The organism is Halalkalibacter sp. APA_J-10(15), from assembly GCF_023017105.1.
GTDB lineage: Bacteria > Bacillota > Bacilli > Bacillales > Bacillaceae_D > Halalkalibacter.
Genome location: NZ_JALKEV010000005.1, coordinates 173,014 through 230,684, shown reverse-complemented (window position 1 = coordinate 230,684; position 57,671 = coordinate 173,014). Strand labels below are relative to the sequence as shown.

50 protein-coding genes and 1 other annotated feature (2 of these 51 only partly in view) are annotated in these 57,671 nt (G+C 39.0%); of the genes, 11 read left to right on the top strand and 39 right to left on the bottom strand.

All coding sequences use genetic code 11. From position 1 onward, the window contains the following. The 13 genes from pnpS to dnaE all read right to left on the bottom strand — a co-directional run. Window positions 1-385, bottom strand: the beginning of a protein-coding gene (gene pnpS, locus MW695_RS08185) for a two-component system histidine kinase PnpS (RefSeq protein WP_247104743.1). The gene continues 1,388 nt to the left of window position 1, outside the view; the window shows 385 of its 1,773 coding nt (coding positions 1-385); the start codon lies at window positions 383-385; the stop codon falls past the left edge of the window. Further along, window positions 378-1,091 (bottom strand): response regulator transcription factor, encoded by a 714-nt coding sequence (locus MW695_RS08180; protein WP_035342483.1) that lies wholly within the window; start codon window positions 1,089-1,091, stop codon window positions 378-380. The genes pnpS and MW695_RS08180 overlap by 8 nt, the downstream gene beginning before the upstream one ends. A 323-nt stretch (window positions 1,092-1,414) precedes the next feature. Beyond that, window positions 1,415-2,359 (bottom strand): malate dehydrogenase, encoded by a 945-nt coding sequence (gene mdh / locus MW695_RS08175; RefSeq protein ID WP_247104742.1) that lies wholly within the window; start codon window positions 2,357-2,359, stop codon window positions 1,415-1,417. Window positions 2,360-2,547: 188 nt separating this feature from the next. Then, window positions 2,548-3,816, bottom strand: coding sequence for an NADP-dependent isocitrate dehydrogenase (gene icd, locus MW695_RS08170; RefSeq protein ID WP_247104741.1), 1,269 nt, complete (start codon window positions 3,814-3,816; stop codon window positions 2,548-2,550). A gap of 87 nt (window positions 3,817-3,903) precedes the next feature. Continuing rightward, entirely contained in the window at window positions 3,904-5,022 is a 1,119-nt protein-coding gene (gene citZ, locus MW695_RS08165) for a citrate synthase (protein WP_247104740.1), read from the bottom strand. A 193-nt stretch (window positions 5,023-5,215) separates the two neighbouring features. Next, window positions 5,216-5,611 carry an FxsA family protein gene (locus MW695_RS08160; RefSeq protein ID WP_247104739.1) on the bottom strand — a complete coding sequence of 132 codons (396 nt, stop codon included), beginning with the start codon at window positions 5,609-5,611 and terminating at the stop codon, window positions 5,216-5,218. A 134-nt stretch (window positions 5,612-5,745) separates the two neighbouring features. Beyond that, on the bottom strand, window positions 5,746-7,500 hold the full coding sequence (gene pyk, locus MW695_RS08155; protein ID WP_247104738.1) for a pyruvate kinase: 1,755 nt from the start codon (window positions 7,498-7,500) through the stop codon (window positions 5,746-5,748). A gap of 179 nt (window positions 7,501-7,679) precedes the next feature. Continuing rightward, window positions 7,680-8,639: a 6-phosphofructokinase gene (pfkA, locus tag MW695_RS08150; protein ID WP_247104796.1), complete on the bottom strand. Its 960-nt coding sequence runs from the start codon at window positions 8,637-8,639 to the stop codon at window positions 7,680-7,682. 279 nt (window positions 8,640-8,918) lie between these two features. Continuing rightward, window positions 8,919-9,896: an acetyl-CoA carboxylase carboxyl transferase subunit alpha gene (accA, locus tag MW695_RS08145; protein ID WP_247104737.1), complete on the bottom strand. Its 978-nt coding sequence runs from the start codon at window positions 9,894-9,896 to the stop codon at window positions 8,919-8,921. Next, the gene (accD, locus tag MW695_RS08140; RefSeq protein WP_247104735.1) at window positions 9,886-10,749 is read right to left on the bottom strand and encodes an acetyl-CoA carboxylase, carboxyltransferase subunit beta; all 864 of its coding nucleotides are present in this window, start codon (window positions 10,747-10,749) and stop codon (window positions 9,886-9,888) included. Before accD ends, accA begins: the two co-directional genes overlap by 11 nt. Before the next feature lie 34 nt (window positions 10,750-10,783). Further along, window positions 10,784-11,425 (bottom strand): FadR/GntR family transcriptional regulator, encoded by a 642-nt coding sequence (locus tag MW695_RS08135; RefSeq protein WP_247104734.1) that lies wholly within the window; start codon window positions 11,423-11,425, stop codon window positions 10,784-10,786. Window positions 11,426-11,442: 17 nt separating this feature from the next. Next, a complete protein-coding gene (locus MW695_RS08130) occupies window positions 11,443-12,684 on the bottom strand; it encodes an NAD(P)-dependent malic enzyme (RefSeq protein WP_247104732.1) in 1,242 nt (413 codons plus the stop codon). 99 nt (window positions 12,685-12,783) lie between these two features. Further along, window positions 12,784-16,119, bottom strand: a complete 3,336-nt coding sequence (gene dnaE, locus MW695_RS08125; protein ID WP_247104730.1) for a DNA polymerase III subunit alpha — start codon at window positions 16,117-16,119, stop codon at window positions 12,784-12,786. A 178-nt stretch (window positions 16,120-16,297) separates the two neighbouring features. Here dnaE and ytrH point away from each other — a divergent pair, with 178 nt between their 5' ends. Beyond that, window positions 16,298-16,645, top strand: a complete 348-nt coding sequence (gene ytrH, locus MW695_RS08120; protein ID WP_247104728.1) for a sporulation membrane protein YtrH — start codon at window positions 16,298-16,300, stop codon at window positions 16,643-16,645. Further along, the gene (ytrI, locus tag MW695_RS08115; RefSeq protein ID WP_247104727.1) at window positions 16,642-17,151 is read left to right on the top strand and encodes a sporulation membrane protein YtrI; all 510 of its coding nucleotides are present in this window, start codon (window positions 16,642-16,644) and stop codon (window positions 17,149-17,151) included. The genes ytrH and ytrI overlap by 4 nt, the downstream gene beginning before the upstream one ends. Window positions 17,152-17,169: 18 nt before the next feature. Here ytrI and MW695_RS08110 read toward each other — a convergent pair whose 3' ends face one another. Continuing rightward, the gene (locus MW695_RS08110; protein ID WP_247104726.1) at window positions 17,170-18,108 is read right to left on the bottom strand and encodes a DHH family phosphoesterase; all 939 of its coding nucleotides are present in this window, start codon (window positions 18,106-18,108) and stop codon (window positions 17,170-17,172) included. 109 nt (window positions 18,109-18,217) lie between these two features. Between MW695_RS08110 and MW695_RS08105 the strand changes: the two genes are divergently transcribed. Next, complete coding sequence (locus MW695_RS08105) at window positions 18,218-18,499, top strand: YtpI family protein (RefSeq protein ID WP_247104725.1); 282 nt, start codon at window positions 18,218-18,220, stop codon at window positions 18,497-18,499. A 190-nt stretch (window positions 18,500-18,689) separates the two neighbouring features. Here the strand turns inward: MW695_RS08105 and MW695_RS08100 are convergent, their stop codons facing one another. The 6 genes from MW695_RS08100 to MW695_RS08075 form a co-directional block, all read right to left on the bottom strand. Further along, window positions 18,690-19,997 carry a DRTGG domain-containing protein gene (locus MW695_RS08100; protein WP_247104724.1) on the bottom strand — a complete coding sequence of 436 codons (1,308 nt, stop codon included), beginning with the start codon at window positions 19,995-19,997 and terminating at the stop codon, window positions 18,690-18,692. Window positions 19,998-20,195: 198 nt separating this feature from the next. Beyond that, window positions 20,196-20,879 carry a metal-dependent hydrolase gene (locus MW695_RS08095; protein ID WP_247104723.1) on the bottom strand — a complete coding sequence of 228 codons (684 nt, stop codon included), beginning with the start codon at window positions 20,877-20,879 and terminating at the stop codon, window positions 20,196-20,198. A 181-nt stretch (window positions 20,880-21,060) separates the two neighbouring features. Next, window positions 21,061-21,432: a YusW family protein gene (locus tag MW695_RS08090; RefSeq protein ID WP_247104722.1), complete on the bottom strand. Its 372-nt coding sequence runs from the start codon at window positions 21,430-21,432 to the stop codon at window positions 21,061-21,063. A gap of 110 nt (window positions 21,433-21,542) precedes the next feature. Continuing rightward, a complete protein-coding gene (locus MW695_RS08085) occupies window positions 21,543-21,698 on the bottom strand; it encodes a hypothetical protein (protein WP_247104720.1) in 156 nt (51 codons plus the stop codon). A gap of 55 nt (window positions 21,699-21,753) precedes the next feature. Further along, entirely contained in the window at window positions 21,754-23,142 is a 1,389-nt protein-coding gene (gene argH, locus MW695_RS08080; protein ID WP_247104718.1) for an argininosuccinate lyase, read from the bottom strand. Then, window positions 23,142-24,353 (bottom strand): argininosuccinate synthase, encoded by a 1,212-nt coding sequence (locus MW695_RS08075; protein ID WP_247104716.1) that lies wholly within the window; start codon window positions 24,351-24,353, stop codon window positions 23,142-23,144. The genes argH and MW695_RS08075 overlap by 1 nt, the downstream gene beginning before the upstream one ends. Window positions 24,354-24,592: 239 nt before the next feature. Here MW695_RS08075 and MW695_RS08070 point away from each other — a divergent pair, with 239 nt between their 5' ends. After that, window positions 24,593-24,889 (top strand): radical SAM protein, encoded by a 297-nt coding sequence (locus tag MW695_RS08070; protein WP_247104795.1) that lies wholly within the window; start codon window positions 24,593-24,595, stop codon window positions 24,887-24,889. An 80-nt stretch (window positions 24,890-24,969) separates the two neighbouring features. Here the strand turns inward: MW695_RS08070 and MW695_RS08065 are convergent, their stop codons facing one another. The 7 genes from MW695_RS08065 to MW695_RS08035 all read right to left on the bottom strand — a co-directional run bounded on the left by MW695_RS08065 (window position 24,970) and on the right by MW695_RS08035 (window position 31,426). Further along, window positions 24,970-25,797 (bottom strand): EcsC family protein, encoded by an 828-nt coding sequence (locus MW695_RS08065; RefSeq protein ID WP_247104714.1) that lies wholly within the window; start codon window positions 25,795-25,797, stop codon window positions 24,970-24,972. Between the two features lie 7 nt (window positions 25,798-25,804). Further along, on the bottom strand, window positions 25,805-26,749 hold the full coding sequence (locus MW695_RS08060) for a 3'-5' exoribonuclease YhaM family protein (RefSeq protein ID WP_247104712.1): 945 nt from the start codon (window positions 26,747-26,749) through the stop codon (window positions 25,805-25,807). A gap of 123 nt (window positions 26,750-26,872) precedes the next feature. Then, on the bottom strand, window positions 26,873-28,060 hold the full coding sequence (locus MW695_RS08055) for an acetate kinase (protein WP_247104711.1): 1,188 nt from the start codon (window positions 28,058-28,060) through the stop codon (window positions 26,873-26,875). A gap of 241 nt (window positions 28,061-28,301) precedes the next feature. Further along, window positions 28,302-29,291, bottom strand: coding sequence for a class I SAM-dependent methyltransferase (locus MW695_RS08050; protein ID WP_247104710.1), 990 nt, complete (start codon window positions 29,289-29,291; stop codon window positions 28,302-28,304). Between the two features lie 239 nt (window positions 29,292-29,530). Next, entirely contained in the window at window positions 29,531-30,031 is a 501-nt protein-coding gene (tpx, locus tag MW695_RS08045) for a thiol peroxidase (RefSeq protein ID WP_247104709.1), read from the bottom strand. A 270-nt stretch (window positions 30,032-30,301) separates the two neighbouring features. Further along, complete coding sequence (gene ytfJ / locus MW695_RS08040) at window positions 30,302-30,751, bottom strand: GerW family sporulation protein (protein WP_247104708.1); 450 nt, start codon at window positions 30,749-30,751, stop codon at window positions 30,302-30,304. Window positions 30,752-30,766: 15 nt separating this feature from the next. Next, entirely contained in the window at window positions 30,767-31,426 is a 660-nt protein-coding gene (locus tag MW695_RS08035) for a DUF2953 domain-containing protein (RefSeq protein ID WP_247104707.1), read from the bottom strand. Window positions 31,427-31,559: 133 nt separating this feature from the next. On the opposite strand from MW695_RS08035, the gene MW695_RS08030 reads away from it, so the two are divergent. Next, a complete protein-coding gene (locus MW695_RS08030) occupies window positions 31,560-32,351 on the top strand; it encodes an NAD kinase (RefSeq protein ID WP_247104706.1) in 792 nt (263 codons plus the stop codon). Window positions 32,352-32,417: 66 nt separating this feature from the next. Here the strand turns inward: MW695_RS08030 and MW695_RS08025 are convergent, their stop codons facing one another. From MW695_RS08025 to ezrA, 5 genes are all read right to left on the bottom strand, one after another. Beyond that, the gene (locus MW695_RS08025) at window positions 32,418-34,019 is read right to left on the bottom strand and encodes an amidohydrolase (RefSeq protein ID WP_247104704.1); all 1,602 of its coding nucleotides are present in this window, start codon (window positions 34,017-34,019) and stop codon (window positions 32,418-32,420) included. A 225-nt stretch (window positions 34,020-34,244) separates the two neighbouring features. Beyond that, window positions 34,245-34,445, bottom strand: a complete 201-nt coding sequence (locus MW695_RS08020) for an alpha/beta-type small acid-soluble spore protein (protein WP_247104702.1) — start codon at window positions 34,443-34,445, stop codon at window positions 34,245-34,247. A 101-nt stretch (window positions 34,446-34,546) separates the two neighbouring features. Continuing rightward, window positions 34,547-35,752, bottom strand: coding sequence for a tRNA uracil 4-sulfurtransferase ThiI (thiI, locus tag MW695_RS08015; RefSeq protein WP_247104700.1), 1,206 nt, complete (start codon window positions 35,750-35,752; stop codon window positions 34,547-34,549). After that, complete coding sequence (locus MW695_RS08010) at window positions 35,749-36,888, bottom strand: cysteine desulfurase family protein (protein ID WP_247104698.1); 1,140 nt, start codon at window positions 36,886-36,888, stop codon at window positions 35,749-35,751. The genes thiI and MW695_RS08010 overlap by 4 nt, the downstream gene beginning before the upstream one ends. A gap of 296 nt (window positions 36,889-37,184) precedes the next feature. Continuing rightward, window positions 37,185-38,870, bottom strand: a complete 1,686-nt coding sequence (gene ezrA / locus MW695_RS08005) for a septation ring formation regulator EzrA (protein WP_247104697.1) — start codon at window positions 38,868-38,870, stop codon at window positions 37,185-37,187. 187 nt (window positions 38,871-39,057) lie between these two features. Between ezrA and hisJ the strand changes: the two genes are divergently transcribed. Continuing rightward, on the top strand, window positions 39,058-39,894 hold the full coding sequence (hisJ, locus tag MW695_RS08000) for a histidinol-phosphatase HisJ (protein WP_247104696.1): 837 nt from the start codon (window positions 39,058-39,060) through the stop codon (window positions 39,892-39,894). Here hisJ and refZ read toward each other — a convergent pair. Beyond that, window positions 39,891-40,517, bottom strand: coding sequence for a forespore capture DNA-binding protein RefZ (gene refZ / locus MW695_RS07995; protein ID WP_247104695.1), 627 nt, complete (start codon window positions 40,515-40,517; stop codon window positions 39,891-39,893). The genes hisJ and refZ overlap by 4 nt on opposite strands. Before the next feature lie 162 nt (window positions 40,518-40,679). Here refZ and MW695_RS07990 point away from each other — a divergent pair, with 162 nt between their 5' ends. Further along, entirely contained in the window at window positions 40,680-41,171 is a 492-nt protein-coding gene (locus MW695_RS07990; RefSeq protein ID WP_274169700.1) for a GAF domain-containing protein, read from the top strand. Window positions 41,172-41,264: 93 nt separating this feature from the next. On the opposite strand, the gene MW695_RS07985 is transcribed toward MW695_RS07990, so the two are convergent. Further along, a complete protein-coding gene (locus MW695_RS07985) occupies window positions 41,265-43,505 on the bottom strand; it encodes a sensor domain-containing diguanylate cyclase (RefSeq protein ID WP_247104793.1) in 2,241 nt (746 codons plus the stop codon). Window positions 43,506-43,977: 472 nt separating this feature from the next. On the opposite strand from MW695_RS07985, the gene rpsD reads away from it, so the two are divergent. Further along, a complete protein-coding gene (gene rpsD, locus MW695_RS07980; RefSeq protein WP_247104694.1) occupies window positions 43,978-44,580 on the top strand; it encodes a 30S ribosomal protein S4 in 603 nt (200 codons plus the stop codon). 387 nt (window positions 44,581-44,967) lie between these two features. Here rpsD and MW695_RS07975 read toward each other — a convergent pair whose 3' ends face one another. After that, a complete protein-coding gene (locus tag MW695_RS07975) occupies window positions 44,968-45,945 on the bottom strand; it encodes an Ltp family lipoprotein (protein ID WP_247104693.1) in 978 nt (325 codons plus the stop codon). A 53-nt stretch (window positions 45,946-45,998) separates the two neighbouring features. Here MW695_RS07975 and MW695_RS22675 point away from each other — a divergent pair, with 53 nt between their 5' ends. After that, window positions 45,999-46,163, top strand: a complete 165-nt coding sequence (locus MW695_RS22675; RefSeq protein WP_260505886.1) for an AraC family transcriptional regulator — start codon at window positions 45,999-46,001, stop codon at window positions 46,161-46,163. Window positions 46,164-46,488: 325 nt separating this feature from the next. Here the strand turns inward: MW695_RS22675 and MW695_RS07965 are convergent, their stop codons facing one another. Further along, window positions 46,489-48,321: a coiled-coil domain-containing protein gene (locus MW695_RS07965; RefSeq protein WP_247104691.1), complete on the bottom strand. Its 1,833-nt coding sequence runs from the start codon at window positions 48,319-48,321 to the stop codon at window positions 46,489-46,491. Further along, a complete protein-coding gene (locus MW695_RS07960) occupies window positions 48,321-50,381 on the bottom strand; it encodes an efflux RND transporter permease subunit (RefSeq protein ID WP_247104689.1) in 2,061 nt (686 codons plus the stop codon). Before MW695_RS07960 ends, MW695_RS07965 begins: the two co-directional genes overlap by 1 nt. Window positions 50,382-50,522: 141 nt before the next feature. Here MW695_RS07960 and MW695_RS07955 point away from each other — a divergent pair, with 141 nt between their 5' ends. Continuing rightward, window positions 50,523-51,089: a TetR/AcrR family transcriptional regulator gene (locus tag MW695_RS07955; protein WP_247104688.1), complete on the top strand. Its 567-nt coding sequence runs from the start codon at window positions 50,523-50,525 to the stop codon at window positions 51,087-51,089. Window positions 51,090-51,719: 630 nt separating this feature from the next. Here the strand turns inward: MW695_RS07955 and tyrS are convergent. Next, entirely contained in the window at window positions 51,720-52,961 is a 1,242-nt protein-coding gene (gene tyrS, locus MW695_RS07950; protein ID WP_247104687.1) for a tyrosine--tRNA ligase, read from the bottom strand. Window positions 52,962-53,013: 52 nt separating this feature from the next. Next, window positions 53,014-53,224: a binding site (T-box leader), on the bottom strand. Window positions 53,225-53,361: 137 nt separating this feature from the next. Between tyrS and MW695_RS07945 the strand changes: the two genes are divergently transcribed. After that, window positions 53,362-56,205 (top strand): transglycosylase domain-containing protein, encoded by a 2,844-nt coding sequence (locus tag MW695_RS07945; protein ID WP_247104686.1) that lies wholly within the window; start codon window positions 53,362-53,364, stop codon window positions 56,203-56,205. 409 nt (window positions 56,206-56,614) lie between these two features. On the opposite strand, the gene MW695_RS07940 is transcribed toward MW695_RS07945, so the two are convergent. Further along, window positions 56,615-57,671, bottom strand: partial view of an IS110 family RNA-guided transposase gene (locus MW695_RS07940; protein WP_247104685.1) — the 3' portion only. 161 nt of this gene lie beyond the right edge of the window; only the last 1,057 of its 1,218 coding nucleotides appear in the window; the start codon falls outside the window, past its right edge — the gene reads right to left on this strand; the stop codon is at window positions 56,615-56,617.

Below are 57,671 nucleotides of genomic sequence, written 5' to 3'. Positions count from 1 at the left end.
CATCTTGCACGGTATGACTAAAACGGATCTCTGTTCCCTCGTCACCGACTAACAAATCTTGAATTTCTGGCCTTTCCAAATGGTTATCCATCATTTCAGGATCAGTAGCTGATTCACCTATTACTTCACCGTCTGGAAACAAAATCGTTACTCGTGCTTCAAGTTTATTGGAAATTTTCTCTGCCAAAGTCTGCGCTCTTTCTCGACTTAACGGTTCTTCCTCTAACATATAAGCAACTAATTGTGTCTCTTTTTCAATACGTTCCTTTACATGGTTCATATAATAATTTTCATATATTTGACCAATCACAAACGCCAAAGAAGCCAATACACATAAAATGACGAGTAGAACCGAAAATACGAGTTTATAGCGAAGCTTATGCATCTAGTTGTGGCTCCTCTAATTTATAGCCTAAGCCACGAATCGTTTTAATATATATCGGTTTTTTCGTTGAAGGTTCAATCTTCTCGCGTAAATGACTAATATGAACATCGACAATACGTGTATCCCCAACAAATTCATAATTCCAAACAGCATTTAATAATTGATCTCGTGTTAAGACACGTCCCTTATGATTAAAAAGATATAGTAAAAGTTCAAACTCTTTTGGCGTGAGCTCTAATGATCTTTCCTTATAAAATACTTCATAGTTATCAGGGTATAGCTTTACATCACCACATACTAAATAGTCGTCACTAGCTTCAGCTTCATCAACAATTTTCGTTTGCGCTCTTCTTAAAATCGCTCTTACTCTAGCAACGACTTCACGAGGGCTGAAAGGCTTGGTCATATAGTCGTCTGCCCCTAGTTCTAGCCCTAACACCGTGTCAAATTCATCATCCTTTGCCGTAAGCATTAAGATCGGAATTTGCACCTTATTCTCTCTAAGTTGTTTACAGACATCAAGACCATTCACCTCAGGTAGCATTAAATCAAGTACCATCAAATGAAATGACTCAGCTTGAGCAATTTGCAATGCTTTAGCACCATCATTTGCCGTCACAACTTCATAACCAGCTTGCTCTAAATTAAATTGCAACAACGTTACAATCGATTCCTCATCGTCCACTACCAAAATACGCTGGCTCATACATTCTCCTCCAAACTCCAACAAACTAGATTGTAACGGTTAGTGATATCCCATTTTTCTTCTCTATTTACCCATTATTCTACTACTTCTGTGTGAAGAAAAGCAACCGTCTATCGTTTCATGTGAAAACTCTGCCTATAACGGTGTTCTTCCTTATCTAGCTCCAGCAAAAAGTATGATTCCTTCACCCAAATTGTTGTCCTACTCTTTTCAAAACCCCCTTCGCATAAAGCGTGGCCACTGAAAAAGTCCAAATTAATTAAAAGTTAGAAACCCAACTTTTTCAGTGCTCTTGCATAAAGCAAAGGGGGGCTGGAAAACCTCTATTCTTTCGGTAAAGCCTTCATGACATTCCGGACTGAATCAACTGATTTATCTAACGCCAATTTTTCATCTTCGGTTAAATCTAATTCAATCACCTTTTCTATTCCGTCACCACCTAGAACAGTTGGTACACCTAAGTACAGATCTTTATAGCCATATTCACCTTCCAGATACGCAATCGTCGGTAAGATACGCTTCTTATCCTTTAGAATAGCTTCAACCATTTGTGTCAGTGAAGCAGCCGGAGCGTAATATGCACTTCCATTCCCTAACAAGCTAACAATCTCACCGCCCCCTTTACGTGTACGTTCAACGATTGCATCAATTCGATCTTTTGAGATAAGTTTATCAAGAGGAACTCCACCTGCAAAGGAATAACGGATCAACGGAACCATATCATCACCATGACCACCTAGAACAAACCCAGTAATATCTTCAACCGAAACTTGTAATTCTTGTGCAACAAAAGTACGGAAACGAGCAGTATCTAGCACTCCAGATTGTCCGATAACACGATTCTTCTGGAAACCAGATTCTTTATAGACGGTGTATGTCATAGCATCAGCAGGATTCGTTAATACAATGATATAGCAGTTGGGTGAATACTTAACCACCTGCTTCGTAACAGATTTCATAATTCCAGCATTCGTACTAACAAGGTCATCTCGACTCATTCCCGGCTTCCTTGCAATACCTGCCGTTATGACGACCACGTCTGAATCCTTCGTTTCTTCGTAGCTAGATGTCCCAATGATAGTAGAGTCCGTTCCTGTAACAGGTGTTGACTCAAGCATATCTAATGCCTTTCCTTTTGTTGAATCTTCATTTTGCGGGATATCTACTAATACAACATCTCCTAATTCCTTTTGGGCCACCATCAATGCAGTAGTAGCTCCAGTGAAGCCCCCACCGATAACAGAGATCTTTCTACGTTTAATCGCCATGCTTTGTTCCACTCCTCTTCATTAAATTAGAAAAAACACGCAACAGTAGAGCATCGAGATAACATTCTCCACTATTAACTTACGTATTCAAAGTGAAATATTGCATCATTTTTATGAAAGAAGCAGCTCCAAAAGGGGGTTTCCCAATTGGAACTGCCAAGCTTTTTAAGAGCTTTTCAACCACGCTCTTAAAGATTTTTAATTAATTCATTAGCAAAGCCTGAGCATGATACTTCAGTCGCTCCATCCATTAAACGAGCGAAATCGTATGTGACAACTTTACTTCCGATTGTTTTATCCATTGAATTCATAATAAGATCAGCGGCTTCATTCCAACCTAAGTGACGAAGCATTAATTCCCCTGAAAGAAGAACAGATGAAGGGTTTACCTTATCTAATCCCGCGTACTTAGGTGCAGTACCGTGAGTCGCTTCGAAAATAGCATGTCCAGTGTCATAATTAATATTAGCACCTGGTGCAATTCCAATTCCACCTACTTGAGCAGCAAGTGCATCAGAAATGTAGTCACCATTTAAGTTCATCGTTGCCACAACATCGAACTCTTTAGGACGAGTTAAGATTTGTTGCAAGAAAATATCAGCAATAGAATCTTTCACGATGATCTTACCCGCAGCTTCAGCTTCAGCTTGTGCTTTATCAGCCGCTTCACGGCCTTCAGCCTCAACAATCTCATCATATTTAGCCCATGTAAATACTTTTCCACCAAATTCACGCTCAGCCACTTCATAGCCCCAAGACTTAAATGCACCCTCCGTAAATTTCATAATGTTACCTTTGTGCACAAGTGTAACACTCTTACGTCCTTCATCAAGTGCATATTGAATAGCTGCTTTCACAAGACGTTCTGTTCCTTCTTTTGAAACTGGCTTAATACCAATACCAGATGTTTCAGGGAAACGAATTTTCGTAGCACCCATTTCATTTTGTAAGAATTCAATCACTTTCTTTGCTTCATCCGTACCTTCTTGGAATTCAATTCCTGCATAGATATCCTCTGAGTTTTCTCGGAAAATAACCATGTTCGTATCCTCAGGACGTTTAACTGGTGAAGGAACACCTTGGAAGTATCGTACTGGGCGTAAGCACGTATACAAATCCAACTCTTGACGTAAAGCAACATTTAATGAACGAATCCCACCACCAACAGGAGTTGTTAAAGGGCCTTTAATCGCAATAATATATTCACGAACCGCTTCTAATGTTTCTTCAGGTAACCAAGAGCCCGTTTCGTTAAATGCTTTCTCACCAGCAAGAATCTCTTTCCACTCAATCTTCTTTTCACCGTTATATGCTTTTTCAACTGCTGCGTCAATAACACGTGAAGCCGCTGCCCAAATGTCAGGACCTGTCCCATCTCCTTCAATAAATGGAATCACAGGATTATTTGGTACGTTTAACACACCATTATTTACTTTAATTACTTCTCCGTTTGCCATAATTACTTTCCCTCCTAATAATAATTAAGCCTATCCAACTTTTAATCTATGTACAGAGGGAGACAATAGCTCCCTCTCCGTACTCCATTATGAACGTTGAGCCAATGGTACATAACTTCTTTTTTCGGGACCAACATATTCCGCACGTGGACGGATGAGACGATTATTGCTGTATTGTTCTAAAATGTGAGCCGTCCAACCAGACGTACGACTTACAGCAAAAATTGGTGTGAATAAATCACTCTTTATCCCTAAACTATGGTACACGCTTGCTGAGTAAAAGTCTACATTCGGCAGTAAACCTTTTTCAGTTGTAACCATTTCGTTAATCTTTGCTGACATCTCATACCACTTTGTTTCACCTGTGATTTCAGTGAGACGTCTTGACATTTCCTTCAAGTGTTTAGCACGTGGATCGCCATTTTTGTATACACGATGACCAAAGCCCATAATCTTCTCTTTATTATCTAGTGCTTTGCGTATATAAGGTTCCACATTCTCTACTGTTGCAATTTCCTTTAACATGTTCATAACGGCTTCGTTTGCGCCACCATGCAAAGGTCCTTTAAGAGCACCAATTGCAGACGTTATACCTGAATACATATCAGATAAAGTCGCTACACAGACACGTGCAGTAAACGTGGATGCATTTAACTCATGGTCAGCATGTAGAACTAAAGCCTTATTGAATGCATTAATGGATATCTCATTTGGTTCTTCACCAGTGAGCATATAAAGGAAATTAGCAGCAAATCCTAAATCCTTACGAGGTGACACAGGTTCAAGGCCGTCACGCACTCGAGAAAACGCTGTCACAATCGTAGGAATCTTTGCTTGAATCTTAATCGCCTTCAAACGATTTGCTTCCGCATCCATTACATCAGCATCTCCATCGTAAAGAGCTAAGCTTGAAATAGCAGTACGCAAAGCTGCCATTGGATGAACCTTATCAATTGGATAAACCTTAAATTGATTAATTAGCTCTTGAGGAATAGGTGCATGGTTACTTAATTCTGTTTGCAACTGACGCAATTCCTCTTCATTTGGTAAATGACCGTTCCATAATAAGAAGATAACCTCTTCAAAGCTAGCATTATCTGCTAAATCATCAATGTCATATCCTTGGTACGTTAAGACACTTTCGATAATCGAACTAACACTTGACGTCGTTGCTACAATACCCTCTAGACCACGAGTAGTACTCACGTTAACCTCTCCTTTTCTCCTTTGTTGTCTTAGCCTCCACAAACTAGTAAATGCTTACATTTCTCATCATATTTACAATGGATTAAGCATCTTTTATGTACTAGAAATAACTCACATGTTCCATTATAACGATTATTCACTATTTTGTGAACGTTTTAGCTCAAACTATTTCTTTGAAGATTAATTTATCCTATTACCTTCTAGTCATAATTATAAAATTCCCATTACGAATCATCTTTTGAATGATTCTTGTAAGGAAGGCCTTCACATAGCCTCTTGTTTTAGGTATAAGCAAGAAAAAACCAAATGCATCTGTTAAAAATCCAGGCGTTAACAACACGACTCCACCTATTAAAATACAAAGTCCATCCAACATCACATTATTAGGTAGCTGCCCCTGCTGCATTTGCAATTGCGCAACCTTCAGCGCCTGTAACCCCTCTCTCTTAGCTAACCATGCACCTAAAACACCCGTCGCAATAATTAGTATAATCGTTGGCCATATTCCTAATGCATAACCGGATAAAATTAATAAACCCACTTCAAATGCCGGTACTACAATTAATAGTAAAATTAGAAATCGAAACATAATCGTTCCCTTCTTTCATTTAGCTATATATTCATTCTACCTCTAAATAGCCCTAAAATGGAAGAGAAGGTGTTCCAAAAAAGGTTACATTAAAAACCTCCTGGAACACCTCCTCCATCATAATTTGTTATTTATTATAGTACACTCGTATGTCCGCGATAAATATCACCACGGGAGCTATCTACGGTAATTTCTTCTCCCTCTTCAAACAAGCCTAAAGCTCCTTCAACTCCAACGATAACAGGAGTACTTAAATCAAGGCCAACAACTGCCGCATGTGAAGTTAATCCACCTTCTTCTGTAATAACAGCTGCTGCTTTTTCAAATGCAGGTATCATGTCCTTATCTGTGCTAAACGTAATAAGAATCGAATGTTCAGTTGTTTTTTCATTTGCTTCTTCTGCATTTCGAGCGATAACCACACGCCCCGCTGCTGTACGACGTCCTATACCTTGACCTTTAGCAACCACTTCACCAATAAGGTGAACCTTCATAATATTCGTCGTTCCAGGCTCATTAATTGGAACTCCTGCTGTAATGACGACAAGATCACCTTGCTTGATTTCACCTGTGTTCATCGCAAAGTCGATCGTTGATTCAAACATTTCATCTGTAGAAGCAGCCGATTTTCCAAGTACAGGCTTGACTCCCCATACAAGATTCAGCTTACGAATGACCTTGTCATTACTCGTTACTGCAATAATAGGAGACAACGGACGATATTTCGATACGATTCGTGCTGTATGTCCACTTTCTGTTGCTGTTAAAATCGCAGCGGCTGAAAGATTCGATGCTGTATGGGCAACTGATTGACCAATCGCACTCGTGATCGATGTTTGTGCCTCCTTTGTCTTCTTACGAAGGATCGCATCATAATTCAATGCGCTTTCTGTTCTTGTTGCAATGTTGTTCATCGTTTCAACCGATTCAACTGGATAATCACCCGCAGCTGTTTCACCTGAGAGCATAATGGCATCTGTACCATCAAAAATCGCATTAGCCACATCACTTGCTTCTGCACGAGTCGGACGTGGATTGCGCTGCATTGAATCTAGCATTTGAGTTGCCGTAATAACGGGCTTTGCTACCGCATTACAGCGTTTGATGAGCTCTTTTTGAACTAATGGAACATCCTCAGCAGGGATTTCGACTCCAAGGTCTCCACGAGCCACCATTAATCCGTCGGAGATTTCAAGGATTTCCTCGATATTATCTACGCCCTCTTGATTCTCAATCTTAGGGATTATATGAATTTCACTACCGCCATTTCCATCTAGAAGCTCACGAATTTCAAGAACGTCGGATGCACGACGTACAAATGAAGCGGCAATAAAATCGACACCTTGTTCAATACCAAATTTAATATCCGCAATGTCCTTTTCAGTAATCCCTGGTAAATTAACACTTACATTCGGTACGTTAACTCCCTTTTTATTTTTTAATAGACCATCATTTAAAACCTTTGTCACAAGTTCATTATCACGAACTTCCTTCACTTCAAGACCGATTAAACCATCATCTAGTAAAATCTTAGAGCCTGATTCGACATCTTGAACAAGATTAGGGTAAGTAACAGAAATCTTTTCTTTGTTCCCTACTACTTCTGTCATTGAAATAATCAGCTCTTGTCCAGACACTAGTTCAGCTGCTCCACCTTCAAGTGTTTGTGTGCGAATTTCTGGACCTTTCGTATCAAGTAATATCGCTACTTCTTTCCCCGTACGCTTCACGGCTTCACGAATGTTCTTAATTCGGTTACCATGCTCCTCGAAATCCCCATGCGAAAAATTAAGACGAGCCACATTCATACCAGCTTGAATTAATTGTTCAAGCTTTTCTACTGATTCACTTACAGGTCCTATCGTACAAACAATCTTGGTTTTACGCATAATTGCCTCCCATTATCTTATTCCTATTTTTTATTTTTATGAGGTGGTTCAAAAAGGACGGTTTTTCCTTTTTGAATGGCCTCGAAGTAATGAGTGTCATCGCTACATCTTTTAATAGTCTTGTGGTGAGCGCTTATCTCGCCACAAAACACGTAGCAAACGGCCCCATTGTATGCTCTTTAGATTGATAATTCTTGAGATAAAGTGTACATTCCTAGGTCAATCGTATGCTTACGAGAAAGAGCTTCATCAATGTCATGGTACACTAGCTCATTTTTCTCAATTCCTACAGTGATGCCTGCCTTACCAGCAAGTAAATGGTCAACCGCTTTCGCCCCGAGTCGGCTGGCTAGCACGCGATCAAATGCTGTTGGAGAACCTCCACGTTGTATATGCCCTAATACGGTAACACGCGTCTCTAGGTTCATTTCCTGCTTAATGCGTTCTCCAAATTCAAAGCCACTTCCTACACCTTCGGCTACAACGATAATACTATGCTTCTTTCCACGATCTTGTCCACGCTTTAGGCGTGCAATTACGTCACTCATTTCATAGTCTGCTTCTGGAATGACAATCGTTTCAGCACCATCAGCTAAGCCTGACCACAATGCCAAATCACCGGCATGGCGCCCCATTACTTCAACTACGTATGTACGCTCGTGAGACGTCGCTGTATCACGAATCTTATCAATTGCATCAATGACTGTATTCAATGCTGTATCAAAACCAATTGTAAAATCAGTTCCAGGAATATCATTATCAATTGTACCAGGAACACCAATAGTCGGGAAACCATGCTCTGTTAGCTTTTGTGCGCCTCTAAATGATCCATCGCCCCCAATGACGACTAGACCTTCAATGCCAAATTTATTTAACTGCTCAATGCCTTTCTTTTGACCTTCGAGCGTCTTAAATTCTTCGGAACGAGCTGTATACAACATCGTACCACCACGGTGGATAATATCACCAACTGAGCCTAATTCCATTTTTTTAATGTCGCCATCCATTAAGCCAGCATAACCATAATAAATCCCGTATACCTCTAGATTATGATAAATTCCTTTACGAACAACAGCCCGAATAGCAGCATTCATTCCTGGCGAGTCACCACCACTTGTTAACACTCCAATTCTCTTCATATTCACACAAACCTCCTCTAATCAATCATCATATATTGCGAAAAGTTCCACAAAGCTTCTTGCTTGTGTACTTTTACCCTCAATTTTATTACACGATAACTTAACAAAATCATATCATTTTATTCGTTATAAAAACAGATCGGTTCAATATTACTATTGACATGAAGCAGGAAGCTCAAACGTATCCCGTTCTTAAAAATAACACTTTCGTTGCATAAATACAATACAGAACCTACCAATTAGAAAAACTACACCCTCACGATAGGGTGTAGTTTTTCTTTAATTTATAGGGATGGTATCGGTTACACTTGAATATTGTCCAATTTTTTTGTATTTTTGATACCGTTGTTCAATAAGGTCATCTTCACTAAGATGGCTCAATACAGAAAGTGAGCGTTCAATCACTTCATCAATCGCTCCTGCTTGTTCTTTAGTATGACGATGCGCGCCACCCTTGACTTCACGTACAACTTCATCAATTACACCTAATTTTTTTAAGTCAGGAGCAGTGATCTTCATCGTCTCTGCTGCCTTTTGAGCGAGTGAGGCATCTTTCCATAATAAAGCAGCCGCACCTTCAGGAGAAATGACGGAATACGTCGAGTTCTCAAGCATATGCAAATGATTTCCTACACCTAATGCCAATGCGCCTCCACTTCCACCTTCTCCAATGACAATACAAACAACAGGGACGGATAAACCAGCCATCTCTAGTAGGTTCCTAGCTATCGCTTCACTCTGTCCTCGTTCTTCAGCTGCTTTCCCTGGGTAAGCACCCTTCGTATCTATAAAACAAATAATTGGTCGTTTAAATTTATCAGCCTGTTTCATTAGTCGTAACGCTTTACGATAGCCTTCTGGGTGTGGCATGCCAAAATTACGATGAATATTTTCTTTTGTATCTTTACCACGTTGGTGACCAATAACGGTTACAGGAGTCCCTTTGTATTTCGCAATCCCACCAACAATCGCTGCATCATCGCCATATAATCGATCGCCATGCATTTCGAGAAAATCTGTAAATAAGTGCTCAATATAATCAAGAGTCGTAGGGCGGTCGTTATGACGAGCAATTTGAACACGTTCCCAAGGCTGTAAATTTCCGTAAATATCTAGTTCTAGCTGTTGAAGTCTCTTTTCTAATTTTTTTATTTCATCAGTTAGATCGATTTCCTTTTCTTCTGTAAAGGAACGAAGCTCGTTAATTTTATTTTTTAATTCCACAATCGGTTTCTCAAAGCCTAAATTAGTCGCCATTGGTTCCACCTCCTTGATGTAAATCTAGAATCGTCGTTAATGTCTCTTTCATTTCATTTCGTGGAATAACCCGATCAAGCTGACCGTGCTTTAATAAAAATTCAGCTGTTTGAAAGTCTTCAGGTAACTCTTGTCGAATCGTTTGTTCAATAATTCTTCGACCTGCAAATCCAATTAATGCTTTTGGTTCAGCAAAATTGTAGTCACCTAATGAAGCGAAGCTAGCTGAAACACCACCTGTTGTAGGATGAGTCATAATCGAAATAAATAATCCACCTTGTCGGTTAAGCTTCTGCAACGCAGCGCTCGTCTTAGCCATCTGCATTAAGCTTAAAACACCTTCTTGCATTCTTGCCCCACCTGAAGCTGAAAATAATATAAACGGAATTCCTTTTTCAATCGCATATTCAACAGATCTTGTAATTTTTTCACCGACGACAGAACCCATACTTCCCATTCGAAAACGTGCATCCATTACGGCCATTACAGTAGGTAAACCATTGATCGTACCATGACCTGTTACAATTGCTTCATTCAATTCCGTTTTCTTGCGGTCTGATTCTAATTTTTTTTCATATGTTGGGAACTCTAGTGGATTCTTACTAAGCATGTCCCGATTTGTCTCAACGAAAGACCCTTCGTCCATTAAACTAGCAATTCGCTCAGGTGCTGTCATTCGATGATGAAACCCACAAGAATGGCAGACAAGTAAATTCTTTTTTAATTCCTTCGTATACATAATAGTCCGACATGAAGGGCATTTTGTCATTAAGCCTTCGGGGACCTCTTGCTTTGCTCGTTCAGACGGAATCGTTGCATATTTACGCTTCTTACTCAAAAAATCTTTAAACATCTTAACACCTCACTGCTTCATCATTCTATTTATATTAAAAAGGGCTTTTTTTTAAGTGCTTCTTTAGTATATTAACAGCCAACCCATGATCTTCCTTCACTAAGGCGTGAATGATCTGTTTATGCTCAGCACTATGCTTGACCGGATCAATTGATTGAACAGCTCGTGTCATAGCAGCTTTATTATATTGGACAAGTGAATCCCAAATGTTAGTTAATAGACGATTTTGACTATTCATAACAAGCTCTTTATGGAAGGCGTAATCATCACTTGGCATCCTCTCTCTCTGCTCAGATGATTCTACTAATTGACTTAGTCTTTCAATCTGCTCTTGTCCCATTCGTTCACACGCCAATTTAAAAGCTTCAATTTCAACTATTCTTCTTGTTTCTGAAAGATCCTGCTTCGCTTTTTCATTTTTTAAAAGAAAAGATAATAATAACTCGACTAAACGATAGCTATTCGCTGATTTCATAAACGTTCCTTCACCACGACGAGTCTCAATGAACTCTAACAATTCTAATGCCCTCAGCGCTTCTCTAACAGAAGATCTAGCGACCCCTAAACGTTCACTTAACTCACGTTCAGAGGGAAGCCGATCTCCTTCTGAAAGTTGATCAGCCTCGATGATACCTTGAATTTGTGTAATAATTTCTAAATAACGCTTTGACTGCATCGACAAGAGCCCCTCGTTTAGTTCATATCAGGCTGTATAATGGCCATTTCTGCTGTTCTCTTCGCTACTTCTTTGGGATCAGTGTGGACGGTGGCCACGCCACTATCTATGGCTGCTTTAGCAACAGCAGCTGCAACAGCTGGTGACACACGTTTATCAAACGGTGCGGGAATGACATAATTAGAGTCAAGCTCCCCTTCAATTAAGTTGGCAATTGCATAAACAGCCGCAGCCTTCATTTCTTCATTTATATCAGTTGCACGTACATCTATAGCACCACGAAACACACCTGGAAAAGCGAGCACATTATTAACTTGATTCGGATAATCGGAACGACCTGTACCAATCACTTTTGCACCTGCTACTAATGCGTCTTCAGGTGCAATTTCAGGGTTTGGATTAGCCATTGCAAAAATAATGGGCTCCGGATTCATCCTTTGAACCATTTCTTTTGTTAGCACCCCTTCAACTGAGACACCTACAAAAATGTCCGCGTCCTTTACGACCGATTCAAGCTTTCCTTTTTGCTGAGTAGGGTTTGTGAACGTTGCAACTTCTAGCTTCTGCTTATTCATCCCCTCTTGACGGCTTTTGTAAATCGCTCCGCGCGAATCACATAAAATCGTCTGCTTAGCCCCCATACTTCTTAAAAGCTTGATGATAGCTATACCAGCAGCTCCAGCACCATTGACGATTATTTTCGCTGTCTCAAGCTTTCTTCCTGTCAGCTTACACGCATTTAGTAAACCAGCTAATGTCACAATTGCTGTTCCGTGCTGGTCATCATGAAAAACAGGAATATTCATTTCTTCCTTCAAACGCCTCTCTACTTCAAAGCAATGCGGCGCAGCAAAATCCTCCAAGTTAATTCCAGCAAATGTCGGCTCAAGCTGCTTCACAGTCATGACAATTTCTTCAACCTGCTTTGTCTTAATACATAATGGGAATGCATCAACCCCAGCAAAAGACTTAAACAAGACAGCTTTCCCTTCCATAACAGGTAAAGAAGCTTCAGGCCCAATATTCCCAAGACCAAGAACAGCTGTCCCATTACTAACAACTGCGACAAAGTTCCCCTTCATCGTATATTCATAAACCTTTTCTCGATTACGATGAATTTCTTCGCAAGGATCTGCGACACCAGGAGAATAGACTAAACTTAAATCATGTGCATTCTGTACTGGCACCTTTGCTTTTGCTTCTAATTTGCCACGGTGCTTTCGATGAATTTTCAAGGCTTCATCTTTAAATGATGTCACAAGCGAACACTCCTTTTCTCATGATCGTCCATATTGGTCTGACCACCTCGAAAAACTTCTCTAATTATATATAAACTTTTCTCATTAGCCAAGTAACAATTATGGACGAATCTTAACATTATCTTTACCTAACAGTTGATAAAGAGCATGAAGACAAGCATCTGAAGAGTTTACTAAGTATTCCTTCGACAAATATTTTGTTTGATTTGTTTTTTCATAATACAAAATAATCGGGATGTCTCCGGGATATTGTTGCATAATCCTTTTTAACTGGTTTAACCGTTCTGGATCAGTGTCATTCATAATTCGTAAATAAAGTCGCTGACTCGCTTTCTCCTTCAATGTAGTGACAGAATAAAGTCGTTCCACCACAAGTGATTTTCGTTGCTGAGAAAAGTCTGTTCTGCCTTCTAGTACGTACATCTCTCCTTCTATTAGTAAATCACGCACTTTTGACCAAACAAGCGGAAAGAAGGTTGCATTGATTGTTCCTGTTTCATCAACAACAGAAGCAAATGCCATAGCATCGCCCTTTTTTGTCCGAATTCGCTTAATCGATTCAACCTTCCCTGCTAGAATAACAGAGCCTACTTTCGTGAACGCTTCTATAATTGTCACTCGACCAATAGAAGCGAGTTTCTCACCATACTTCTCTAACGGGTGTCCAGATAAATAGAAGCCGAGCACTTCCTTTTCAAATTCCAATCGTTCATGCTCTGTAAATGGTTCTACCTGTTGGTAGAGTGGAGCTTCCATATCTAATGTAAACAGCCCTTCTGTCTCTTCTTGAAATTCCTTCACATTCTGAGCAAATTCAATTGAATCATCTACCGAAGCGAGTAATACGGCACGATCTTCATCCATATAATCCAAGGCGCCAGCTTTTATTAAAGATTCAAGCGCCTTCTTGGACAAGCTTGGATAAAGCTCAATCGTCAATTGAAACAAATCGTTTATCTTCTTTTTATTTCGAATAGTCATAATCTCTTTAGCAGCTTGAACACCAATATGAGAAATCGGTAATAAACCAAATCGAATCGATTGCTCTTCGATTGAAAATAACCACTCACTTTTTAACAAAGATGGTGGACGTATGTCTAAACCTTTTTCCCTGCTTTCCTGAATGAAGCTATACAATTTATCTTGTTGATTCCAAGCTGAAGACAATAGAGCTGTATAGAAAGGTAACGGGTAATGTGCTTTCAAATAAGCAAGACGGTAGCTAATTAAACTATAGGCTACAGCATGACTTCTATTAAATCCATAATCAGCAAAACGTTCAATTAAGCTGAATACATTTGCCGCTACATCTTCTGAATAACCCTTTCTTACTGCCCCTTGAATAAACGTTATTCGTTGTTCTTCTAAATCATTCTTCTTCTTTTTACTAATCGCCCTTCTAAGTAGATCCGCTTCCGCTAGTGAAAAGCCTGCTAATATTGATGCCATTTGCATAATTTGTTCCTGATAGATAAGAACACCATATGTCTGTTCGAGTAACGGCTTTACATCTGAATGTGGGTACGTAACCTCTTCTTGCTTATATTTTCTTTTTATATACGTTTGTATATATTCCATTGGTCCCGGTCGATACAAAGCATTAACAGCAACAATATCTTCAAATTCAGTTGGCTGCAGCGATGATAATACCCGTCTCATGCCATTTGATTCTAACTGAAAAACCCCCGTTGTATCAGCATCACTTAATAGTTGAAAGGTTTTTCGGTCATTTAATGGAATTCGCTCGACATCAAGCCATGTTCCTGTTTGTTGTTCAATATAATAGACAATACGTTCAAGTAATGTTAAATTACGAAGTCCCAAAAAATCAAACTTCAACAAACCTAATTGCTCAACTACATCCATCGTTGCTTGGGTTAAAGAAACATTCGTTGTACCAGCTTGAAGAGCAAGTACATTTGTAAGTGGCTCAGCGCTTATGACAACACCAGCAGCATGAGTAGACGTATGTCTGGGCAGTCCTTCTAACTGTGTAGCAATTTCCCATAATCGCTTCGCCTCCACCGACTCTGCAAGCAGTGACTTTAATTTCTCACTACTTTCCCACGCTTTGTCCAATGTCATCCCTGGTGATACTGGTATTTCTTTCAATAGCTGATTCATCATATAAGCTTGTACACCTAATACTTTAGCGACATCACGTATGACCGCACGAGCCGCAAGCGTCCCAAATGTTAAAATATGTGCCACACGATCACGTCCATATTTTTTTTGTACATATTCAATAACCTCATCACGCCGATGATCGGGAAAGTCAATATCAATATCTGGCATTGAAACCCGCTCTGGGTTCAAGAATCGTTCGAACAATAAGTCGTATTGAAGCGGGTCAACATCTGTAATCTCTAATAGATATGCGACAAGCGAGCCTGCTGCTGATCCCCGACCAGGACCTGTCATCATCCCGTTTTCTTTTGCATAGCGCATGAAATCCCAAACGATTAAAAAGTAATCGCTATATCCCATCTCATAAATAACGGTAAGTTCTTTTTTTAATCGTTGTTCTATTGCTGCTGTTACATACTCATAACGTTGCTTACATCCTTGCAAACAAAGCTCCTCTAGCTGTTCATCTGCGCTTATACGATCTGTTGGATAGGTTGGTAATTGAATCTTATTCAACTCTATCTCGACATTACACATCTCAGCTAGCTGAGATGTGTTTTCTAAAGCTTTCTCCCAGCCCCGAAAGTCTGCCGCCATTTCACTAGGATCCTTTAAATAATAATGGCGTTCTTGCGTGAGTAGCTCTGTTTCCTCTAGTTTTTTCCCATCTCGAATCGCTCGTAACACATGATACGCATTGACATCAGATTTCTTTAAATAGTGACAAGGCTGTGCAGCTATTAAACGGATTCCTGTTTGATCTGAAATTTTCTGTAAATGTTCAAGATATTGATCATTTTGCCCTTCATTAGAATGGATCTCAATAAATGTATGACTAATCGCTCGTTTAGGAATCCATTCCTCTAACCAAATCATCGCCTTATTCCAATCACCATTTCGAACAGTATTAGTGATTGGACCATACTCAAAAGGTATGACGATGACCACATTCTCCATGGAGCTTGTGATCTCTTCTTTAGTTAAGAAGCGATCCTCTCTTTCTTTATGATGCCACCTTGAAGAAAGAAGCATTAATTGCTTATAGCCCTCATTGTTTTTCGCATATAATCTCATATTTTGAACCGAATCAGCTTGAACTTGAACCGATATGTCCAGTCCGATAATTGGTTTAATTCCTCGTTTTTTACATGCTTGATAGAAGGGAACAGCACCATACAAAACATTTTTATCTGTTAATGCTAGCTGTTTATAGCCTAATACGTGAGCATGCTGTATAAGCTCTTCAATTCGATTTGTTGAAGAAAGAAGACTATATTCACTTAATACGTGAATCGGTACAACTTCCATTGTTCATCCTCCCCCTCTATTGAATGCTTGTCATAACTTTCATTCAATCTGACTATATATAGAAATAAGCTTTGCCAGCAGAATAGAAAAGCTACTACGTTGAACACATGAACACAGTCTCATTTAACACATACCTTCAGCAAATTTTTCTTTGTTTAGAATCATTTATGTAGAAAGGATGAGCCATTTGCTAAATCGTGAGCTTCTCGCTACGTTAATTATTGATTTTTTCGTTGCCTTTGGTGTCATTATCGGTGGTGCACTAATTGGAGGAATCGGCGCATTCTTAATTGGTAAGCCACCACTCTCTGTCATTCATAATCTTGCAGGGAACTTAAAAATCTGGGCTATTGTTGCAGCTATAGGCGGTACATTTGACGCTATTTCAAGTATAGAGAGAGGGCTATTTGAAGGAATTCATGATGATATAGTCAAAACAGGCCTCATGATCTTTGCTGCATTATGCGGAGCTCAAACAGGTATAACCGTGATTCAATGGCTTGTTGGGGAGTCTGTTTCCTCATGAGAATCCCACCGTTGTATAAACGTACCACATTTCAACGTTTTCTCGCTGGATTCATAATCGGTGTCCTTTGTGGGTGGTTTTTTTTTCTATTTCAATATGGACAACTTTATAATGCATTAATGATCCAGCTTTCCGAACAACGCTCGACGATTATCACATTAGAAGCCCGAATTGCTGAGCTAAATAGTGAGCAAACCAAATTGAATGAAGAGAATCAAAAGAAATTGACGATTCAATCAATTGAGGTTGAGTTAAGTAATGCCCGTCGATTACGCTTGAACCAATTAACACAATTAGAGTTACGCACACAAATTATTGAAGAACTCCAACATTTAGAACGAGAAGACATTGAAACTGTTGCGAGTATGAAGGATTTAATGATTCGTGCCCTTGAAAATAAAGTATTTAACGTTGACGATAATGAATTCCAGGTTGATGTGCAAGAAATTTACCTTTTCACGACGCTAAGAATTGAACTTGCAATTATACCAGCAAGTAGCTCATGACCACTTCGAAATCACGAGCTACTTCTCGGCACCTGTTTTACTAACACGAATAAGCTTTTCTATAATATCATCCGTTTCATCCCATGAAAATGCTGTTGCCCCAGAAGCTTTTGGATGCCCTCCACCATGATATTCAACTGCAATATCATTAATCGTCGGTCCCTTTGATCTTAACCTCACTCTAATTCGATCCTCTTCTTCAACAAAGAAAACCCATGTTTTTAAGCCTTCTACATCCGAGAATAGATTAACAAACTGTGAAGATTCATTTGACGTGACCTCAAATGAATCCAGAATGTCTTTTGTTAAATACATCGCACCAACACAGCCTTCGATCACTTTAAAGTTTTGCAAAATATACCCTTCTAGACGGAGCATTCGTAGATCTTTCTTATGTAGCTGTGAATAGAACTCATTCCGATCAAAAGGATACTCGAGCAAGACACTCGTTCTTCGTAACGTATCTGGTGTTGTATTATCAAAACGAAACCTCCCCGTATCACCAACAATCCCAGCATATAGTGATTCCGCTATCTCTTGATCAAACTCCCAATTGTACTGAAGCATCCATTCAACAATCATCTCACAAGTTGAGCTGTACGTTGGATCGACCCAATATACATCACCATAAGGCTCGTCATTAGGGTGATGGTCTATTTTTATTAAATAGGAGCCTTTCTTAAACCTCGAGTCAGAAATACGTTCAACATTCGCGGTATCACAAACGATGACAGCAGCACCTTCGTAAATGTCATCCTCCACTTTATCCATCTCACCTAAAAAGCGTAACGACTCTTCTTCTTCACCTACTGCATAAACGTTCTTTTTTGGGTATTGATTTTGAATCGCCTTTTTCAATCCTAACTGCGCTCCAATTGCATCTGGATCAGGACGAACATGACGGTGAAGAATGATCGTCTCGTGTTGCTCTATTTTTAATTTTATCTCATTATTCATTGAATTCTCCTCTCCTCATTTCGTTCACGCTTCCTTCACTAGCATCTTTCACTTGTTAACGTTACAATAGATGGCATAAGTGAATTTAATGTACATGCAGGAGGAACGAATGGAAAAACTATTAATTATTATCATTGTCTTATCAGTCGTATTTTTCCTTTACAATAGGATCAAAGCATGGCGCCAATCAGAACCACTTTTAAAACGTATTTATCAATCCAAATCCACATTAAGCCTTGGGATTTTCTTAGCAGCATTTGGTGCTAATTTGTTAATATCACCGCGGAACACCATCGATTGGGTTGTTGGGATTGTTTTCCTCATTTTCGGTATTGCTAATCTCATTTATGGCTTTCGAGCACGAAGCCATTACATCAATCAATTACCATAAGAAAAACGCTGCGCGTCTTTTCTTATGGTAACTTCACAGAAATACATACTTAACCGTTAAAGTTGGCAGCACACTTTAACGGTTTTTATTATAAAATAATGTACTTATACATTCATACTTGCTGTATCCACTTCCATGTCCTTTGATTTCAAAGTATAACTTTACCTATTATGCTCGCTAAAATAACCTGCTAATCGATCAGTTGAGCCATCATGAGGGCTTTTCCGACGATTTTCGTATCATGATAAAGCTCAACGTCAATCTTTCCATGCTTCCGACCCATCTCCAACACTTTCGGTTCGATTCGCAGTATACTTTCCATTTGTACGGGCTTTATGAAATATAATGTAATATTTTCAACGACTAAATCACCTTTTTTATATGTACGGAGTACTCTTCTTCCTATCTCTGTCACTAGAATCGTAAATACACCGTAAGATATTGATCCTAATTGATTCGTCATCTGTGGTGTTACTTCACAGGAAAATTGAAACCGCTCTTCTGTAGAACAATCTTGTAATCTTCTTGTGACAATTTCTTCAATCGTCTCACCTACATGTGGCTGTCTTTGAACCATTTGTAGAGCCTTTAATACATCCTGCCTACTCACAACACCGATAAGCTTCTTCGCTTGGTCAATAACTGGCAATAATTCGATCCCTTCCCATACTAATAAATGAGCAACAGTTGCAATTGATGTTCGTTCATTAACGGTAATCGGGTCAGTCGTCATCACTTTTTCAATTCTCGTATGAGAGTCAACCCCGACTACATCCTTCGCCGCAATCATCCCTTGTACCTTCATCGATTCATTAATAACCGGGTATCGACTATGTCCTGTTTCTTTATTTAAATGATCCCATCGTTTAACCGTATCATCCGTTTTCAAATAGTATGTATTGGCAAGTGGAATTAATATATCATCAACAAGTACAATTTCTTTCTTGATTAATTGATCATATATGGCTCGGTTAATCATCGCCGCCACCGTAAATGTGTCATAGCTCGTTGAAATAATAGGCAATTCCAGTTCATCTGCAAGTCTAATGACTTCATCACTTGTAGAAAAACCACCAGTGATTAATACGGCTGTTCCAGATTCAATCCCGACCTTATGAATTTCTTCACGATTCCCGACAATCAGTAAATTCCCGACCTCCATATACCTCATCATCGCATCGACCTTCATAGCACCTATAACAAATCGATTTAATGTTTTATGTAAGCCTCGTCTACCTCCAAGCACTTGCCCTTCAACAATGTTAACGACTTCTGCATACGTTAACCGTTCAATATTTTCTTTACGCTTTTTCTCAATCCGAATCGTCCCAACACGTTCGATTGTACTAACAATTCCTTGATTTTCGGCTTCTTTAATAGCTCGATACGCTGTTCCTTCACTAACGATTAGAGCCTTAGCAATTGAACGAACAGAAATCTTTTCACCTATTCGCAGTTTTGTAATATAATTAATAATTTGTTCGTGCTTCGTAGCCACTTTTTTCCTCCACTTTTAACGACCTCTACTATGTATAACCATCATAAGTATACGTGTTCTCTCCCATTCGAGCAAGAACACATATATGGATGGTCATCCTTTTTAAAGGCTTATCGGTTCACGATATTAGTGCTATGTTCGTTAAATCCCTTATTCTTTTTAAAAAAAGGTACCTCTCAAAAGAAGTACCAATTGCTCCTATAATTCGATTCCTTCACCAACTTTAAGAGCCAGCCCCTTCTTTCCTGATAAATGCTCAGCATACTCATTAGGATCTTGTTCAATAACCGGAAATGTATTGTAATGGATTGGAACAACTCGTTTCGCTTGCAGCCATTCTGCAGCCAACGTAGCATCTTCTGGCCCCATCGTGAAATTATCTCCAATCGGTAAAAATGCCAGATCAATCGTATTACGCTCCCCAATTAGCTTCATATCACTAAATAATGCAGTATCCCCAGCATGAAAAATCGTTTTTCCTTCAACCGTTAACAGAATTCCTGCTGGCATCCCTGTGTAAACTATTCTCTGATTATCTTCCTCGGTATAGGATGATCCGTGAAAGGCTTGTGTTAATTTAACTGTCCCGAATTCAAATGTATGCGCACCACCGATATGCATCGGGTGGCACTGTATACCTTTCCAACCTAGATATGTTGCTAATTCAAATGGGGCGATCACTAACGCATCATTCCTTTTTGCTAACTCGACTGTGTCACCTACATGGTCATTATGGCCGTGGGTTAATAGAATTACATCTACTTCGAGTGAGTCAGCATTTAAATCCGTTAAACCATTGCCAGTAATGAATGGATCAATAATAATTTTCGTTCTTTTTGTGTTAATAAAGACAACTGAATGTCCATGGTAGCTTACGTTCATCTTTACACACTCCTTCTTATAATCTTCTTAATCTTTATTCATTCGATATAAGAGGTTCAATTCCCTTTTATTGAATTATCAAAACGTATGAGTGTAAAGAGCACATAAAGGGAAGCCTTAAAGGAAAGGGCACTGGAAAAGTTAGAATTAAAACTTTTTCAGTGCCCTTCTTCCTTATTGCTCATTCCTCATTCCAAACCCAAGTAAACAACTGACCATCCTCATTCATATAGCGAATGTCTAACTTTGATAAACGAGGATATTCTGCTTTCATATTGTCCACGTACTCGTCAATTGATTGATTTTCACTTATCTGTAAAAGCGTCACAATTGCTTCCACCTGCTCCTTCGCTTCATTTCCCTTCATCACTTGTGAACCTTTTTCGAATTCATATTTTCTCGGACTGTCATATTCCCATTCATAATCTTGACCATCCACTATAGCTGATATGCGAAGAGAATAAGCACTCATCAATTCTGTTCCACTAGCTGCTACATCAGTTACTTTAAGTATGCTTAACATAACGACGAAAACGATCATAAGCTTTTTCATCTCATCACCTCTGCATTAGCATGAGGCAAATATTGGTATATTATACATTGATCTACTAAATTTTAAAAAGGCCAAAAGCAAGCACAGCATGCTTACCTTAGACCTTTTTGTTATTTTTCACTTTTTTCATAGTGCTCGTACGTCTTATTTTCATCTAAGTGCCTTTGCTCATATGTACCACAACTATATGAGTCAAGCAACTGTTGATGTACAACGCGCTCGCCTTGTTGATCATACAAACCATTCGTTAACTTATGCTCCTTCACAGCCTAAATGCCTCCTCCTAGACTTCATATTACAAGACTAGTATGAAGCAATAACCTATGATTTATGTGAATTCGCCAAAAGTTGCTCTGCCTTTAGTAAAGAGACACGCACTTGTTCAAATCCAGTTCCACCAGCGCTATTTCGGCGTGCAACAACAGTCTTTGGATTAAGCACTTCGTAAATATCTTTTTCAAAAAGCTCACTCGCATCTTCGTAATCAGAGAACGGTAAATCTAGAAGGAAGACACCTTTTTGAATCGCAACTAATACAAGCTTTCCAACGACTTCATGAGCCTGACGGAAAGGCATTCCTTTTGTTGCTAAGTAATCGGCTAGCTCGGTTGCATTAGAGAAGTCATGATGAACCGCCTTTTCCATCGTATCAACGTTCACCGTCATCGTCTCAATCATACCAGCAAAAATATTCAAAGAGCCTTTAACCGTTTCAACCGTATCAAACATTCCTTCTTTATCCTCTTGCATGTCTTTATTATACGCAAGAGGCAATCCTTTTAATGTCGTTAATAATGAGAACAAATGACCATACACTCTTCCTGTTTTCCCACGAATCAATTCTGCCATGTCAGGATTCTTCTTCTGCGGCATAATGCTGCTTCCAGTTGCAAATGAATCATCCATTTCAATGAATTGGAACTCTTGTGTTGACCATAAAATAAGTTCTTCACAAAGACGTGATAAATGCATCATAATCATTGAGGACGCATTTAGAAATTCAACAATGAAGTCACGGTCACTAACAGCATCTAAACTATTGTGGTAAATATCGTCAAACCCTAATAATTCAGCAGAATAGTGACGATCAATCGGGAATGTCGTCCCTGCAAGCGCACCTGCACCAAGTGGTGACACGTTCACCCGCTTCAAGCTATCCTCCAAACGCCCATAATCCCTTTCAAGCATCCAGAAATAAGCAAGCAAATGGTGTGCAAACGAAACCGGTTGAGCACGCTGCAAATGCGTATAACCAGGAATCAATGTTTCTACATGCTCATTCGCTTGCGTGACAAGAGATTGCTGTAGCTTCTTTAAGCCATCCATAATTTCGTTCGTTTGGTTACGCAAGTAGAGATGCATATCCGTTGCCACTTGATCATTTCGACTACGACCTGTATGGAGCTTTCCACCGACAGGGCCAATTTCATCAATTAGATGCTTCTCTAAATTCAAATGGATATCTTCCTGTTGAACAGAAAACTCTAGTTCACCCTTTGCCGCTTTTTCGCGAAGAGCTTGAAGGCCGTTCTTAATTTGTTCAACCTCATCCTTTGGAAGAACGCCACATTTACCAAGCATCGTTACATGGGCAATACTTCCTTCTATGTCTTCATTCACTAATGCTTGATCAAAGCCGATCGATGCACCAAAGGCATCGACCCACTCCTCAGCTGTTTTCGTAAAGCGTCCACCCCAAAGCTTCGACACTATTGATTGACCTCCTTTTGCTCTTTATTGACTTTACTATTTACCTTCGTTGATAATCCCCATAATGAAATGAAACCAACTGCTGCACCGTGATCAAATTCATCGTCTGTTGAATACGTTGCAAGCTTCTCATTATATAAAGAATATGGTGATTTACGTCCTTCCACTATTGCATGCCCTTTAAATAATTTCACACGTACGACACCTGTTACTGTTTTTTGCGTTTCTAGTAGAAATGCTTGAAGCGCATCACGAATCGGCGAGAACCAAAGACCATTATAAATAACCTCTGATAATTTTTGTGATACAACTGGTTTAAAATGAGCAACTTCCTTGGTTAATGTAATATCTTCAAGCTCCTTATGTGCTTTTATCAAAGTCATCGCACCAGGACACTCATATACTTCACGCGATTTAATCCCAACTAGACGATTCTCCACATGATCAATACGTCCAACACCATGCTTACCAGCAATTTGATTTAATTCAAGAATTAAATCATCTAGTTGATAGTTCTTTCCATTAATAGAAACAGGCACACCTTGTTCAAAAGCAAGTTCTACATACTCTGCTTCATTTGGCGTATCCTCAATCGCGGCCGTTAGTTCATATGCTCCTTCTGGAGGAGTTGCCCAAGGATCCTCTAGAATTCCACACTCATTTGCACGTCCCCATAAGTTCTGGTCAACAGAGTATGGATTATCAAGATCAATAGGGATTGGCACATTATTCTTCTTCGCATATTCAATTTCCTCATCACGCGACCAACCCCACTCACGTACAGGAGCTAATACTTTCAAATCTGGGTTAAGAGCTTGGATTGACACTTCAAAACGAACTTGGTCATTCCCTTTTCCGGTACATCCATGTGCAACCGCTGAAGCACCCGTTTGCTCAGCAATTTCAACGAGTTTCTTTGAAATAAGTGGACGTGACAATGCTGAAACTAGTGGATATTTATCCTCATACATTGTATGAGCTTGTAGCGCTGGTAACACAAAATCTTCAGCAAATTCCTTCTTTGCATCAATTGAATATGATTCAATTGCACCAACATCAAGAGCTTTTTGCTTAACAAAATCTAAATCCTTTCCTTCACCTACATCTAAACCAACTGCAATCACATCATACCCTTGATCTGCTAACCATTTGATCGCAACTGACGTATCTAAACCACCCGAATAAGCTAATACTACTTTTTCTTTACTCATCTTCTCATTCCCCCAATGAATATTAATACTTAATATATTATTTTTATACATTGTTATTCAAAAAAAGAGTGCTTTTATTTAGCGCACTATTCATGCATAAATCTAACTGCATTTCTTATTAATATTCATTACTTTAACAGGCAGCGCTCAATTTGGCAAGTGTTTATTGCATCTTTTTTGAATGATTTCACTTTCAAATATAGCAATTTTCGATATAATCAATGTCAGAGGTGATCCAATTGCATGTGAAATTTATATACGATCTGCGGTTAGGGATAAGCGTCCCCCATATCGAACAAGAATGGGATACTCTAGATGAGCAGACGAAAGTAAACACTCTTAACAAATGGGAACAAATTCGTGGTACGATTCCGGACAGAGTCAAACAAATGGAAAATCAAATTCACTCTGTTCATGAGCACCTTTCAAATGAAGAAGATTTCGAGAAATCCTGCCGACTGAATGAAGAAATGGCTGAACTCGCTTCCATTATTAATGACCTCTGGATCCTATATAGACTAGCACCTTCCTTATAAATAAGAATCAGACAATGAGGCTAGGGCATAATAATGTCTCCTAGCCTAATGGACGAGAATGATTAGAATGTTCCCCTTTATTACGTCATACGATCAGAAGCTAGGTCTAATAGTCTTCTTTTCAAATAAAAATGTTGTCCAACCTCAATCACTTGTTTCGTTAACGTGTAATTCATTCCTGCTCCAACAACCATCCCGATTAATGGAACAAACTGTACAGTCTTTCGGCGTAGTATTGTAATGAGGAAGCTCTTTGCTAATTGAGGAGTAAATCGCTGTAACCATTCCTCTTGAATGATCGAATCGTCCCCTTCATAGAAAATCGCTTGTTGATGAGCAAGACTTTCCTCTAATAGCTTGTCCCATTCTGCCTTTTGATATTGTTTCGGTAATGTTGCCAAATGATAGAGCTTTAGCATAACGATCTGCTCCATTGGATGGCGACAATCATAGCCATATACAAATGCTAATTGCTGTAATGAACGCAATTGAATGGCCATCAGAGCAGGTAGATCAGCAGCAAGAAAGAAGAGACCACCTAAGCCTGTTATCCCTCCTTGACCTACCGACAAGAGCCTTTGTTTAGCCATAAGCTGATCAGCTAAGTAATTCGCTTGTTCAATTGAAAGTTGTCTTAATGCTTCCGCGCTTGAAATGGTAGGATGAAAGATCCTTGCATGCGTATAGACACGTTTCTTCGTGTCTTCAAATGAACGACTATGTAGCAAGCCTGCCTGAAGGTGAACAAGGCAATTATCTAATAAAGAAAGTACTTGTCGCTTTCTTTTCTGATTTAATGATTTTAGCCATTTTTCTTGCCACTGATTGTACAAAATTCCAAGATCTGATTGTTCTTTTTCAAAATAGCGTCTTTCCCATTGTTCAAGCTCATCCCAGTGATGTTCCAATGTCCATCTACTCCTTTTCTTTTTTAGTATACACACGTCTTTTAAACAGTGGAGAATACGTCCAGTCTTCAACTGATTGCTCCTTCAACATCGACATGTTATTTAATTGACTATTTAAATGTTTTAATGAAGAAAAGAAAATAGCTTCCTCTGTTTTAGGAGAAGCAGCACTTCCAAAACCTTGGCTCACTTCACCTAATTGACTTGCTATGCAATGCCTTACATGTGTGATATCTGAATGATCTAAGTCCAATCCGGCACTGTAGGCTGCCTGCGTGATCATGTCTAGGCTAACTGAAACATGACCGAAAAATTCACCTTCTGTTGATAGCTCTGGAGCTGTAGCATCTAAAAAGGATTTAGTCTTACCTATATCATGTAACAAACATGTCGTAATGACAACATCTTTATTTAAATTTGGATAGACCTGAAATAAATGCCAAGCACTCCTCGTTATTTCTACTACATGCTCAAGTAAGCCTGCATAATAGGCATGATGATACATTTTCGCAGCAGGCATCGTTGTAAAGCGTTCACGAAATGACTTCTGACCGAAGATGGTCTTAATCATTGTTCTAAGCACATCTGATTGTATTTCTTCCATATACAATCTCAATTCCTGCCACAATTCTTCTCGATCGACGCCATCTCGCGATAATAAGTCTGCAACCTTTACTTGATCTTCTTTCGTCACCAGACGCATTCGCTGAATTGATAATTGCTTCTGTCCGCGATACGAACCTACTGTCGCTTCTACCTTAACAACTGCATGCCGTTCAAATTGTTGAGCTTGTTCAGCAGTCAAATCCCAAAGAATAGCTTGTATTCGCTGAAGGTTCCGTTCCAATACGAAGGTTGCATAATCACTCCCATTTGCAGCATGCTTCACTTCTCTTTCACGAATATAAAAGAAATGAACAATAACCTCACCTTCATTCCAATTAGATATCATACTAACTCCCCCTTAAGTATGAATCAGCTTTTCCTTTCTATTGTATGTAAAAGTTTGCAAAGAAAGAAGGGGTTATATGAAGAGTATTCGTTAACTCTTCATATAACCCCTTATCGAACATGATTATTTTGCTAAACGAACCGTATCACGAGCAAGCATAACTTCTTCATTTGTTGGAATAATTAACACTTTAACCGGTGAGTGAGGATAATTCACAAACGCTTCTTGACCTCTCACTTGATTTAAAGCTGGGTCCCAATATACTCCCATAAACTCTAATCCTTTTAACACTTGCGCACGAATGACATCACTATTTTCACCAATTCCAGCTGTGAAAATAATCGCATCCACCCCACTCATTCGCGCAGCATACGAACCGATATATTTATGAATACGAGAAGTAAAAACATCTAAAGCTAATTGCGCACGAGCATTTCCTTCTTCCGCTTTATTCACAATATCACGTAAGTCGCTTGAAAAACCAGAAACTCCTAACAGCCCGCTTCGTTTGTTAAGTGTATCTAGCACTTGATTTGCATCTTGATTCGTTTTACCCATAATGTATGGAATAAGAGCAGGATCAATGTTCCCTGAACGAGTACCCATCGTTACTCCAGCAAGCGGAGTGAAGCCCATTGATGTATCGATCGACTTACCACCCTCAATCGCGGCAATACTCGCACCGTTTCCTAAGTGACAAGATAATAAACGTAGCTGTTCAATGGGTCTCCCTAACAACTCTGCTGCTCTATTAGAGACGTATTTATGAGAAGTTCCATGGAAGCCATATTTACGAATTCCATACTCTTTATAATATTCATATGGCAAGCTGTAAAGGTAAGAAGATTCAGGCATTGTTTGATGGAACGCCGTATCAAACACAGCAACCGCTGGCACATTTGGTAATACTTCTTTAAATGCTTTAATTCCGACAACATTGGCAGGATTGTGTAAGGGAGCAAGCTCAGAAACCTCTTCTATACCTTTTAAGACTTCATCTGTAATTAAAACGGAATCATTAAACTTCTCCCCTCCGTGGACGACACGGTGCCCAATACCATCAATCTCATTTAATGATTGTATAATTCCAAGTGACGTTAATTTATCTAATAGGATTTTGACCGCTTCAGCGTGATCAGGAATTTTTAATGTGTCTGATTGCTTCTCTTCATTTACTTCAATTGTAAATACTCCTTGGTCTAGCCCAATACGTTCAACTAACCCTTTTGTCACAACTTTTTCTTGTGGCATTGTTAACAGTTGGAATTTTAAAGAAGAACTCCCTGCATTAATTGCTAAGATGTTTGACATTCTTATAACCCGCTCCTTTGTAAATAGATCATCTTACATTTAAGCACCGAAACAAGCTTATTTCAAGTAAAAGTGTCGATTTCTCCCATATTCGAACAATTCAGAAATGAATACTCTTACAAAGAACATTCACATCGTTTTCATCATTCACTTACATCTACCTTGAGTAAACACTCCAGTACATTAGATTTTTTTACCTCTTAAAAAATAGCCTAACCTTTTTTTGAGGTCAGGCTTATGATTATAAGATTCCCAATTCGTCAGCAAACCATTTATTAATCCTCTGTATCATGTCTGCTAAGGCTTCCTTTTTCGAAAAAGATGGCAATTCGGCTAATAACGCTTGACTCGGTGATTTAGTTCCGTTTCCTTTCTTTTGAATTACGAAAATGCTTTTACCGAACTGTTCCGATGAAAACATCGATTGTGGTAATTGCAGCAAAGACAAAATGTGCGCATGCTTTTTTAAATACTCATGTAATGCCTTTGATTGCTCACTTTCAAATAAGAAGTTCGGCACTAAGAAAAGAAGAAATCCACCGTCTTTCACTTGGTTCAAGCCTTGTTCAATCATTAAATGATGGATATAAGAATGCCCTTCTCCCGCTTTTAGCTCATATTGACTGGCAACATCGTCTTTAGGATAATAACCAACAGGAAGATCCGTCACAACTAAATCGACTTTTGGGGTTGATAATCGTTCAACACTGTCTTGATGATATAGGTTGACTTCATGATGCTGTAAGTTTGCACCAATGTACGCTAATTTTAATAATGTCTCATCCACTTCAAAAGCTTGTGCACCCAAAGAGACTTTCGATTGATTCAAAAGCGTATACAATAAATTACCAGATCCTACAGCCAAATCAAGAACCGTAGCCTGCTGCTTTTCTCCAAGCAACTTTTGAAATAAATAATGGACAAATAAACTTACTGCCTCAGGTGTCATGGAATGATGTGGCTGCACCGCACCTTTCATCCCCTTCAATACAGCGAGCTGAAGCGCCTTCCTTACGTCCTCGCGTTCATACTCTAATTCAGCTACATTATTTAACAGCCGTTTTAATATTGCTTGATCATCATCTGATATCTGTTGTACAATTTGATGTTGAAATAAATTCTCTCCTGCTTCTGCTAACCCTTCTAAATAAGTGTTCAGGCCATTTTTCTCTAAATAAAGTGCACACTTGTCAAAGTAATCATATAATTGTTCTACTACCATAGCATTCATCCCTACGTCTTTTCATTTCTTTTCAACCTTGTTACAGTTATCCAACGAATAAATTTATTTATCGTCTCCTAAGCATTGAGAAAGAGGCTGGGCAAAAAGTGTTTTCCTAAATGGAAATCCGAACAAATACACAGGCGTGCAAATAAAACGTTACTGAAATACACTTTGCACATTGTTCAGATTCTCAGCTAAACACTTTCGTTATGTCCCAGCCTCTTCTTCTCTGCCAATCAATTCTTTTATTTTGCTGCTTTAGCAGCTTCAATTGCTGCTTCATAATCCGGATGGTTTGTTGCTTCAGAAACATACTCTGCATATACAACCGTATCAGATGAATCAATAACAAACACCGATCTTGCTAGCAATCGAAGTTCTTCAATCGCTACACCATAAGCTTGTCCAAAAGAAAGATCGCGATGATCAGATAACGTTTGTACATTTTCAATTCCTGCTGCTGCACACCAACGTTTTTGTGCAAATGGAAGATCAACACTTACCGTTAATACGTTCACATTATCTAACGAAGCTGCTTCTTCATTAAAACGGCGAGTTTGTTGATCACATACACCCGTATCAATTGACGGAACGACACTAATCAATCTAACAGTTCCTTTAGAATCAGCTAATGATACTTCAGATAAATCATTTGCTAGCACCTTAAAATCTGGAGCCTTTTCCCCAACCTTTACTTCAGTGCCGAGCAGTGTAACTGGATTATTCTTAAACGTAATTTCTGCCATCATTCATCCTCCTCATAATTTATGTCACATCAATGCTATTGTACATGACCACCCTTAATATGGCAATTAATATGGACGACGAAGAGGTTTTTGAATGACGACACAGACAGAAAGCTACTTCAACTACTCAGAGTACACTGAAAAAGTACAAATCACCTTTTTCTGTCTTGATTTTTACTATCAATCGCTTCACTCGTTGCTTAAAAGGGCACCGAAAAAGTTAAAAACCAAACTTTTTCGGTGCCCTTGCTTCTCGGAGTAGCTTTTTACCTACATAGTTGTATTTGGGGGTGGGGGTGGCGGCGGGTTCCCTGCTACATACGGATTGCCTTTTTTCTGGTCAGATTGCCCAATCATCTCTTGAATTTTATCAACAACTTGTGGTGCAAAATCGAGAAGTTTTTCGTATAAATGAGTATTGCTATCAAGATGAACCATCTTCACACCTTTGCTATTCACAACAAGAAACGCAATTGGTGTAATGGACACCCCACCACCGCTTCCTCCTCCGAAAGGATGTTTATGTTCTTCATCATGATGATGATCAATGATAAACTCACTACCACCTGCTGCAAAACCAAATCCAACCTTCGACACAGGCATGATGACACTACCATCCGGAGTTTCAACAGGATCTCCTACGATCGTATTTACGTCTACCATTTCCTTTAGATTTTCCATTGCCGTTTTCATTAAACCTTGAATCGGATGATCTCCCAACGTAATACCTCCCTATTAAATATTTTCCTCAACCGACTGAGCTTTCTGATTAGACGGTTTTCTTCGCCAATGCTTAACTAACATTAGGCCTGCAAGGATAGCTTGCCCGAGACGAAACGAAATCATGCAGGAAAGCTTCGTATGAGAATAAAATATTTGATAACGTGGCTCTACTGTCATTTGAGGAGTATCCTCAAGTCGAGTATAATGTGAGACCATTCCAAAAATAACACTCTTCAAGGCCCATACAGCACCAGCTAGTTGAGCTGTATGGGCCGCATCTTGGATACCAAGTGCTGAGTGCCATTTCAACTGTTTGACACGCACCTTTTTTAAAAAGCGACGGACAATCTTATGCAAACCAACAACATGCTGCAAAAAATCACGAAATAGACGTAAGTCTTCAATAAGCTTTTTAGGCGTCAAAACATCTTTTTTCTCCTTCTGATTCATTGCAACCTTTTGCTTTTCTTCTACTTCTAAGGATAGTGTCTCCACATTGAATTTAATCACTGGAGCTGAAAATGAGTATACTTTCATCCACCATATATAGACAGTTACCTCAAGCTGATCATCATCCATTTCATGATAATAGTGAATTTGAATCTTCAATTTCAATAAAAGTAGCAACACGAACAGAATGATACATCCCCCAAGTATATAAACCCAAACCACTAAGAACCCCCTTCTTTCCTCATGTTTCCATCTAGTTTCACCTTAATTAGCCTTCAATAAACGTGACACATTGTCATGAACCGTTCCATGATTTAAACTAGAATCAACTAAACGATGAAGAAAGGACGATTTGATGCAGAAAATTTACCTTTTTTATAAGAAGACAAGTGAAATGGATACATACTCTAAGCTTTTTCGATCTAAAGCGAAAGAACGTAATATCCCCATTGTTGATCATCTAGAAGATGCTACAATTATCGCGAGTATTGGAGGAGACAACGCTTTCCTCCAAGCAGCACAAAAGACCAACTTTAGCCCGCAACATACGTATATCGGGATTACTCCTGATCCAACAACAGGCTTTTATACCGATTTCACGATGAATGATCTCGATCTCGCCTTTCAAATGATGACAAATGAACATCAATCCATTCGAAGCAATCCGATTTTACAAGTTATTATCAATGACGAAACTCCATTTTATTGCTTAAATGAATGTACAATCCGTTCTAATGTCATTAAAACCTTTGTCTTAGATGTCTATATTGATCAGTTTCATTTTGAAACCTTCCGTGGTGATGGAATGATTATATCAACCCCATCTGGAAGCACAGGATACAGTAAATCTGTTAGGGGGGCAATTATTGACCCTACTTTATCGTCGATCCAAGTAAGCGAGATCGCCTCACTCAATAACAACCATTATCGTACGTTGGGGACGTCGTTTGTACTTAATGCAGATCGTATACTCACTCTAAAAGTCATCCAAGATGGGAACGATCATCCGATTATTGGTGTTGACAATGAGGCATTAAGCATTCGTCACGCTAAAGAAGTCTCACTCTCACTCGCTGACCATCAAATTCACATTCTTCAAAAGGATAATTATCATTTTTGGCGCAACGTTCAGCAAAATTTTTTCTAAAAAAACACGGCAGCGAAGGCCACAGCAAAGGTCTAAAACGAATGATAACCGTTTTAGACCTTATCATCAAGAAGGCTCATGATGAACATACATGACTGTATTATCAACTACCGTCATCAAAACGGTCGTCGATAAGATTTCATCAGGAGCAATATGAAATAGATCCTGATCTAATACCGTGAAATCAGCGCTATACCCTTCAGCAATGAATCCTCGACTATGTTCTTTCCCGATAGCATAAGCACTGCCCTTCGTAAATAATTGGATCGCTTCAAAAGGTGATAATTTTTCATGTGGCAAATAGCCTTCATGCGTTTCACCACGATTTCGTCTAGTCACTGCTGCATGAATACCTAATAAAGGATCAATCGGTTCAATTGGTGCATCAGAGCCACCTGCACACGCTAATCCAGCATCGAGCAATGTTTTCCATGCAAATGAGTAAGCCATTCGATTCTGTCCAAGTCTCTCTATGACCCAAGGGAAATCTGAAATAACAAACCGTGGTTGTATATCTAACGCTACGGGTAATGCTTGCATTCGCTCAATTAATGATTCGCTAGCAACTTGCACATGAATCAGTCGATCTCTACCTTGATTAAGTGGATATTGTTCGATTACATCTAATGCCATCTCCAATGCCCCATCGCCAATTGTATGGATCGCAACAGGTTGCGAACATTCTCTAGCTAATTGAACGATCTTTTTTAGTGAATGCTCTGAATGAATCGCAACACCAGAAGTCGACGGATCATCTGAATATGGCTTCTTTAAGAGAGCGGTGCGTCCACCTAGTGCTCCATCAGCAAATAATTTTACTGCACCTAACTCGATAAAAGGAGTCAGCTCTCCAAACGAATACTGCTTCTGCTTCATTTCATCTAGCGCCTCATGATGTACGAGTAAATGCGCGCGAAACTTCCTTCGATGCCCATCTATCACATTCATAAATTGGCTTAATGTTTTCTCAAAGCCACCATAGTAAGCTAAATCCTCTGTATGTCCTCCAACAATTCCTTTGCTTAACAAATCGTCTACCGCTAGCTCCAATGCTTGGCGAATATAAGCTTCACTTACTTCCGGTATGACATCCTTCACAAGCTCAGTTGCTGCATCTAACAAATACCCTGTCGGTTCCCCTTTATGATCTCGGACGATCACTCCTCCTTCAGGATCATTCGTTTCTAAATGTATCCCCGCTAATTCTAGCGCTCGACTATTCACTAGCGCTGCATGACGACAAATTCTTGTTATATAGAGAGGGTGATCAGGGCAAATCTCATCAAGCTCATCACGATGTAAAATATTGCGATCAACAAAATGATTCTCATTCCATCCTTCAGCTAATAGCCATTCTCCCTCATGTAATGTTGTAGCTTTATCTTTTAATAGCCGCTTTATTTCTTGAGCAGAGGTAACATTTGATAAATCCAAGCGGATCTTCGTTTCACCGTGTCCAATCATATGTAAGTGACTATCAACAAAACCTGGATAAACATAGCCGCCATTAACATCTTTCACTTCTTCCAACTCATCTTTAAATGCACGCTCTAGTTCACGTCTTGAACCTAACGCCACAACGATCCCGTTTTCTACAAAAACCGCTTCAATCGCTTGACCTTCTTCCTTCATTGTATAGAAAGTACCATTACACCATAACGTACCCACCTCAATCACTCCTCCTATTTTCTCTATATCGTGACAGAACCAATCAAAACTTGCAATTTAGAAGCGCTATACGAATAAATAGAGCTCTTTAAGATCGTACAAATCAGCTACTTCCTATATTCTTTATGAAAATAGATTTTTTCAGTGGTCACAATCTGAAAAGAGTCGCCCTCTAAGGAGAACATTCCTTAAAGCAGCGACTTCTTCAATCCATCATTTATTTAATTACCGTTGACCACCCATTTGTTGTTCCGCCATCTGAACAAGACGCTTAGTGATTTCACCACCTACAGAACCATTCGCACGTGAAGTTGCATCAGGTCCAAGTTGAACGCCAAATTCAGAAGCAATTTCAAACTTCATTTGATCTAGTGCTTGTTGTACACCAGGTACGACAAGTTGGTTTGAGCTGTTATTATTAGCCATGTCTCTCACCTCCTTTGTACTCATAGAATGAGTCTGAAGGATGAAAAACATGCACACTCATTGTTGGTAATTGTTGAGAGTAACAAATAGAATACAATCACTTAAAATAATAAATCCATTGTCTTTTGATCTCTCATTTTTTCACTTATGACTATTTTCTCCGTACGATTAACAGCGTCTGCAACATAGTGGTCTATATGGACATATTGCTCAAATTTATGTGCCTGATCACGTCTTGGCTTTGTTTTAGGATCATCCGGTAAGAAGATCGTACAGCAATCCTCATATGGCAAAATGGAAATATCATAAGTACCAATCTTTTTTGCGATATCCATCACTTCTAATTTATCCATCGTAATGAGTGGGCGTAATACTGGCAAATTAGTCACTTCATTGATCGTATGAATACTATGCAACGTTTGACTTGCAACTTGACCTAAGCTCTCCCCTGTTGCAATTGCTAATATTTGTTCGTTATTGGCAATTTGTTCGCTAATACGTAGCATCACTCGACGCATAATGGTCATTTGGAAATTACTCGGTACTTCCGCTCTAATATGTTTTTGCACCTCTGTAAAAGGGACAAGATGAATGGTTATATCACCCCCAAATTTCGTTAACGTCCGAGCTAAATCCAATACTTTTTGCTTCGCTCTTTCGTTCGTATAAGGAGGACTATGAAAATGAACAGCCTCTAGCTTCGCTCCACGCTTCATCGTTAAGTATCCTGCAACAGGACTATCGATGCCACCAGATAGCATCATAAGCACCTTCCCACTCGTTCCAACTGGCAAACCACCAGCACCAGGGAATGAACCCGCTGTAATAAAAGTTGCTTGTTCCCGAACCTCCACATTAATATTTAAATCAGGGTTATGAACGTCTACCGTTAAATCTTCTGTTTGTGATAAGACAAAGCCACCAACTTTATGATTCAATTCCTGAGAGGAGACAGGAAATGATTTATAAGCTCGTCTCGCAGAAATTTTAAACGTCTTTGTTGTTTCTTGATGCTCATGAAAGACATGAAGGGCTCCTTCTTGTATAGCATTCACATCATTTTCTACTTTCAACGCTAGACTAAAGGAATGAATACCAAAGACCGTCTTTAATTTTTCAATAACTGGTTCATGCTCCTGACCATTTAAATGAACAATAATACGGCCAAAAGTTCGTTTCACCTTAACATCTTCAAACGTTCCCATTACACTTCGAATATTTTGAACTAATTGTTTCTCAAAAGAGGAACGGTTCTTCCCTCTTAAAGCGAGTTCTCCAAAGCGAACCAAAATATGATTATATATCATGATTGAGCTACCTCCATAAGTTCAGGAATTAACTGTCGAAATTCCATTAAAAATCGATCTAATTCTTCTTTCGTCGTTTGAACAGAAAGACTTATTCGAATCGCACTTACTGTTCTCTCATTCGTTAAGCCCATTGACTTCAGCACATGACTAGGCTCACTTTCCTTCGAAGAGCATGCCGACTTCGTTGATACATAAATGTCTTTTTCAGCTAACGCTTGTACGACCACTTCTGGCTTAATTCGAGGTAGCGACACATTGATAATATGTGGTGCTCCTTCAAGTGGACTATTTAATATAACAGCTTCAATTTTTTTCAATTCATTAATAACATAGCCTCTAAGTGATTGAAGTCGTTTCAACTCACTGCATCTCTCCCCCATAAGTCGTAAAGCCTTGGCTAAGGCTACCGCTCCAGCTACATTTTCCGTTCCCGTTCGAACGTTAAATTCTTGATTTCCTCCATGCTGTAAAGGAGAAATATTCGTTCCTTTTCGCTTGTAGAGAAAGCCAGTTCCCTTTAAACCATGAATTTTGTGCGCTGAGCCTGTGCAAAGGTCAATATGTGCATCATTTAATGAGAGCGGGACTTTCGACAAGCCTTGAACGTGATCAACGTGAAACATCACATTTGGCCAAGCTATTAAACGTTTACCGATATCTTCAACTGGTTGAATGGCACCTATTTCATTATTAACATGGTGAATCGAGACGACAACTGTATCCGTACGAATGGCTGCCATGACAGACTCCACTGAAACAAATCCTCTTGAATCAAGATCAATATATGTAACCTCAAATCCTTCCGCCTCTAATGATTGACACGTTGCTAACACAGATGCATGCTCAGCTGCTGTCGTCACGATATGCTTCCCGCGATGTTTTCTTGCCTTTGCAGCGCCTTTAATCGCTAAATTATTTCCTTCAGTCCCACCCGATGTAAAGATGATCTCCTTCGATGAAACACTTAAATAAGCGGCTACTCGATTACGAGCCTCATTCAATAACCTTTCAGCTTCTACCCCTAACGTATGAAGAGAAGAAGGGTTTCCAAAGAAACCGAGAGATGCCTTCATATATGTTTCAACAACTGATGGATCTGGTCGAGTTGTTGCGCTATTATCTAAATAAATCATCATTTTCACCTCTTAAACCTGTCGACATTTCACTATGTTAGCATAGGTTTAGAAACTTAGACTAGTCTATTGTCCCCTTTTTATATATTGAAAACCCCGTACGTCTATATTTTTCTTCGTATCTACCATGTAACGAACGAGGTCTTCGTACCCACGAAGCGCTACATACATCCTTTTCTTACTTCTCTTCTAAGAAGGAAAAGTTAATTTGCAGGGTACCTATCCACTTATACCACAAAGAAAAAGATGCCTCACATAAGAGAGTTGTGGGCACCTTTTCTTTATCCTTCTTAGTATTAAGCGGAAATATGTTCTTCAACAATTGTGACAACATTAGGCTCAAACTCTTCTACAGCATGTACAGCACAATCAAGAGCCTCTTTATACTGAAATTGTCTAAACAATTGCTCAGCTTCAATTAATTGACTCTGAATATTATCTGAGCGACTTCTAAATCGATTTCCATATTGGATCACTCGTTCACTTAACTGTGCTAAATAGACAAGATCATGCACTTCATTATAAGTCTCATCAATTAATTCATCGGCTTCCGATACGAGTTGATTCACGTTCTCTAGTTCAAGAGGAATTTGATCTAATAACGCAAATGATTCAAGAAGTTTCTGTTCAGCTAATTCTAATTTCTCAAGGTAAACAGTAGGTAACCCTGGAATATTGCTTCTCTGTATCAATCGTTTCGTATCAAAGAGCATGGCCCTTAAAGAAATCAAACGCTCTTTAGACTGGTTTTCTTCCTCTCTCATAGAGAACATCGTTTCTTTTTCTTCCATAATTTCGTTTAATGCTTGCTCAATATCCTGTAACCAATCCTGTATTAATTCTCTAATAGAAGTAAAGCTTTGCTTTTTGTTTTCAATTAAATCAATAATGACAACGAGCTGGCTCGATAAATCCTCAATTCGTTTTTGCATTTCTTTTTGCTGATTCAGTCGTTCAATTGAGATTAGGTAGCTTTCTTGAATCGCTATCGTTTCACTCAGAAGAGCTTCTACTTCTTTTTCACCTTTTTCAATGACTGTTTCCAAATCGGCCATTTTATTATAGACGATCGTCTTTGATTCCACTTCATATTCTAAAATTGAATATAGCTCTTCAAGCCTTTTTACTTCTTCCTTCACCGCTTCTTCAACTTCATTAAACTCCAATGTCACAACGCGTTCTCTTAACTCCTGTATTCGCTTTTCTATTTCTTCTAATTTTTTTGGAATGGCAAACGACTCCAATTGATAGCCGTCCTTTTTCATATCCTCGATTCCTTTTCGTATTTCTTTAATCTCTCCAGGCAATACGACGTCGACCTGTACAAGAAGCTTAGGAAACTCTGCCATAAGCTCCTCGAGAGTTTGCGTTAACTGCGCTGCGTCGGTTAAATGCTCACGCGCCTCTAAATAACTTCCATTTCCAGTTGCTTCTTCAAACGTCGTCAGCTCATCATTAATTCCCTGTAACCGTTCATGAAAGAGCGGATATGCTTCTGCCAGTGTCCCTTTTTTTTCAGAAAGGTTATGTTCTAACGTTTCGTATTTCTCTTGAATCGAAGCTATTTCTGTTCGATTTTGCTCCTCGCTCTCAATTAGCTTTTGAATATCGGCAAGCATCACCTTTAATTGCTCCTCGATTCCTGATAACCGATTTTCTGTCATCACTAATAATTGCTTAGCTTTATTATAACGATTTTTCGCAGCATATTCTTCAATATCGAACAGCTTCTCTTCAATATCAGGTAAGATGACGCCAACGATGTCATCCCACTCCATTCTCCACGTTTCAAACTTCTCCTCCGTCTCTCCAGCCATCGTCAATTTTTTTACTTTTCCGATTTCATCTGGGATCGACCGATGTAAAATATCATTTTTCCAACTCTCTAATTTATCAACTCGCTTATAAACTCGCTTTTTCATATAAGAGCTTCCTACAAACAATAATACCAAAATAATAAGAGCCAAATAAATTAAGTTCATACAAGACTCCTTCCATTACGACCAACGTCTAGTTTCTAAATTTATTTTTAATTTCCAAAATATCATATGTAAATTTCAAAATGGAACCAGTTAAAGGTCTCCTCATTTTACTTCCATTATGATACCATGAAATTGCTAATTTTGTCCCATAATTTTAGACTCTATCTTTAAGAGAGGTGAAAAGATAATGAATATACATGATGGACACGTCCATACGCCCTACTGCCCACATGGCACAAAAGATTCTCTAGTAGCCTATTGTGATGAAGCGATTCGACTCGGCCGTTCAGGCATAACATTTGCTGAGCATGCTCCACTACCCACATCTTTCATAGATCCTACCCCTGATCAGGATAGTGCTATGAAGCAATCTGAGCTACACACATATATAGACGAAATTCAGCAATTGAAAAAAGAGTACCGAAACCATTTAACCATTTATTTAGGTTTAGAAGTCGATTTTATTACTGGATTTGAAGCAGAGACGAAAGCTTTTTTAGAGGAGTATGGTCCGTATTTAGATGACAGCATTTTATCTGTACATTTTATACAAACCGGGGATCACTACGTATGTATGGATTACAGTCCAGATTCCTTTTCACTAGCCTGTGATCAGCTTGGCTCTATTGATGCCGTACACAGCCTTTATTATAAGACTGTGTATCAATCGGTTTCAGCTGAATTAGGAACGTACAAGCCACAACGGATTGGACATATGACATTAGTACAAAAATTTCATAAACGCTTCCGAACGAATACAACACACTTAAAACAGATTACAGCTATTTTAAATAAAATAAAGGCAAAGGGTTATATGCTTGATTACAATGGAGCTGGGGTTATCAAGCCGTTATGCAAAGAGCCTTACCCATATGCCACTGTGGTCCATCAAGCCAAACAAATGAATATTCCACTCGTTTATGGGTCAGATGCGCATCAAGTAAAGGAATTAAACAACGGCTATGACTCATTAGAATTTCATGAACAACTTCTGACATCAGTAAACTTGAATCAAGTCCGTTAAGCAGAAGAGTGAGATTCTATAGAAGAACATAACCAACGTTTAATGACTCTCTTAATGTGTTCCAAATAGCGATCGATAAAGTGTCGATCACTCGGATTCAATTGATACACTTCTTGGAAGTAATGAGGAGACATATAAGGCATTGTGATAAAAGAGCGAATTTGAATGACGATATACTGCACGGGTTGCTTTTGAAACTCTCCTCTTTTCATTCCAAGCTTCACTAGACGCTCTAATTGATACATTTCTTTTCGTAAATAAGTTGCCATAATTTCACGCACAAATGTCGAATCATGCGTCAATTCGCGATGTACCATCCTCGCAATGAAAAGGTTTTCCGTTTGATAAGCAAGCAATTGGCGAATTAATAAATGAAGTCGTTCTGCTACGGTCTCACATTCTCCTTCTAATGAACGATCAACAATTTCAATATACCCTTCGAAAAATGGAATACTCAATTGCTCAAACAACTCTTTCTTCCCACCAAAATGATAGGAAATTAATGCCCCATTCACATTTGCCCGAGCAGCTATTTCTCTAACCGTTGTTCCATTGAATCCATTCATATGGAATAACCAAGCAGCTGCCTCTACAATCTTTTCCTTTGCCATCCCTCTTTGCATGATTCTCACCTCATTGTAACCATCCTTCAGTTAGTTTCGCTCTTTCTTCGCTGAGTCCTTTATAATCTCTTCGACATCGTCCATTTTTCATTTGACAAATTTCTTGCAACCTTTTCCTGTTCTTGATATACTACATTTTTTAAAATGATGGAGGTTATGAGCATGTTTCAATCAATGACTTACAAAGGCACATTAAGTGAGCAATATAATCTAGTAACAAATCAATTGAAAGCGTTAATAGCAGGTGAACCTAATACAATTGCAAATTTAGCAAATGCAAGTTCATTGCTGAATCAATTTCTCCCTGACGTCAACTGGGTTGGCTTTTATCTTGTTGAGGGCGAAGGGCTTGTGTTAGGTCCTTTCCAAGGAATGCCAGCATGTGTACGCATTCCATCCGGTAAAGGAGTCTGTGGAACCTCCCTTGAAAAGAAGCAAACGATACGAGTAAGTAATGTTCATGATTTTCCAGGACACATTGCTTGTGATGCTGCATCACAATCTGAAATCGTCATTCCTCTTATTGTACATGGGCGCATTTTCGCTGTACTTGATATCGATAGTCCTCAGCTAAACCGTTTTACAGAAGAAGAGCAAATTCATCTAGAACAGTTTGTGAATGAATTAGCAAAAGGGATAGAATGTTCGAACTAGGAAAAAGGTAGAAATTAACCTAAACATTATTTGGAGCACCAATAAAGGTATGGCTCGATCGTCTAGCATCAAGCCATACCTTTACACGATTGACTATTCATCCGTTACAAATTTGTTCTTCCCCGTTTCCTTCGCTTCATATAATGATTGATCAGCCCGTTGAAAAAGTTGATTTAAATTTGAGGAATCACCAAACTCACCCCAATACGAAATTCCTATTGAGACTGTAACAGAAGGGTTCGATTCTTGCTTAATACGAACGAGCATCTTTTTAGCTAGTTGACGACCGTCTTCTAGGGTTATTTCTGGCAAATAGAGAGCAAGCTCCTCTCCTCCCCACCTTGCAGCAATACCTCGATCAGTCGTCATTTCTTTTAAAACATTGGCCACTTGAATAATAACCTGATCACCAACCTGATGACCATACGTATCATTAATATGTTTAAAGTCATCAATATCAATTAATAGAAAGGTCCCCTCCCGATCCTTCTCCATCGAGCTTTGAACTTGCTCATCTAAATAGTTTCGTGAGTAAAGCTCTGTTAAATGATCGGTTATAACAAGTCGCTCTAACTCTTCATGTAGCATCGAATTCGTCATCGCTAATGTCGAATGTCGAATCATAGATTGAAATAATTTAAAGTGTCCAAACGTAAAGTGGTAAGGTTCATGATGAAGAGCAATGACCATTCCTGTAAGCTTTTGGTTATGAATCATCGGTACAGCCAACAACGATTGAAACCGAGGGATCCTCCCAATATCGTATACCTCTAATTCACCAATATATATAGGCTCCTTCTCCACTTTCATCTTAGCAAACAAAGGTGACAACTGTGCACTGGTGAGCCGTTCATGAAATAAGCCGGTACTCCCTTCCAACATACGTACTTCATTGTCCTCTTGAAACAAAATAAAACCAACTTCTTCTGCACCAAAAGATTCAATAATTTGACTCGTCATATAATGAACGGTGTCAGTCAGACGTCGATGTTCATTTAGCTGATGTGTTGTTTCATTAATGAGTTGTAAATCTTGGATAAGGTGACGAGACTGTTGATACAGCTCTGCATTTTCTAACGCATTACCACCAGTATCTGCAAGCATTTGAATAAATTCAACCTCCCCTTTCGGAAGTTGGTAGGTATGCGGAGCTTTAATTTCCATCACTCCATATACACCTTGCTTTCCTCGGAGTGGGACAAATAACGTTAACTTGTCTTTTCGTTTGACAATTTGGATTTCACCAGTCACATAAGCATGCTCTACTACTTTACTTCCTACTTCATTTCCATAAAGCAGCGGCTTAATTGGTATCCCATCCTTCCCTTTCCATTCTTGAGAAAGTAATAAATATACGAAGTAACCAGGAAATGCCTCGTGTATGGCTTCCACGATCTCATGTAACACGTCTTCACTCTTCATCGTGGAATGAAATTTCTTCATAACTTGTAATAAAATTTCACGACGCTTGCTTTTATGCTTTTTTCGTTCATATACATATGATTTTTGTAGTAAAGGAATAAATGGCTCAAACCAATGTTTATAATCGTCAAGACTCGTATTAGTATTTTCCACTACAAATGGAAAAAAGAATACTAGAATTAATTCTCCATTCAAGTAAACCGGATACATAATATAGGACTTATCAGAGGAAGCAAATAAAGCTTCTCCGTGAATGAAGCAACATGATTGATGATTCGTTTGCTGAATCGCTGTTCCAAATTCGCTCAATTCGATAATTGAAGGGATTGTCACATTAGACGTTAAGGCATACAGGTGATCATCTTGACGCTCATACACTAAAATAGAACGATTACAAGTCCTCTCATAATAGGACGAAAAAGTATCGACTAATGAATGCAATTCGATGTCAAAAGCGGAGTCATTCAATAGATCCATAACAGAAAAGGGCGTAAACAGCTTCTTTGGCTCTTGATAATAAAACAACATCGCTAACCCTTTTATGAAAGAATTTAGATCTAAACCGTTTGATGAATTCAGTGGCGTCACCATTCCTAAATACAGATCATCACTAGAATTTGCAGTAAGTCTATTTGGCAACTTAACCATGTTCTTTTGAAAATAATCATTACATTCGTACAGCCTCTGATGAGGATTAGCTTCTACTAATGACCTGGCGAACCGTAATTCTGTTTCAGACATGTCTCCTGCTTTTTCTAAAAGCAAGAAGGTTAGATTCTTTTCAGTTAAAAAAAATATTGCAGGCCAACCGACTTCAGTTTGTTCTTGATAAACGGTAGCAATTCCCTTTAACCGTTGCTCGTATTTCTTCAATAGATTGTTATCAACAATTACATTCGCCACTTTTTTCATCACCACACAGCCTTCATCCCTTGTAGTAAATTCGACTTATCCTAGTGAACAAAAAACGTCAAAAATTAACTGAAACTACTTACAAAACAACCAAATATTAGAATAGATATAAATAAAAAAAGAATATATAGGACTTTATACATTCCTATTATAAAACAATTATCGTACGAAAACTATCCTATTTGTATATAATTTTTTCATATTTCAAAAAATATTTACGTTGATGGCAATCAAGGATAAACATTGACATACAAGTATAAAATGAATATAATGTACTTTGTGTGAAATAAGACAGCCAGCGTAAGCATGCTTTGTTTTCATTTTGTTCCTCACAGCGGCTGATACAGTTGAGGTGCATTGCGTAACTTCTAGCTGTCGAAGTGAAGATGCATGAAGACAAAATGAACAAGGGATGAGATTACGAATACGGTTGTTATTTTGCAACATCAAAATAACAAGGAGGAGTCACATTATGGCTCGTTATACAGGTCCATCTTGGAAATTATCACGTCGTTTAGGAATCTCTTTAAGCGGCACAGGAAAAGAATTATCAAAGCGTCCGTATGCTCCAGGGCAACACGGTCCAAACCAACGTAAGAAGCTTTCTGAATATGGGTTACAGCTTCAAGAAAAGCAAAAGCTTCGTCATATGTATGGAATGAATGAGCGTCAATTCCGTAACACTTTTGATACTGCTGCTAAAATGACAGGAATTCACGGTGAGAACTTCATGATTCTTCTTGAGTCTCGCTTAGACAACTTAGTGTACCGTATGGGTCTTGCTCGTACTCGTCGTGCAGCTCGCCAATTAGTTAATCACGGTCACATTACAGTTGACGGAAACCGCGTAGATATCCCATCATACCGCGTTAAGCCAGGTCAAGAAATTGCTGTACGTGAAAAATCACGCAACCTAAACGTTCTTAAGGAATCACTTGAAGCAACGGACTTCGTTCCAGCTTACGTAACATTTGATGCTGAAGCATTACAAGGTTCGTACACTCGTTATCCAGAGCGTTCTGAGCTTCCTGCTGAAATTACCGAAGCTCTTATCGTTGAGTTCTATTCACGTTAAGGAGTATGACTTGAATAAAGGATACAGAAAAGCCTTAGAATCGTTGTTATATCAACGATTCAAGGCTTCTTCTTTTTTTTACGGACTTTGCAATGAAATACATAGAAATGCACGTATTTCCGGTTGATTTTTCGGTTCAAAAAACAAATTGCGTGGGCAGACGTATGTGAAGGGAAAAATCTTCAGCAATTTCCACCAACACAAAAATACATTCTTTTATTACATATGAGGACTATCCAAAAATGAATTCTCTTATTTGTCTTCTTTCTGTTGTTATGACCTGGATGACAAGGTTATTTCTTCTTCCACCAATATTTTACTCATACGTAGTTAGTGTAGCTTAGAAAAGGTAAAAGACACCTGTCGTTTGACAGATGCCTGTATCTTTTAAAGTCCTATTTCATCTACCGCATTAGTAGCTTGTTCATTACTAAAGCCTTCATACTCTAATTGTTCAATTAATCCTACTCTCGAAAAGCTTGTGTAGTCTAAATAATCTTGAGCCATTATGATTGCTTGTTCTTGCCAATCAACATTAATATTGTTTACTGCGTAAGTTGCATCATCATTATCAAAGCCTTCATATTCTAATTGTCCTATTAGTCCACTCTTAGAAAAAGCTGTATATGCTAAATAGTCTTCAGCCATAGAAACAGCATTTTGTTGTGCTAATGTTTGTTCTGGTTCTGATACTTCAACAGGTTCATTTTCTTTTTGGTCCGTAGAAGCGATGTCTTCATTCTCGTCGTCAGTATCTTTCACTAGTGTTTCTTCCAACTCAACTCTTTTCATATCACCTGTTTCAGAAACGCTATCACCCTCTATGTTTTCTCCCATTTCACCAAATACCTCTATAATTTCATCAGGTTGATGAACGGACGTTCCAAGGATGGTCTGAAAAGCCACCCAAACTACAATTTCACCATCAGGCCAATCACCAATAGAGACTTCTTCTTTATAATTGCCGTCCTTAACTTCAATACTTCCCTCTACAATATGGTCAAAATCTTCATCGAGCCAAATTTCATATGCAATTAATGTCCTGTCTGGTAGATTGGTTTCACCCTGAAAACCTAATACATCATCATTCAATTCAGCATTTAATGTTAGTTCAACTACTGTCGTAGTCTTTTCTTCATTACTTGCTTCCACTAAGTCTTCTTGATCTACTGGCTCTGCAGTTTCTTCTACTGGCAAAATTACAAGTATAAAAAACAAAAGTGCAACAACAGAAATTATAAGGTTCGGAATCACCTTATAGTGTTTATTGATAAATAATAGAATAATACCCACTGGAGCAAACAAAATTAACATGACAATAGTAAACCATTTCTTGTTATAAAACTTTTTCTTTTTTTCTTCCATGACCTAACCCCCCCATATCTTACTATGTCTATTATCCTAGAGGTGGTTAAATCATGCAATACAAAAAGTTGTCATTCTTTACTTCTATTTCATCTTATTATTCTATTTCTGACATATCCATGCTCCTGCAATTTAGTGACCAAAGTTATTTTACAAGTTCATTCAAAAAATTTACCGGACTTACACCAAGTCAATACCATAAAAAACCACAAAATTAAAGAGTAGTAATATGACGGTAGTGGTCTTTCTTAACAGCAAATTGAGAAGCACAGTGCAATCCTGCTCACAGACAACCCTTGCAAATGTTAAAAAGGCTCATACGGATTCCATTACAACTTAAATGAAGGTCACTGAAAAAGTCTCATCAACTTTTTCAGTGACCTTATCAAGCTCTAGTCTTTTCAGCGGCAAAACACACCCTGCATCAATCATAAGTCACCCGTGGAAGGTGAGGACACGACCAGAACAGGAGGCTCATTCTCATTTTTATTGATCTTCTACGTTCATCTTCGCTTTTCCTCCACCTCATCATCAGTAAAGACATTATGATACAAATAAGCTAATTAATCTACTCCAAAACCCTTCCTCCTGCTGCTCTTCTTCTTCAACTAGTTCCTCTTCTTCTAAAGAAATAGCCGCTGTTTGCATGATAAATTGGACAGAGTCGACATGTTCATTTTGTTCTGAGACGAAAGAGACAACGTCTAAGTCTGATTTGTCATATCCGGCAATCATTTCATTGATTTCATCTTCCATTTGTTCAGGGAGGTCACTTGTCGCTTCATGTAGCTCTTCTGTTCCCTCTTCAAGCTCACGAACCCCACTTTCAAACTCTGCTGTTCCGTCAGCTAGCTCACCTATCCCTTCATGCAGATCACTGTAGGAATGAGCAAGCTCGCCAATTCCATCCATATAGCTTACGAGTCCATTATGGAACTCGCCATACTGACTTGCCATTTCATCAAGTCCCGTCACTAATTCATCTAATGCTTCCAATTGCTCAAAATCGGAGAGTGAGCTAGACAGCCCATTTGAAATAGTGGTCAACGCGACAGCCATCTCCGTTAATGAACTAGACATCAATGGAAGGTTGTCGTCCACTGCACGTAATCCTTCGTTAACAGCATTGTATGTGCCTTTAACCGTTAATGAAGCAGAATAGCTTTCAACTAACTTATTCACAACCCCCACATCGGCTCCGCTCGCATAGAGCTTAGCAATATCATCCTCGGAAATAGCATGATCCGGTATCTCACTAATCGCTTCATCTAAAGTCGCCAGAATCCGTTGATAATTATCATGTAATTGCGTCAATCCTTCTGCACCTTCATCTAATCCTTTTCCAATTTGCTTTAATCCTTCAGATAGCTCAGTCAATCCATCTAAATCGCTATCGAAGGAAGGGTTATTTAGTGCACGACTTATTTGTTGAAGCGACGAATGAATCGTCACTGATGCCTCTAGCAAATCATCAGATGCTTCTGACACTTCATTTATACCACCATGAAATTGAGAAGAACCTTCTTCTAAGCTAGTTGTCCCTTCATGTAGCTCACTTGCACCAGTTCTTAGATCAGCGACACCATTATTTAATTCTTCAATCGCATCCGTCAATGTTCTCATTTCATCTGTTAGTTCATTATCGGGAACATCGATCGCCATCGATGGTGGAATCGCAGCTATTTCAATGCCATCCATTTCAAAATCGATCACATCCGCTGCCACCGTTAAATCAGCATCTTGCTCTGGCATAACCGTAAACGTTAATTGCTGATTCTTCCCAGCATTCGCTACTGTTGCTCCTTCCGCTTCAGTGACCTTTGCTAAGTCAGAGTCAAACGTAATGGTTATTTGCAACAAATAATTTTCATAAAAAAGCGAATCAACCTGTTCATTCGCTGATGTTTCAATTTCAATACTTAGCTCTCCCTCTACCCCTGCAAGCTGATCAGCTGTAACAGATTCCCCATTTAACCAATAAGAAACTGTCACATTCCATGGTAGTGGTTTATCTTGTAGATACCCTTGATAATAAAAGGCACCTTCGTCTGCTGTGAATTCAACCTTATCAGCATCAAAGGAAAGGTCTGCTAGGTCAGTTAAATTCTTGACACGTTCATAAGTCCCGTAATCATAAATGATCCCACCCTCTACCACATCAAAAATATTAACCACATACATATTCTCCAGCATACCTGTAGCATTTAAATTGGCATAAATAACCTCGTCTTTTCCATTACTCACGCCAGCTTCACTATCATGGTCACTAGTAGAAGGGGCAGATTGTTCTTCCTCGCCTATATTTGCATAGCCAAGGAAAGGAAACAACATCAGTATAGCTACTAACAAAATCGCTACCCATCGCTTTCGTCTCATTATTCATTCTCCTTCATAAAATTTGCTCTCCACGTTGTTTTATCTATGAGCTTATCAAATATGACTAAAACAGCCGGTAAAAAGAACACAACTAGTAGAAACGCTAATAAAGCTCCACGCCCTAGTAACAATCCAATTGAACCAACGATCGGATTAGAAGACGTCATCCATAAAATAAACCCAACACTTGATAAAATCGCTGCTGAAATGGAAATCGAGAACGTTTTTTCATTTAATGTTTTCTTAATAGCTTCCAGAGCTGAATGCTGTTTGCGATTCTCTTTGTAACCTTCTGTTAACAAAATCGCATAATCAACTGTAGCAGCTAATTGAACGGTACTAACAATTAGATAGCCTAAATAATCTAATGTCATATTCGAAAAATAAGGGACAGACAAGTTAATCCAAACGGCTGCTTGAATCGTTAAGATCAGGACAACCGGAAATGAAATCGATCGGAATGTAACGAGCAACACAGTAGCAATCGCCAATACCGTCAAGAGATTAACTATCATGTTATCTTTTGAGGTGATCTGTTTCATATCATATAACGTCACACTTTCCCCCAAAACAAGTACATCCTCACCGTAATACTGTTCTGCCTTCTCTTGTACTTCTTCTACTATTGAAAAGGCAAGATCACCTTCCGCAGCCGTTTCTTTATTAATAATCATTCGACTATAATTTTCTGAAAAGAATTCATCAGTTATCGATTCATCCAAATATTCTGGTGGAATAACTGAGCTAACAGCTTCAGAATAAGAGATGACACTTTTGATTTCATGTATCTCATCTAACTCTTGAATGAGCTCCACTTCTCTTACCAGCTCGTGACTTGGAACGAGCAAGACCATCTGTGTTAATTCACCAAATGCTTCTTTTATTTCACGTGAATCATTTCCTGCTCTAGTCGATTCAGGCTGTTCCCCTAATCCATATGTGAAAACCGTATTATTTTGTGCTAAAAATGCCGGGACCATTATTAGAAGAACAAGAATAAGAACCGGAAATCGTGCTTTCATAACACCTGATCCAATATTGCGAAATGGACGAATTAAAGGCTTATGCTGTGTGCGATCAATCCACTTATAGAAACATAAAGTGAGAGCTGGTAAAAACACCATCACACTAATGAAGCTAAGCGCAATTCCTTTCACCAAATTAAAGCCAAGATCAGCTCCAATTTCAAAGCTCATAAATGTTAAAGCGATAAAACCAAAGAAGGTCGTTGCCGCACTCGCCGAAATAGCTGGAAACGCCTTTTTGATCGCGAGCTTCATCGCTTCTACTGGTTCGTAGTTGCGTTCACGATAATCAGAGAATCGATGGAGCAGAAAGATCGCATAATCTAATGAAACAGCAAGCTGTAAGATTGGACTAACAGATTGTGTAATAAATGAAACCTCTCCGATGAATAGATTCGTACCTAAATTAATCAAAACAGATACGCCTATAGCCGTAAGAAAGAAGACAGGCTCTATCCATGAATTCGTTGAAACGACGAGGATCAGAATAATAATAGGGACTAATAATAGTGCTGCGTATAACGATTCAGACCCTGCCATTTGCTGAGAAACAGCTGTGTCTACCGCTTCCCCTTCCATCGCATTCTCTTCTCCGATTAATTCGTAAATCTCGTTCGTAATTCTTACCTCTTCTCCTTCTTGAATACGAAGGGTCATAAGAGCACGTTCGTTCAAATAATAAGATTCAACGACATCCTCATCGATGATTTCAATCGGTATTTTCAAATCAATGACATCATCTAACCACATAACATCTGAAACTCCGTTGATTTCTTCTAAATGGTCTTTATATACTAATGCTTCTTGAATCGTTACGTCATTTATTAACACACGGGCATTCGGTACTGCTCCATCAAACTCTTCATTCATTATGTCTATTGCCGTTGTTGATGGTGCATCTTCAGGTAAGTAATCAGCCATATTGTAATTGACAGCTACAAAAAATTGCGCAATCGCACAAATGAGCGTAATGATAAGAAAACTCGTAACGATTCGTTTTCGATATGTAATAATCAGGTCTGCTATTCGATCCAAGCTGATTCCCCCTTGATTTAACCTCACCACCAAATTATAATAACACTGTGTTGATTAATCAACATACAGTTTATTAAAAGACGTTCAATATCCAACATGTAAGCATTTACTTGTTGTGCATAAAGAAAGAGGAGATAAAAAATGAGTGAAAAGCTAGATCGCAGAAAGCAATACACACGTATGGTATTAAAGAATAGTCTCATTGAATTATTACAAGACAAGCCAATCAACATGATTTCTGTGAAAGAAATTTGTCAGATGGCGGACATAAACCGTTCTACCTTCTATGCTCACTACACAGATCTTTATGACCTCCTTAAGCAATTAGAAGAAGAGATTATTCAAGATATTAAGGGAACATTAACAAGTTACACATATACAAAAGAAGAAGATTCATTAGCGGTTACAATCAAACTGTTAGAATATATCGCTGAGCATAGTAATAGCTGCCAAACGTTATTCAGTGAACACGGTAGTCCCTCGTTTCAAAATGAAGTCATACATATTGCTCAAGACTGTGCAATTGATCAATGGGTAACATATAATAACATCCCCTCTCACATTGCAGAATATATTAGTCTGTTCATGGTCAATGGAAGTATTAGAGTTATCCAGCAATGGCTGAAAAATGGGATGGACCAACCACCGAAGGAGATGGCAGAAATGATTCATGAATTTTCGGAAAGAGGAATCTCAGCATTTACGTAAGAAAGATCGCGGTAGTAGGGCACTGAAAAAGGTTGGTTTTATACTTTTCAACGCCCTTTGACCAATGAGCGAACCGTTATTTTTTTAAAAAAGCTTGATATGATTCGATTTTTCCTATTAGGCTAGCAAAAGTGAAGCCATTGCGATCAAATCAAAGCCACTAAATAAACGGCTTTTTCAGTGGATACCGCGGAATCGATCTTTTCTCCATTGAGTTGTGCTGAGCCTACTGCACTGAATACGCCTCTCCAATGAATTCAATTTCTTCCATTTTGATGGAACCTCATTCCGCTATTCGAACCATTAAGAGCTTTTTTACGGTCCGTCCGGAACCTCATTCCGCTTTATAACCATTTGCGCTTCGCTTTGCTGTTATTTTGGCGTATTAGCGGAATGACGTTCCACTTCGAACTCAAATCGGCTTATTTTATCCACTTAACGGAATGAGGTTCCGATTAGCATAAGAAAAACACGATACCGATCTTTTCTTAATACATTGTGCGAAGCCAACCTTAGATCTTGCCAATATTCTCTAAGTTTTCCCTGCAATTCCTTCCACGAATGTTATAATGCTTATTCTGTATAAAAACGCTTGAAGGATATAGATTCCTTCAAGCGCTTGTTCTCTCATTACTTTATGATTTTAACAAACTTCCTCTTCCCAACTTGAATGACAAGTCCGTCCTCAAGCTCTACTTGTAGCTGGACATCGCTAACCTTTTCCTCGTTAATCTTCACACCACCATTTTGAATCATTCGTCTAGCTTCACCTTTAGATGGCATCATCTTCAGTTCAACTAATAACTCAACAATCCAAATCGGGGATTCGCCTTCCCACTTCACTTCTGGAATATCAGTCGGCAATGAACGCTTTTGGAAGACCGTTTGGAAGTACTCCTTTGCTTGCTGTGCAGCTTCGTTGCCATGATACATTTCAACAAGCTTAGCCCCAAGGTTCATCTTCGCATCTCGTGGATGAGTAGAACCGTTCTCTAACCCTTTTTCTAATGATTCAATTTCTTCCATAGGAAGATCAGTCGCAAGCTTGTAGTACTTAACCATTAGTTCATCTGGAATGGACATCGACTTTCCAAACATTTCATTCGGACTTTCATCAATTCCAATATAATTTCCTAATGACTTGGACATTTTCCGTTCACCATCTAATCCTTCAATTAATGGCAACGTAAGAGCCACTTGCTTTTCTTTTCCGTATGCATCCTGTAAATGCCGCCCCATTAATAGGTTAAACTTCTGGTCTGTTCCCCCTACCTCTATATCTGACTCTAACGCTACCGAATCATACCCTTGCATGAGGGGGTAGAAAAATTCGTGTACGGAAATGGCTTGACCTGACTTATACCGTTTTTCAAAATCATCTCGTTCAAGCATTCTTGCTACCGTCATATTACCTGCTAATCGAACAACATCCTCAAAAGTGAGTGGCTTTAGCCATTCAGAATTGTAGTAAAGCTTAGCCTTATCCATATCTAAAATTTTACCGTACTGTTCCACATATGTTTCGGCATTTCTCTTCACTTCTTCATCTGTTAATTGCTTTCTCGTTTCTGACTTCCCCGTTGGGTCACCGATTCGCCCAGTGAAATCGCCAATTAACATTTGAATCTCATGACCGAGTTCTTGAAACTGACGTAATTTATGTAAAACGACAGTGTGCCCAATATGGACATCTGGTGCAGATGGATCCATACCGAGCTTAATTTTCAACGGTTTACCTGTTGTAACCGACTTTTCAATTTTTTTGCGAAAATCTTCTTCTGGAACAATCTCAACAACTCCACGCTGTAAATAAGCTAATTGTCGCTCTACTTCAGTCTTCTGTTCTGCAGTCAATATAACTTCCTTTTCCATGTAATCAGCTCCTTTAAATATTTTGACACAAAAAAAAGATCCCAACCCCTTAAAAAGGGACGAGATCCTCGCGTTACCACCCTTGTTGCTACACTTTTGCCAATGTATAGCCACTTCATTTTCATAACGGCAAAAACCGTTCTTTGTTCACAAAGAAAGCTCCAGGCTGTAATTCATCCAAGACTTTTGTACTGATTCCCACCAACCATCAGCTCTCTATCTCCAGGGAAGTTTGGATTACTAAGACCGTTCAACGCTATCATCACTATTTATTTGAATGATCCATTTTTATCATATTCTTCACATGTATGTCAAGATGAATGAGACAAAATCAAACATTTCATATCGTCACTCGACGGCTTGTGCTATAATATATCATGAATTTAGGAGGTAAACAAACATGGAAAAGGAAAACTCGACTTTCTTAGAAAAGATAAGAGGTTTCTCCAAGGTCCTACATCAAAGAACGTTATTTCGAACAATCGGAATTACGTATCAAGTCTTTTGGAATTTATTTCTTATTTTTCTTGTCTTAATATGCATGATGATCTTTTTTGCTGGTGGAGCTGCTGCTGGTTATTTCGTCTCACTTGTAAAAGACGAACCTCTTCTATCTGAAGATGAAATGCGAACAGCCGTCTATGACTATGACGAAACGAGTCAAGTTTTCTTTGCTAACGATGTCTATTTAGGTGAATTACCTTCAGATATTGAAAGACATGAGGTTAGCTTAGAAGATGTTTCTGAACATGTCATTCAAGCTATTATCGCAACAGAAGATGAATACTTCTATGAACACGAAGGCATTGTCCCAAAAGCGATCATGCGTGCGATGTTTCAAGAAGTCGCCAACTCCTCCCTACAAACAGGAGGAAGTACGCTTACACAGCAATTAATCAAAAATCAAATATTAACGAATGAAGTATCCTTTGACCGTAAAGCATCCGAAATTTTATTTGCTATGCGCTTGGAGAATTACTTGGAGAAGGACGAAATTTTAGAAGCCTATTTAAATATCGTTCCGTTTGGTCGTAACGCTTCTGGTCGACAAATCGCAGGTATTCAAGCAGCAGCTCAAGGTATTTTTGGTGTCGATGCTTCGGAATTATCAATTCCTCAAGCTGCATATATTGCTGGTTTACCACAAAGTCCGTTTGGCTATACACCGTTTCGCAATGATGGGTCGATAAAGGATAGCATTGATCCTAGTATAAACAGAATGAGTACGGTCCTGTCTAGAATGTACGAAGCTGGATATATTACGGAAGAAGAACGTGCTGAAGCATTAGCATATGATTTAGAAGAGAACTTCGCTGATTTTACACCTTCACCTATTGAAGAGTACCCTTACTTGACGTATGAAGTACTCCGAAGAGCGATTGATGTTTTATCCAAGCAGCAGATGGAAGAAGATGGCGTTGATCTATCAGAATTAGATCAGGAAGAACAGCTTGAAATGAGACAGCGTTACCAAGAAATGGTGTCGCGGGACCTTCGAGGAAATGGTTACCGCATTCATACAACCGTTGACAAAGATATTTATTTATCGATGCAAGAATCGATTCAAGATGATCATCTATTTGGTCCAAATAAAGAAGGTAAGCCTGAGCAAGTCGGGGCTGTCTTACTTGAAAACAGTACAGGAGCGATAAAAGGGTTTGTCGGTGGTCGTACAGAAGGTAGTGACGATCATTATAACCGTGCAACACAAGCATATAGACCGAACGCCTCTACAATGAAACCATTAGTGGCGTATGCACCGGCTCTTGAAATTGGTGCTGTTCAACCAGGAATTGTGATTCCTGACACGAGAGATCAATACCCAGATGGTCAAGAAATACGTAACTTTGACCGTCAGCATTTAGGTCTTCTCTCTGTAAGGGAATCGGTGGCACGATCACGAAACGTGCCAGCCGTTCGAGCTTATCGAATGGTGCCTTTTGAACAAAAGCGACAAGCATTACTTGACTTAGGTTTCGTATTACCAGCAGATGCACCTTACGAATCATCTACACTCGGCACGAATGATGTAACCGTAGAGCAAAATACAAATGCCTACGCCACGTTTGCAAATGGAGGAACGTATGTGGAGTCTTATATGATCGAGCGAATTGAAACCGCCGATGGAGAGTTGATCTATGAACATGAAACGGAAACAAGAGACGTCTTCACACCGCAAACCTCTTATTTGATGATTGATATGATGAGAGACGTATTACGTGGAGTCGGTACCGCTTCATCCTTACCAAGTCGACTATCGTTTTCAGCCGACTGGGCAGGGAAGACAGGTACTTCTGGTGAGGACCGAGATTCTTGGTTTGTTGCCACTAATCCAAATGTCACTATGAGTGTTTGGGTCGGATATGATGAGCAACATGTTATCGAAGGACGTTCTGGACCTAAAACACAACAAATATGGGCAAATTTAGCTAATGCAGCTTATTCAGTTGACCCTGATTTACTAGCGCCTAGCAACCGGTTTGAAGCGCCAAGTGGTATTGTGAGTCGTTCCATTTGTAGCTTAACAGGTATGCTTCCTTCTACAGCATGCCAAGAAGCAGGATATGTGACGACAGATTTATTCAACTCGAAATTTCTCCCTTCTGAAGAAGATGGTAGCCTTGAAAGCACACGTTATGTCACCATTAGCGGCAAAAATTATATCGCATTAGATTCAACACCATCAGAATTTACAGAAGAAGGAATAAAACTTTCTGAAAGCTTTTGGGATATTGACAATATCGGACAATATTTACCTGACTCTATGAGAAATATTGTACGAGATGATGAGGCACCAAATAACGGGCGTGTTCCTCGAGATGTAGAAAACTTACGAATTAACGGTGACGAATTACGATGGTCTGTTCACTCAGATAATGACATTATCGGCTACCGTGTATACCGTGCAGCAAACGGAACAACAGACTTTGAACCTATAGCCAATGTAGTGGGGAATGAAACAACCTCTTATTCAATTAGCGGAAATTCAAATTCCTACTATGTTACAGCGATTGATACAGCTGGACGCGAGTCAGCACGTTCATCAATTGCTGAAGGCGAAGACTATGTTCCAGAAATCATTGAAGAGGAAGAAGACGAGGAAGAGGAGCAGGAGGAGGAAGAGAGCAACAACTCCTCTAATGAACGGCAAAATGGAAATGCTAACGCCAATAGCAACAACAATTCCAATAACGGAAACAGAGGAAACAATAATCGAAATGACAATGATGAAGATGAAGATTAAATCTTTTGACATTCGCATTCGAAATTACCTCGTTTAAAAGTAAAGAGGCTGGGACATAACTAAAGTGTCTATCTGGAAACCCGAACAAAAGATGAACGTAGCGGATGAAATATACGTAGACTCCTGCGGGATGAAAAGCCAAGGGTGAGACCCCGCAGTGCGAAGCACGAGGAGGCTCACCGGCTTCCCGCGGAAAGCGAAGTATATTTCAGGAGCGGTTTACGTCCACCATCTATCATTGTTCGGCTTTTCTTTTAGATAAACCACTTTTGTCCCAGCCTCATTCCTACGATTAGTCAAGTACTAATTTATCAGTGGAGGATTTTTCTTCTATTACGATTTAGTGCATAGGAAAAAAACCTCAGTAATTCGAATTTTTAAACTGAGGATATTCGTGGTATAATATGTATTATTGGTCCATAGAGACCGCGTACGAGTAATCGTACTTTGTATTGTTCCTAACCATGGAATAAATACATTTTATGAGCTTGTTCATACAAGCGACCACGGCAACCTTGTCCTTCTTGGGGGTAGGTTGCTTTTTTAATTTGTAATAATAATCGACAATATGATTTGGAGCTGCTTTTTGTTGTCGAATCATGTTTCGGATAATAAAATATAAGATTTTTCTTCCTTTAGGGTTTCCTCGTTTATTGATGTGGTCTTGTCCAGTGTATTTACCTGATTGATATCTTCGAATATCAATGCCAATAAATGCATTAACTTTTTTATGATTCGAAAAACGAGATAGGTCACCTAGTTCCCCAATAACTAGAGCGGCACTGATTTCTCCAATTCCAGGAAAGCTAATAAGTAGGTCGAATTCAGGAAGTTTTTTTGCTTCGGTAATCATTTCTCTAGAAATTCGTTCTTTTTCCTCTAATAGGTGAAGGAGCTGTCGTGCATAATACTGTACCTTTTGAGTATGAACGCTAGTTTGAGACACGGCTGGGTAAGAGGATTGTGCGTAGTTCATAATGTCTACAGCTTTTTGTTTCGCGCGAGCCTGTGATATGTTCTTAGTTGTGTGGTTAACTAATAGGTTTTTAATTTTCGTTATGCTAGAGCTGAGAACGAGAGCTGGATGAGGAAACAGCTCAATGAGCGCCAATGCATACGGTGTGAGTCTGCTTGAGAAAAACTGTTCAAGCTCTGGAAAACTCAGCTGGAGGGCGTTGTGTAAGTACATGCGCATACGCTTGATCTCCTCTTCTATTTCTTGATAAAAGCGTGAGAGATCTCGAAGGGTTTGATAGACGTCAGATTGATGTACTTTTTCTTCTCTCTTGTGAAGGTGATGAGATTGCGCTAATACGTGCGCATCGTGTTTATCCGTTTTCCAACTTCTGAGCGTTCCTTGTTCAAGTTGTTTTTTAGCTGCCAAAGGATTCAATAGACAATAAGGCAACTTATTCTTTTGGCAGAAAGCTTCGACTGGTTTGGAGTAAATTCCTGTTGATTCGAAA

Excerpts from the sequence above, each read along its gene's own strand:
- ytrI (WP_247104727.1), top strand. The coding sequence starts at position 16,642 with ATGAGAATCCCACCGTTGTATAAACGTACCACATTTCAACGTTTTCTC.
- ezrA (WP_247104697.1), bottom strand. The coding sequence starts at position 38,870 with ATGAACTTAATTTATTTGGCTCTTATTATTTTGGTATTATTGTTTGTA.
- MW695_RS08050 (WP_247104710.1), bottom strand. The coding sequence starts at position 29,291 with ATGAATGCTATGGTAGTAGAACAATTATATGATTACTTTGACAAGTGT.
- MW695_RS08105 (WP_247104725.1), top strand. The coding sequence starts at position 18,218 with ATGGAAAAACTATTAATTATTATCATTGTCTTATCAGTCGTATTTTTC.
- MW695_RS07965 (WP_247104691.1), bottom strand. The coding sequence starts at position 48,321 with ATGAGACGAAAGCGATGGGTAGCGATTTTGTTAGTAGCTATACTGATG.
- icd (WP_247104741.1), bottom strand. The coding sequence starts at position 3,816 with ATGGCAAACGGAGAAGTAATTAAAGTAAATAATGGTGTGTTAAACGTA.
- MW695_RS22675 (WP_260505886.1), top strand. The coding sequence starts at position 45,999 with ATGCAATACAAAAAGTTGTCATTCTTTACTTCTATTTCATCTTATTAT.
- tyrS (WP_247104687.1), bottom strand. The coding sequence starts at position 52,961 with ATGGAAAAGGAAGTTATATTGACTGCAGAACAGAAGACTGAAGTAGAG.
- MW695_RS08075 (WP_247104716.1), bottom strand. The coding sequence starts at position 24,353 with ATGAGTAAAGAAAAAGTAGTATTAGCTTATTCGGGTGGTTTAGATACG.
- MW695_RS08160 (WP_247104739.1), bottom strand. The coding sequence starts at position 5,611 with ATGTTTCGATTTCTAATTTTACTATTAATTGTAGTACCGGCATTTGAA.
- MW695_RS08020 (WP_247104702.1), bottom strand. The coding sequence starts at position 34,445 with ATGGCTAATAATAACAGCTCAAACCAACTTGTCGTACCTGGTGTACAA.
- MW695_RS07945 (WP_247104686.1), top strand. The coding sequence starts at position 53,362 with ATGGAAAAGGAAAACTCGACTTTCTTAGAAAAGATAAGAGGTTTCTCC.
- tpx (WP_247104709.1), bottom strand. The coding sequence starts at position 30,031 with ATGGCAGAAATTACGTTTAAGAATAATCCAGTTACACTGCTCGGCACT.
- MW695_RS08135 (WP_247104734.1), bottom strand. The coding sequence starts at position 11,425 with ATGCAGTCAAAGCGTTATTTAGAAATTATTACACAAATTCAAGGTATC.
- MW695_RS08030 (WP_247104706.1), top strand. The coding sequence starts at position 31,560 with ATGCAGAAAATTTACCTTTTTTATAAGAAGACAAGTGAAATGGATACA.
- MW695_RS08095 (WP_247104723.1), bottom strand. The coding sequence starts at position 20,879 with ATGAACGTAAGCTACCATGGACATTCAGTTGTCTTTATTAACACAAAA.
- thiI (WP_247104700.1), bottom strand. The coding sequence starts at position 35,752 with ATGATATATAATCATATTTTGGTTCGCTTTGGAGAACTCGCTTTAAGA.
- hisJ (WP_247104696.1), top strand. The coding sequence starts at position 39,058 with ATGAATATACATGATGGACACGTCCATACGCCCTACTGCCCACATGGC.
- MW695_RS08010 (WP_247104698.1), bottom strand. The coding sequence starts at position 36,888 with ATGATTTATTTAGATAATAGCGCAACAACTCGACCAGATCCATCAGTT.
- MW695_RS07990 (WP_274169700.1), top strand. The coding sequence starts at position 40,680 with ATGTTTCAATCAATGACTTACAAAGGCACATTAAGTGAGCAATATAAT.
- MW695_RS08060 (WP_247104712.1), bottom strand. The coding sequence starts at position 26,749 with ATGATATCTAATTGGAATGAAGGTGAGGTTATTGTTCATTTCTTTTAT.
- MW695_RS07975 (WP_247104693.1), bottom strand. The coding sequence starts at position 45,945 with ATGGAAGAAAAAAAGAAAAAGTTTTATAACAAGAAATGGTTTACTATT.
- MW695_RS08055 (WP_247104711.1), bottom strand. The coding sequence starts at position 28,060 with ATGTCAAACATCTTAGCAATTAATGCAGGGAGTTCTTCTTTAAAATTC.
- accD (WP_247104735.1), bottom strand. The coding sequence starts at position 10,749 with ATGTTTAAAGATTTTTTGAGTAAGAAGCGTAAATATGCAACGATTCCG.
- MW695_RS08090 (WP_247104722.1), bottom strand. The coding sequence starts at position 21,432 with ATGAAAAAGCTTATGATCGTTTTCGTCGTTATGTTAAGCATACTTAAA.
- dnaE (WP_247104730.1), bottom strand. The coding sequence starts at position 16,119 with ATGGAAGTTGTACCGATTCACGTATTAAGTGAATATAGTCTTCTTTCT.
- ytrH (WP_247104728.1), top strand. The coding sequence starts at position 16,298 with ATGAGCCATTTGCTAAATCGTGAGCTTCTCGCTACGTTAATTATTGAT.
- MW695_RS08110 (WP_247104726.1), bottom strand. The coding sequence starts at position 18,108 with ATGAATAATGAGATAAAATTAAAAATAGAGCAACACGAGACGATCATT.
- mdh (WP_247104742.1), bottom strand. The coding sequence starts at position 2,359 with ATGGCGATTAAACGTAGAAAGATCTCTGTTATCGGTGGGGGCTTCACT.
- rpsD (WP_247104694.1), top strand. The coding sequence starts at position 43,978 with ATGGCTCGTTATACAGGTCCATCTTGGAAATTATCACGTCGTTTAGGA.
- MW695_RS07955 (WP_247104688.1), top strand. The coding sequence starts at position 50,523 with ATGAGTGAAAAGCTAGATCGCAGAAAGCAATACACACGTATGGTATTA.
- refZ (WP_247104695.1), bottom strand. The coding sequence starts at position 40,517 with ATGCAAAGAGGGATGGCAAAGGAAAAGATTGTAGAGGCAGCTGCTTGG.
- MW695_RS08180 (WP_035342483.1), bottom strand. The coding sequence starts at position 1,091 with ATGAGCCAGCGTATTTTGGTAGTGGACGATGAGGAATCGATTGTAACG.
- pfkA (WP_247104796.1), bottom strand. The coding sequence starts at position 8,639 with ATGAAGAGAATTGGAGTGTTAACAAGTGGTGGTGACTCGCCAGGAATG.
- pyk (WP_247104738.1), bottom strand. The coding sequence starts at position 7,500 with ATGCGTAAAACCAAGATTGTTTGTACGATAGGACCTGTAAGTGAATCA.
- MW695_RS07985 (WP_247104793.1), bottom strand. The coding sequence starts at position 43,505 with ATGAAAAAAGTGGCGAATGTAATTGTTGATAACAATCTATTGAAGAAA.
- accA (WP_247104737.1), bottom strand. The coding sequence starts at position 9,896 with ATGGCGACTAATTTAGGCTTTGAGAAACCGATTGTGGAATTAAAAAAT.